Source organism: Cellulosimicrobium sp. G4 BAM 1002, assembly GCF_057126935.1.
The window spans coordinates 4,560,792-4,616,897 of sequence record NZ_CP182109.1; the positions used below are offsets into that span (position 1 = coordinate 4,560,792).

53 protein-coding genes (2 of these 53 running past the window's edge) are annotated in these 56,106 nt (G+C 72.8%); 28 read left to right on the forward strand and 25 right to left on the reverse strand.

From position 1 onward, the window contains the following. The 6 genes from ACMXGY_RS20310 to ACMXGY_RS20335 all read left to right on the forward strand — a co-directional run. Window positions 1–693, forward strand: partial view of an MHYT domain-containing protein gene (locus ACMXGY_RS20310; RefSeq protein WP_483774782.1) — the 3' portion only. It extends 96 nt beyond the left edge of the window; the window shows 693 of its 789 coding nt (coding positions 97–789); the start codon falls outside the window, past its left edge; its stop codon occupies window positions 691–693. Window positions 694–847: 154 nt separating this feature from the next. Next, window positions 848–1,501 carry a fasciclin domain-containing protein gene (locus ACMXGY_RS20315; RefSeq protein WP_483774783.1) on the forward strand — a complete coding sequence of 218 codons (654 nt, stop codon included), beginning with the start codon at window positions 848–850 and terminating at the stop codon, window positions 1,499–1,501. A gap of 144 nt (window positions 1,502–1,645) precedes the next feature. Continuing rightward, window positions 1,646–2,530 carry a DUF4397 domain-containing protein gene (locus ACMXGY_RS20320; protein ID WP_483774784.1) on the forward strand — a complete coding sequence of 295 codons (885 nt, stop codon included), beginning with the start codon at window positions 1,646–1,648 and terminating at the stop codon, window positions 2,528–2,530. Between the two features lie 236 nt (window positions 2,531–2,766). Further along, window positions 2,767–3,261, forward strand: coding sequence for a class F sortase (locus ACMXGY_RS20325; RefSeq protein ID WP_483774785.1), 495 nt, complete (start codon window positions 2,767–2,769; stop codon window positions 3,259–3,261). A 104-nt stretch (window positions 3,262–3,365) separates the two neighbouring features. Continuing rightward, entirely contained in the window at window positions 3,366–3,953 is a 588-nt protein-coding gene (locus tag ACMXGY_RS20330; protein ID WP_483776911.1) for an RNA polymerase sigma factor, read from the forward strand. Next, a complete protein-coding gene (locus tag ACMXGY_RS20335) occupies window positions 3,937–4,710 on the forward strand; it encodes an anti-sigma factor (RefSeq protein WP_483774786.1) in 774 nt (257 codons plus the stop codon). Before ACMXGY_RS20330 ends, ACMXGY_RS20335 begins: the two co-directional genes overlap by 17 nt. 13 nt (window positions 4,711–4,723) lie before the next feature. Here the strand turns inward: ACMXGY_RS20335 and ACMXGY_RS20340 are convergent, their stop codons facing one another. After that, window positions 4,724–5,647, reverse strand: a complete 924-nt coding sequence (locus ACMXGY_RS20340) for an RNA polymerase sigma-70 factor (RefSeq protein ID WP_483774787.1) — start codon at window positions 5,645–5,647, stop codon at window positions 4,724–4,726. An 87-nt stretch (window positions 5,648–5,734) separates the two neighbouring features. Between ACMXGY_RS20340 and ACMXGY_RS20345 the strand changes: the two genes are divergently transcribed. Both ACMXGY_RS20345 and ACMXGY_RS20350 read left to right on the forward strand, forming a co-directional pair. Then, window positions 5,735–6,679 carry an NAD-dependent epimerase/dehydratase family protein gene (locus ACMXGY_RS20345; protein ID WP_483774788.1) on the forward strand — a complete coding sequence of 315 codons (945 nt, stop codon included), beginning with the start codon at window positions 5,735–5,737 and terminating at the stop codon, window positions 6,677–6,679. Window positions 6,680–6,790: 111 nt separating this feature from the next. After that, window positions 6,791–7,270, forward strand: a complete 480-nt coding sequence (locus ACMXGY_RS20350; protein WP_483774789.1) for a GyrI-like domain-containing protein — start codon at window positions 6,791–6,793, stop codon at window positions 7,268–7,270. A gap of 78 nt (window positions 7,271–7,348) precedes the next feature. Here ACMXGY_RS20350 and ACMXGY_RS20355 read toward each other — a convergent pair whose 3' ends face one another. After that, window positions 7,349–9,508, reverse strand: a complete 2,160-nt coding sequence (locus ACMXGY_RS20355; RefSeq protein WP_483774790.1) for a hypothetical protein — start codon at window positions 9,506–9,508, stop codon at window positions 7,349–7,351. A 168-nt stretch (window positions 9,509–9,676) separates the two neighbouring features. On the opposite strand from ACMXGY_RS20355, the gene ACMXGY_RS20360 reads away from it, so the two are divergent. Continuing rightward, a complete protein-coding gene (locus tag ACMXGY_RS20360) occupies window positions 9,677–10,783 on the forward strand; it encodes a sensor histidine kinase (RefSeq protein WP_483774791.1) in 1,107 nt (368 codons plus the stop codon). Next, window positions 10,780–11,433 (forward strand): response regulator, encoded by a 654-nt coding sequence (locus ACMXGY_RS20365; RefSeq protein WP_483774792.1) that lies wholly within the window; start codon window positions 10,780–10,782, stop codon window positions 11,431–11,433. Before ACMXGY_RS20360 ends, ACMXGY_RS20365 begins: the two co-directional genes overlap by 4 nt. Window positions 11,434–11,503: 70 nt before the next feature. Here the strand turns inward: ACMXGY_RS20365 and ACMXGY_RS20370 are convergent, their stop codons facing one another. Next, complete coding sequence (locus ACMXGY_RS20370; protein WP_483774793.1) at window positions 11,504–12,169, reverse strand: flavin reductase family protein; 666 nt, start codon at window positions 12,167–12,169, stop codon at window positions 11,504–11,506. Between the two features lie 293 nt (window positions 12,170–12,462). On the opposite strand from ACMXGY_RS20370, the gene ACMXGY_RS20375 reads away from it, so the two are divergent. Continuing rightward, a complete protein-coding gene (locus ACMXGY_RS20375) occupies window positions 12,463–13,068 on the forward strand; it encodes a flavodoxin family protein (protein ID WP_483774794.1) in 606 nt (201 codons plus the stop codon). Window positions 13,069–13,090: 22 nt separating this feature from the next. On the opposite strand, the gene ACMXGY_RS20380 is transcribed toward ACMXGY_RS20375, so the two are convergent. The 6 genes from ACMXGY_RS20380 to ACMXGY_RS20405 form a co-directional block, all read right to left on the reverse strand. Then, window positions 13,091–14,248 (reverse strand): PrsW family glutamic-type intramembrane protease, encoded by a 1,158-nt coding sequence (locus ACMXGY_RS20380; RefSeq protein ID WP_483774795.1) that lies wholly within the window; start codon window positions 14,246–14,248, stop codon window positions 13,091–13,093. A 60-nt stretch (window positions 14,249–14,308) separates the two neighbouring features. Beyond that, a complete protein-coding gene (locus ACMXGY_RS20385) occupies window positions 14,309–14,632 on the reverse strand; it encodes an ArsR/SmtB family transcription factor (RefSeq protein ID WP_483774796.1) in 324 nt (107 codons plus the stop codon). Beyond that, window positions 14,629–15,114: an SRPBCC domain-containing protein gene (locus tag ACMXGY_RS20390; RefSeq protein WP_483774797.1), complete on the reverse strand. Its 486-nt coding sequence runs from the start codon at window positions 15,112–15,114 to the stop codon at window positions 14,629–14,631. The genes ACMXGY_RS20385 and ACMXGY_RS20390 overlap by 4 nt, the downstream gene beginning before the upstream one ends. A gap of 109 nt (window positions 15,115–15,223) precedes the next feature. After that, window positions 15,224–15,601, reverse strand: a complete 378-nt coding sequence (locus ACMXGY_RS20395) for a fluoride efflux transporter FluC (protein ID WP_483774798.1) — start codon at window positions 15,599–15,601, stop codon at window positions 15,224–15,226. Beyond that, window positions 15,598–16,056: a fluoride efflux transporter FluC gene (locus ACMXGY_RS20400; protein WP_483774799.1), complete on the reverse strand. Its 459-nt coding sequence runs from the start codon at window positions 16,054–16,056 to the stop codon at window positions 15,598–15,600. The genes ACMXGY_RS20395 and ACMXGY_RS20400 overlap by 4 nt, the downstream gene beginning before the upstream one ends. 2 nt (window positions 16,057–16,058) lie before the next feature. Further along, window positions 16,059–17,009, reverse strand: coding sequence for a hypothetical protein (locus ACMXGY_RS20405; protein WP_483774800.1), 951 nt, complete (start codon window positions 17,007–17,009; stop codon window positions 16,059–16,061). Between the two features lie 474 nt (window positions 17,010–17,483). Between ACMXGY_RS20405 and ACMXGY_RS20410 the strand changes: the two genes are divergently transcribed. Further along, complete coding sequence (locus ACMXGY_RS20410) at window positions 17,484–18,557, forward strand: 3-keto-disaccharide hydrolase (RefSeq protein WP_483774801.1); 1,074 nt, start codon at window positions 17,484–17,486, stop codon at window positions 18,555–18,557. 16 nt (window positions 18,558–18,573) lie between these two features. Here ACMXGY_RS20410 and ACMXGY_RS20415 read toward each other — a convergent pair whose 3' ends face one another. Then, window positions 18,574–19,668 carry a saccharopine dehydrogenase NADP-binding domain-containing protein gene (locus ACMXGY_RS20415; protein WP_483774802.1) on the reverse strand — a complete coding sequence of 365 codons (1,095 nt, stop codon included), beginning with the start codon at window positions 19,666–19,668 and terminating at the stop codon, window positions 18,574–18,576. A 71-nt stretch (window positions 19,669–19,739) separates the two neighbouring features. Here ACMXGY_RS20415 and ACMXGY_RS20420 point away from each other — a divergent pair, with 71 nt between their 5' ends. After that, window positions 19,740–20,687, forward strand: coding sequence for a helix-turn-helix domain-containing protein (locus ACMXGY_RS20420; RefSeq protein ID WP_483774803.1), 948 nt, complete (start codon window positions 19,740–19,742; stop codon window positions 20,685–20,687). Window positions 20,688–20,809: 122 nt separating this feature from the next. Beyond that, window positions 20,810–21,244 (forward strand): hypothetical protein, encoded by a 435-nt coding sequence (locus ACMXGY_RS20425; protein WP_483774804.1) that lies wholly within the window; start codon window positions 20,810–20,812, stop codon window positions 21,242–21,244. Here ACMXGY_RS20425 and ACMXGY_RS20430 read toward each other — a convergent pair. Further along, entirely contained in the window at window positions 21,220–21,807 is a 588-nt protein-coding gene (locus ACMXGY_RS20430; RefSeq protein ID WP_483774805.1) for a dihydrofolate reductase family protein, read from the reverse strand. The genes ACMXGY_RS20425 and ACMXGY_RS20430 overlap by 25 nt on opposite strands. A gap of 64 nt (window positions 21,808–21,871) precedes the next feature. On the opposite strand from ACMXGY_RS20430, the gene ACMXGY_RS20435 reads away from it, so the two are divergent. Then, a complete protein-coding gene (locus tag ACMXGY_RS20435; protein WP_483774806.1) occupies window positions 21,872–22,744 on the forward strand; it encodes an AraC family transcriptional regulator in 873 nt (290 codons plus the stop codon). A gap of 60 nt (window positions 22,745–22,804) precedes the next feature. Here ACMXGY_RS20435 and ACMXGY_RS20440 read toward each other — a convergent pair whose 3' ends face one another. Both ACMXGY_RS20440 and ACMXGY_RS20445 read right to left on the reverse strand, forming a co-directional pair. After that, window positions 22,805–23,350, reverse strand: coding sequence for a hypothetical protein (locus tag ACMXGY_RS20440; RefSeq protein WP_483774807.1), 546 nt, complete (start codon window positions 23,348–23,350; stop codon window positions 22,805–22,807). Between the two features lie 191 nt (window positions 23,351–23,541). Then, entirely contained in the window at window positions 23,542–24,333 is a 792-nt protein-coding gene (locus ACMXGY_RS20445) for an SDR family NAD(P)-dependent oxidoreductase (protein WP_483774808.1), read from the reverse strand. Between the two features lie 134 nt (window positions 24,334–24,467). On the opposite strand from ACMXGY_RS20445, the gene ACMXGY_RS20450 reads away from it, so the two are divergent. Then, entirely contained in the window at window positions 24,468–24,992 is a 525-nt protein-coding gene (locus tag ACMXGY_RS20450) for a MarR family winged helix-turn-helix transcriptional regulator (RefSeq protein WP_483774809.1), read from the forward strand. Here the strand turns inward: ACMXGY_RS20450 and ACMXGY_RS20455 are convergent. Next, a complete protein-coding gene (locus ACMXGY_RS20455) occupies window positions 24,989–25,996 on the reverse strand; it encodes an alpha/beta hydrolase (RefSeq protein WP_483774810.1) in 1,008 nt (335 codons plus the stop codon). The genes ACMXGY_RS20450 and ACMXGY_RS20455 overlap by 4 nt on opposite strands. Before the next feature lie 146 nt (window positions 25,997–26,142). After that, window positions 26,143–26,781 (reverse strand): TetR/AcrR family transcriptional regulator, encoded by a 639-nt coding sequence (locus ACMXGY_RS20460; protein ID WP_483774811.1) that lies wholly within the window; start codon window positions 26,779–26,781, stop codon window positions 26,143–26,145. A gap of 37 nt (window positions 26,782–26,818) precedes the next feature. On the opposite strand from ACMXGY_RS20460, the gene ACMXGY_RS20465 reads away from it, so the two are divergent. After that, window positions 26,819–27,352 (forward strand): DnaJ family domain-containing protein, encoded by a 534-nt coding sequence (locus tag ACMXGY_RS20465; protein ID WP_483774812.1) that lies wholly within the window; start codon window positions 26,819–26,821, stop codon window positions 27,350–27,352. A gap of 376 nt (window positions 27,353–27,728) precedes the next feature. On the opposite strand, the gene ACMXGY_RS20470 is transcribed toward ACMXGY_RS20465, so the two are convergent. Both ACMXGY_RS20470 and ACMXGY_RS20475 read right to left on the reverse strand, forming a co-directional pair. Beyond that, the gene (locus ACMXGY_RS20470; RefSeq protein WP_483776912.1) at window positions 27,729–27,890 is read right to left on the reverse strand and encodes a response regulator transcription factor; all 162 of its coding nucleotides are present in this window, start codon (window positions 27,888–27,890) and stop codon (window positions 27,729–27,731) included. A gap of 126 nt (window positions 27,891–28,016) precedes the next feature. Then, entirely contained in the window at window positions 28,017–28,913 is an 897-nt protein-coding gene (locus ACMXGY_RS20475) for an oxidoreductase (RefSeq protein ID WP_483774813.1), read from the reverse strand. Between the two features lie 87 nt (window positions 28,914–29,000). On the opposite strand from ACMXGY_RS20475, the gene ACMXGY_RS20480 reads away from it, so the two are divergent. Both ACMXGY_RS20480 and ACMXGY_RS20485 read left to right on the forward strand, forming a co-directional pair. Then, window positions 29,001–29,564 (forward strand): TetR/AcrR family transcriptional regulator, encoded by a 564-nt coding sequence (locus ACMXGY_RS20480; RefSeq protein ID WP_483774814.1) that lies wholly within the window; start codon window positions 29,001–29,003, stop codon window positions 29,562–29,564. Window positions 29,565–30,121: 557 nt separating this feature from the next. After that, window positions 30,122–30,877 (forward strand): SAM-dependent methyltransferase, encoded by a 756-nt coding sequence (locus tag ACMXGY_RS20485; protein ID WP_483774815.1) that lies wholly within the window; start codon window positions 30,122–30,124, stop codon window positions 30,875–30,877. Window positions 30,878–31,044: 167 nt separating this feature from the next. On the opposite strand, the gene ACMXGY_RS20490 is transcribed toward ACMXGY_RS20485, so the two are convergent. Beyond that, window positions 31,045–34,656 carry a replicative DNA helicase gene (locus ACMXGY_RS20490; RefSeq protein WP_483774816.1) on the reverse strand — a complete coding sequence of 1,204 codons (3,612 nt, stop codon included), beginning with the start codon at window positions 34,654–34,656 and terminating at the stop codon, window positions 31,045–31,047. Window positions 34,657–35,087: 431 nt separating this feature from the next. Between ACMXGY_RS20490 and ACMXGY_RS20495 the strand changes: the two genes are divergently transcribed. Beyond that, entirely contained in the window at window positions 35,088–36,470 is a 1,383-nt protein-coding gene (locus tag ACMXGY_RS20495; protein ID WP_483774817.1) for an MATE family efflux transporter, read from the forward strand. 71 nt (window positions 36,471–36,541) lie between these two features. On the opposite strand, the gene rplI is transcribed toward ACMXGY_RS20495, so the two are convergent. The 5 genes from rplI to ACMXGY_RS20520 all read right to left on the reverse strand — a co-directional run bounded on the left by rplI (window position 36,542) and on the right by ACMXGY_RS20520 (window position 40,874). Further along, window positions 36,542–36,988 carry a 50S ribosomal protein L9 gene (rplI, locus tag ACMXGY_RS20500; RefSeq protein WP_483774818.1) on the reverse strand — a complete coding sequence of 149 codons (447 nt, stop codon included), beginning with the start codon at window positions 36,986–36,988 and terminating at the stop codon, window positions 36,542–36,544. Between the two features lie 19 nt (window positions 36,989–37,007). Then, the gene (gene rpsR / locus ACMXGY_RS20505; protein WP_483774819.1) at window positions 37,008–37,244 is read right to left on the reverse strand and encodes a 30S ribosomal protein S18; all 237 of its coding nucleotides are present in this window, start codon (window positions 37,242–37,244) and stop codon (window positions 37,008–37,010) included. Window positions 37,245–37,345: 101 nt separating this feature from the next. Continuing rightward, window positions 37,346–37,891: a single-stranded DNA-binding protein gene (locus tag ACMXGY_RS20510; RefSeq protein ID WP_483774820.1), complete on the reverse strand. Its 546-nt coding sequence runs from the start codon at window positions 37,889–37,891 to the stop codon at window positions 37,346–37,348. A gap of 156 nt (window positions 37,892–38,047) precedes the next feature. Then, a complete protein-coding gene (gene rpsF / locus ACMXGY_RS20515) occupies window positions 38,048–38,338 on the reverse strand; it encodes a 30S ribosomal protein S6 (RefSeq protein WP_483774821.1) in 291 nt (96 codons plus the stop codon). A 154-nt stretch (window positions 38,339–38,492) separates the two neighbouring features. Further along, complete coding sequence (locus ACMXGY_RS20520; RefSeq protein ID WP_483774822.1) at window positions 38,493–40,874, reverse strand: transglycosylase domain-containing protein; 2,382 nt, start codon at window positions 40,872–40,874, stop codon at window positions 38,493–38,495. A gap of 401 nt (window positions 40,875–41,275) precedes the next feature. Here ACMXGY_RS20520 and ACMXGY_RS20525 point away from each other — a divergent pair, with 401 nt between their 5' ends. The 3 genes from ACMXGY_RS20525 to ACMXGY_RS20535 all read left to right on the forward strand — a co-directional run bounded on the left by ACMXGY_RS20525 (window position 41,276) and on the right by ACMXGY_RS20535 (window position 44,826). Then, on the forward strand, window positions 41,276–41,971 hold the full coding sequence (locus ACMXGY_RS20525) for a PadR family transcriptional regulator (protein WP_483774823.1): 696 nt from the start codon (window positions 41,276–41,278) through the stop codon (window positions 41,969–41,971). Further along, the gene (locus tag ACMXGY_RS20530) at window positions 41,968–43,059 is read left to right on the forward strand and encodes an inositol-3-phosphate synthase (protein WP_483774824.1); all 1,092 of its coding nucleotides are present in this window, start codon (window positions 41,968–41,970) and stop codon (window positions 43,057–43,059) included. The genes ACMXGY_RS20525 and ACMXGY_RS20530 overlap by 4 nt, the downstream gene beginning before the upstream one ends. A 435-nt stretch (window positions 43,060–43,494) precedes the next feature. After that, window positions 43,495–44,826, forward strand: coding sequence for an MFS transporter (locus tag ACMXGY_RS20535; protein ID WP_483774825.1), 1,332 nt, complete (start codon window positions 43,495–43,497; stop codon window positions 44,824–44,826). Here ACMXGY_RS20535 and ACMXGY_RS20540 read toward each other — a convergent pair whose 3' ends face one another. Continuing rightward, window positions 44,827–46,053: an epoxide hydrolase family protein gene (locus ACMXGY_RS20540; protein WP_483774826.1), complete on the reverse strand. Its 1,227-nt coding sequence runs from the start codon at window positions 46,051–46,053 to the stop codon at window positions 44,827–44,829. A 423-nt stretch (window positions 46,054–46,476) separates the two neighbouring features. Between ACMXGY_RS20540 and ACMXGY_RS20545 the strand changes: the two genes are divergently transcribed. Then, the gene (locus tag ACMXGY_RS20545) at window positions 46,477–48,060 is read left to right on the forward strand and encodes an MDR family MFS transporter (protein WP_483774827.1); all 1,584 of its coding nucleotides are present in this window, start codon (window positions 46,477–46,479) and stop codon (window positions 48,058–48,060) included. 226 nt (window positions 48,061–48,286) lie between these two features. On the opposite strand, the gene ACMXGY_RS20550 is transcribed toward ACMXGY_RS20545, so the two are convergent. Next, window positions 48,287–49,786, reverse strand: a complete 1,500-nt coding sequence (locus ACMXGY_RS20550; protein WP_483774828.1) for a CCA tRNA nucleotidyltransferase — start codon at window positions 49,784–49,786, stop codon at window positions 48,287–48,289. A gap of 161 nt (window positions 49,787–49,947) precedes the next feature. On the opposite strand from ACMXGY_RS20550, the gene ACMXGY_RS20555 reads away from it, so the two are divergent. The 4 genes from ACMXGY_RS20555 to ACMXGY_RS20570 form a co-directional block, all read left to right on the forward strand. Beyond that, the gene (locus ACMXGY_RS20555; RefSeq protein ID WP_483774829.1) at window positions 49,948–50,592 is read left to right on the forward strand and encodes an NUDIX hydrolase; all 645 of its coding nucleotides are present in this window, start codon (window positions 49,948–49,950) and stop codon (window positions 50,590–50,592) included. Next, window positions 50,589–52,835 (forward strand): DUF6049 family protein, encoded by a 2,247-nt coding sequence (locus tag ACMXGY_RS20560; RefSeq protein ID WP_483774830.1) that lies wholly within the window; start codon window positions 50,589–50,591, stop codon window positions 52,833–52,835. Before ACMXGY_RS20555 ends, ACMXGY_RS20560 begins: the two co-directional genes overlap by 4 nt. Continuing rightward, window positions 52,832–54,667, forward strand: coding sequence for a murein biosynthesis integral membrane protein MurJ (gene murJ / locus ACMXGY_RS20565; protein WP_483774831.1), 1,836 nt, complete (start codon window positions 52,832–52,834; stop codon window positions 54,665–54,667). Before ACMXGY_RS20560 ends, murJ begins: the two co-directional genes overlap by 4 nt. Before the next feature lie 106 nt (window positions 54,668–54,773). After that, window positions 54,774–56,106: the 5' portion of a protein kinase family protein gene (locus ACMXGY_RS20570; protein ID WP_483774832.1), read on the forward strand. Its footprint extends 563 nt past the window's final position; only the first 1,333 of its 1,896 coding nucleotides appear in the window; its start codon is at window positions 54,774–54,776; the stop codon falls past the right edge of the window.

Below are 56,106 nucleotides of genomic sequence, written 5' to 3' on the forward strand. Positions count from 1 at the left end.
TCCCGGGCCCGTGTCGACGCGCCGTGGCAGGTGCGGTCCGGCTGGCTGTGGCTCGGAGCCGCCGCGATCGGCGGGACCGGCATCTGGGTGATGCACTTCGTCGCGATGCTCGGCTTCACGGTGACCGGCATGCCGATCCACTACGACGTCCCCCTCACGATCACGTCGGCCGTCGTGGCGGTCGTCGTCGTCTCGGTCGGCCTGCACCTCGTGATGATGCTCAACTACAGCCTCGCCCGTCTGATCGCCGGAGGCGTCGTCGCGGGGCTCGGTGTCGCAGCCATGCACTACATGGGCATGGCGGCCATGCGGATGCACGGCACCATGCACTACAGCGCCGTCTCGGTCGTCCTGGCCGTGCTGATCGCCGTCGTCGCGGCGACCGCCGCGCTCTGGCTCTGCGTGCACTCGCGCGGTGCACTCTCCCTGACGGTCGCCGCGCTGGTCATGGGAGTCGCCGTCGCGGGCATGCACTACACCGGGATGTCCGGCGTCGCGGTGACCGGCGAGATGGGCGCACCCAGCTCCGGCGTGCCGATGCTCGACCTGCTCGGCCCCCTCCTCATCGGAGGAACCGGCTCCGTCCTCCTGCTGGTGTTCATCGTCGTCGGTTCCCGTTCCGAGAGCGAGCGGCGTCGGCACGCCGACTTCCAGGCGCGCCGGGTCGCCGAGCGCGTACCAGCCGGCCGCTAGCGCTCGCGGGCAGCCACGGCTCGTCCGCGCGGGGAGTCGGCCCGCGGATCGTGCATCCGTCCGTGCCTTCGGAGCGGAAGGGGGTACGGACGCCGCACCCGGCGCCCGGCGGCGGACCCGTCCGCCGTCCTGTGCACCACGAAGGGACTCGACGATGAACCTCCGACGCACGCTCACCGCGATGGGAGCCACGGCGCTCGCGCTCGCCGCGACCGCTCTGGCAGCACCGGCCTCCGCGACCCCGACACCCGTGGCAGCACCCGGGACGCAGAGCCTCGCCGCGGTGCTCGCGGCCGACGGCGACACGTTCGACCGGAACTGGTACGACTTCGACCTGGTCGACCAGGCGGTCGCCGCCGTCCTCGCCGCCAAGCCCGGCAGCCCGGTGGCGGTGCTCGCCGACGGCACCGTCCCGCTCACCGCGTTCCTGCCGAACGACCGGGCCTTCCAGCTCCTTGCGCTCGACCTCACCCACCGCTGGCAGCCGACCGAGGAGCGCGTCCTCACCTCGCTCGCGGAGACCGTGGGGATCGACGCGATCGAGCAGGTCCTCCTCTACCACGTGATCCCCGGGGCGACCATCGACGCGCGGACGGCGCTCCGCTCCGACGACGCCGTGCTCACGACCGCGCAGGGCGCGACCTTCCGGGTCGACGTGCTGAGCAAGAAGCTCGGCCTGGTCCGCCTCGTCGACCAGGACCGCAACGACCTCGACCCGTTCCTGAACGCGAGCAAGCTCGACCTCAACAAGGGCAACGCGCAGATCGCGCACGGGATCACCGCCGTGCTGCGCCCCTCGAACCTCTGACGACCCGCCCCACGGAGCCCGGTCCCTGCGCGGGGCCGGGCTCCGTCGCGCCGGGGTGCATCCGGATCGCCCCCCACGGGGGAAGAGGGGGTGTCAACAGATCGAGCGTCCGGCTCCGGCCGGGCCGAGACACCGGAGGACACCATGCACCGCACCGCACGACGCAGCGCAGCGCTCGCGGGCGCCGCCACCCTCGTCGCTCTGGGGGCGTTCGCGCTCCCCGCGCACGCCGCCACCGCCGACGGGGCGTCCCTTTCCGTCCTGCACGGCGTGCCGGACACCCCGGTCGACGTGTGGGTGAACGACGAGCTCACGCTCGACGACTTCCAGCCGGGCGACCTCGCCGGTCCGCTCGACCTGCCCGCCGGGTCGTACAGCGTCGCGATCACCGCCCCGGACGCGACGGACACGAGCGCCCCCGTCATCGGCCCCGTCGACCTGCCGCTGGAGGCAGGCGGGAGCTACACGGCCGTCGCCCACCTGGACGCGGCCGGCCAGCCGACCGCGACGCTCTTCACCAACTCCACCGAGCCCACCGCGGCCGGTCAGGGGCGGCTCACCGTCCGGCACGTCGCGGCGGCACCCGCGGTCGACGTGCTCGCGGGCGGGACGGCCGTCGTCTCCGGGCTCGAGAACCCGAAGGAGGCCGTGCTCGACCTGCCGGCCGGCACGGTGTCCGCCTCGATCGCCGCGGCGGGCACGACCGAGCCGGTGCTCGGCCCGGCCGACGTCACTGTCGCCGAGGGCGTGAACACGATCGCGTACGCGTGGGGCAGCCTCGAGGCGGGCAACCTCGCCCTCGCCACGCAGACGGTCGAAGGTCTCCACTCGTCGCCTTCCGGCGTGCCGGCCGGGGTCTCGGGCCTGGCCGCCGAGTCGCCGAGCAGCACCTTCACGGGCGTGGCGATCACGTTCGGCGCGTGCCTCGTCGGCCTGCTCCTCGTCGCGGCGTCCGTCATGCTCACGCGGGCGTGGCGGGAGCACGCCCGCGAGGTGGCGCACGCCGGACGCGGCGACCGCACGGCATGAGGCGCACCTCCTCCCCCGGCCGCGCGTCACGCCCGCGGGGCGCGCGGCCGGGCCTCACGACCCTCCTGGGGGCGGTGCTCGTCACCGCAGCGGCCGTCGGCGGGTGTTCCCCGGCACCCGCCGACGGGTCCGCGGGGCCGCAGGGCCCGACGCCGGACCCCCCGCCCGCCTCGGCCACCCACCGGGGCGAGGCGGGGGCCGCAGGAGGGCCCGACACCACGGGGCCGACAGGCACCGTGGCGGACGTCCCCGTCCGACCGGCGCAGGACGTCCCGGCCCCCGCGCCGCCCGCGCCCACGCGCGTCGTGGTCGCGGACGTGGGGATCGACCTGCCGGTCGAGCCGACCGGCGTCGACGCCGAGGGCCGCATGGCGCTCCCCGGCAGCGGAGACGTCGCCGCGTGGTACCGGTTCGGCCCCGCACCCGCGAGCGCCGCGGGGGCGACGCTCGTCGCGGCGCACGTGGACGACCCGACCGGCGTCGGGCCGTTCGCGCGGCTCGCCGACGTCACGGCGGGCACGGGGATCGACGTGGTCGACGCCGCGGGCACCTCGTACACCTACACAGTGACCGAAGTCCGGAGCGTCGCGAAGCCCGAGGTGCCGCTCGACGAGCTCTTCGACCGGGACGGCGAGCGCCGCCTCGTGCTCGTGACGTGCGGCGGACGGTGGGACGGCGAGCGGCGTTCGTACTCGGACAACGTCGTCGTGACCGCGGCACCTGCGCGGTGACCACCGCACCGGGCGAGCACGACCCGGCGGGGGCGCCTACGATCGCAGCTACCCCGCTCGCCGCTGCCGCCAGGGCGGTCGGCGCCTACCCCCGAGGACGCACCCTGAACGCCACCGACACCGGGACGCCCGACCCGGACCTGTGGCGCCTCGGTCGCGACTTCGCCGACGGCGACGAGCAGGCGCTCGCCGAGGCGTACCGGCGGTGGTCCGCGCTCGTGCACACGATCGCGCTGCGCTCGCTCGGCGCACGGGCGGACGCGGAGGACGTGACCCAGCAGGTCTTCGTCGCGGCCTGGCGCGGTCGGTCCCGGTTCGACCCCGACCGGGCCCGCCTGCCCGCGTGGCTCATCGGGATCACGCGGCACACGGTCGCCGACGCCCACGAGGCCCGGGCACGGGTCCGGCGGTCGGAGCACGCCGCGGCGGCGTCCGCTCCGAACCCCGCACGGACGGGGGACGCTGATGCCGACGTCGGGCGGGTGGCGGACCGGGTGCTCCTCACCGACGAGCTGCGACGGCTCGGCGACCCGGGGCGGACGATCCTCGAGCTCGCGTTCTTCCGCGACCTCACCCACGTGCAGATCGCGGAGGAGCTCGACCTCCCGCTCGGTACGGTCAAGTCCCACGTACGACGGAGCCTGATCCGGCTGCGCGACCGGTTGGAGGTGGACGGTGCAGCACATCGATGACGAGACCCTTGCGCTCCTCGCGCTCGGCGAGGACGTGCTCGACGACGACGCGCGCGCACACCTCTCGTCGTGCGCCGTGTGCGCCGGGACCGTCGCCGACCTCGGCCGCGTGGCGGAGGTGTTCGACGGCGTGGACGAGGCCGACGCCCTCGTGCCACCGTCGCCCGGGGTGTGGGCGCGGGTCCACACGGACCTCGGGCTCACGCAGGTCCCGGCCGTGCTCGACGCCAGGCCCGCCCCGGCACCGGCGGGGGACGCCGCCGAGGACCGGTCGGCCGTCGTGGTGCCGCTCGCGCCCCGCCGTCGGCGACGGTGGGTGGCGCCCGCCGCCGCGGCGTGCGCGCTGGCCGTGGGCGCGGCCGGCGGCGTGCTCTGGGAGCGCCGCGAGGCGGAGCCGTCGGTCCCCCCGGTCCCGACGGAGACGACGGTGGCCACCGCGACGCTCGAGGCCCTGCCGGAGTGGGAGGGCGCGAGCGGGGAGGCCCGCGTGGAGGAGCGCCCCGACGGCCGGCGGCAGGTCGTCGTGACGGTGGACGCGCCCGTGCCCGAGGGCACGTACCGCGAGGTCTGGCTCCTCGCGGAGGACCTCAGCGGGCTCGTGAGCCTGGGCGTGCTCGAGAGCACGGAGGGCACGTTCGACCTCCCGGACGGGCTCGACCTCGCGCAGTTCCCCGTGGTGGACGTGTCGGAGGAGCACTTCGACGGCGACCCCACGCACTCCGGCGACTCGGTGGTGCGCGGACCTCTGGGCGTGTAGCCGGCGCTCTGCTTCAGGCGTCGTGCCGCAGCAGCGCGGTCAGGTCGCCGACCGGCCCGGCGTGCCGGAGCTTGTCGGGGTTGAGCTGGTTGTGCAGAGCCACGACGTGCCCGTCGGCGACGTCGACGGTCATGACGCACAGCAGCTCCCCGCCCGCGGTCCGGACGGTCATCGCCGGCTGCCCGTTGGCCTCGCCGAGGTCGATCACCACGTCGAGCCGCTCGCCCTGGCGCACCAGTCCCAGCAGGAACCGCGCGACGGGCACCACTCCGACCAGCGGTCTCCGGATCGCCGGGGCGCGGCCGCCACCGTCGCCGGTGAACACGATGTCGTCGGCGAGCAGCCGCTCGAGACCGGCGACGTCGCCCGCCGCGACCGCGGCGACGAACCGGGCGGCGGTCCTCTCCCGGTCCGCCCGGCTGGCGCTGGACCGGGGCCGGCGGTCGTCGACGTGCTTCCTCGCGCGCGCGAAGATCTGCCGGCAGTTCGCCTCGCTCTTGCCGACGACGGCCGCGATCGCCGGGTAGTCGTAGCCGAGCGCCTCGCGCAGCACGAAGACGGCGCGCTCGACGGGGCCGAGCGACTCCAGGAGCACCAGGAACGCCGTCGACACCGTCTCGTCCATCACGACGCGGTGCGCCGGGTCGGAGGACGCCGCGTCGGCCGAGGCGACGAGCGGCTCGGGCAGCCACGGACCGACGTACTGCTCGCGCCGGACCCGGGCGGAGCGCAGCGTGTCGATCGCGAGCCGTGTCGTGACCGTCGTCGCGTAGGCCTCGGGGTTGTCGACGGCCAGGCCGTCCTGCTCGGCTCGGTGCATCCGCAGGAAGGCCTCCTGGACCACGTCCTCAGCCTCCGCCACGCTGCCCAGCATCCGGTAGGCGATGGAGAACATGAGCGGTCGGAGGTCGTCGTGGAGCTCCGCGAGGGCGGTCACGTCCCGATCCAACCACGACGCCGCGGGCCGTGGGTGTCACGGAGAGGACGCCCGTCTCGTCGGAGGGGACGACGAAGGGAGAACGACATGCGAGTCCTCATCGCCGGCGCCACGGGTGCGCTGGGAACACACCTGGTCCGCCGCCTGATCGACGCCGGGCACGAGGTGACCGGGACGACCAGGAACCCGGAGGGGGTCGAACGGCTGGCCGCACGAGGTGCGACGGGCGTCGTCATGGACGCCCTCGACCCCGCCGACGTGCGGCGCACGGTCCAGGACGCCCGACCGGACGTCGTCGTACACCAGCTGACGGCGCTCGCGGCGATGACGGGCAACCCGAAGAGGTTCGACCTCGAGTTCGCCACGACGAACCGCCTGCGGACGGAGGGCACCGACCACCTGCTCGCCGCCGCGAAGGCGGCCGGGGTCCGTCGGTTCGTCGCGCAGAGCTACACGACCTGGCCCAACGAGCGCACCGGAGGGTGGGTCAAGACCGAGGACGACCCGCTCGTCGAGGACCCGGGCCGGGAGGCGCGGGAGTCGCTGCGCGCGATCCGCCACCTCGAGCGGGCCGTGACGCATACCCCGGGCATCGACGGGGTCGTGCTGCGGTACGGGAACTTCTACGGGCCGGGCAACGCGGCGTCCCGCACCGGCTCGATGGGCGAGATGGTCCGCCGCGGTCGGTTCCCGCTGGTCGGCGGCGGGACGGGGGTGTGGTCCTTCGTGCACATCGAGGACGCGGCGGCGGCGACCGCCGCCGCCGTCGAGCGCGGCGCGCCGGGCATCTACAACGTCGTCGACGACGACCCTGCCCCGGTGGCCGAGTGGCTGCCGTACCTGGCCGAGCAGCTCGGTGGCCGGCGGCCGCTGCGACTGCCGGTGTGGCTGGCTCGGCCGATGCTGGGCGAGCTCGGGACGGCCCTCATGACCACGGTGCGCGGGTCCTCGAACGCGAAGGCCCGGCGCGAACTCGGCTGGACGCCGCGGTACGGGAGCTGGCGCGAGGGCTTCCGCACCGGCCTCGGCTGAACCGTGCCCCCTCGGCGGACGCGACCGATGAGTCGCGCGTTCGTGCGCGGTCACCTACGACCACGGCGGCGACTGCCCGCCGCCGGCGCCACCGACCGAGGGGACGACATCGTGACCGCAGCCGTGACCTACCGACCGATCGAGCCCGTGACCGTCTACGCCCTGAGCGCCACGGCGCCCGGGATGGGGCCGGACCACGTCGGCCCGGTCGTCGGCCCGCTCGTCGAGCGACTCGACGACGCTCTCGCCCGCGCCGGACGACCCGCCGGCGAGCCGGGGATCTTCTGGTACGAGCCCGTCGCCGGCACCGACCAGCTCGCGGTGCACGTCTCGTACCCGGCCGAGCCGGAGCCGCGGCCCGGCGACGGTTACGACGTCGTCGGCCTGCCGGCGGTCCCCGTCGCCGCGACGCTCCTCCACCACGGCGACATGTCCGGCATCGGCGACTCCTGGTCGGCGCTCCTGGACCGGCTCGCCGCGGACGGCTACCGCGTCGCCGGCCCGACGCGCGAGGTCTACCTCGTCGCCGACGGCCACGAGCCCGGCCCGGGCTGGGTCACCGAGCTGCAGATCCCGGTCGAGCGCGCCTGACGGCGCACGACGACGCCCGGTCCCGCACCATGAGGTGCGGGACCGGGTCGTCGAGGGCGCGTGCCCGCGTGCTCGGCGTCAGCGCGCGGCCGCGCTCCGGCGGCGACGCGAGGCCAGGACGAGACCGGTGCCGGCGAGGCTGATGAACGCCCCCGCGGCGAGGAGGCTCGCGTCCGTGCCCGTGGTGGCGAGCGCGTCCCGCTGTGCCACGGCCTGTTCGACCTGGGCGACCGGCCGAGCGTCGGTCAGGCCGAGGTTCGTCGGGTCTGACGAGTCGGCCACCGTCACGACGGCGCCGTTCCCGTCGACGTACGCGGCGTCAGCCGGCGTCGCGGGGTCGGTCGGCTCGGCCGGGTCGGCCGGGTCGGCCGGGTCTGTCGGGTCGGCCGGGTCTGTCGGGTCCGTCGGGTCCGTCGGGTCCGTCGGGTCCGTCGGGTCGACCGGGTCCGTCGGGTCGACCGGGTCGACCGGGGCCTCGGGCTCGTCGGCGAGGGTGACGCCGATCCAGTCCCAGGCGGTCGACGGGCTGTCGAGCTCGCCGAGGCCGATGAACCAGTGCTGGAACGTGGCGGGGAGCCATGCGCCGGTCTCCGGGTCGGTGGTGCCTTCGCCGTGGTTGTTGTGGTCCCACCCGGTGTAGAAGTGCGGGCTCCCCTGCTGGGTGCCCTGCGCGGAGCCCCAGAGCTGGAACTGCGGCAGGTCCGCGACGCTCATCCCGGCAGGCACCCGGACGAAGACCTTCTGGCCCGGCGTCACGCTGTCGACGACGCGGCCCTGGGCGTCCACGAGGACGACTCCCGCGGGCATCGGCGCCCCGTCCGCCGTGCGGAGCTCGACGTGGACGTCGCCCGTGCCGCCGACCAGCGACGCGGTGAAGCCGTAGTCCGTCGAGCCGTCGGCCCGGCGCACGTAGCCGTCGGAGACGAACCCCGGCTGCGGCATGACGGCGTTCGTGGTCAGCGCCTCCTCGATGAGCCAGGCGGCCGTCTGCAGCGTGGCCATCCGGTCGCTGTTGTAGGCGGTGGCCCAGTTGCGGGTGTGGTCGTAGCCGTCCCAGTTGCCGTCCTCCGGGTACGGCAGGGCCTCGAACTGCTCCAGCGCCTTCTGCGAGAGCGTGACGTGGTTGTCCGCGTCCACGTCGAAGAGCAGGCCCATGACGTCGTGACCGGTGGAGAAGTACCACACGGCGAACTGCGTCGCCTCGTAGGCGGTGTAGTCGAGCGAACGCTGCAGGTACTGGTCCTCCCACATCTGCCGGACCTCGTCCTCGGTGTAGCTGCCGTTGGTGATGCTCTCCTGGTACCAACCCAGATACGTCTCCCACGTCGTCGGCGGCGTCACCGTCACGCCGGCGCGGTCGAACAGGCGCTGCGCGTCGGCGGCGCGCGCCGTCATGTCGTTGCCGCCCTGGTATCCGTTGACGAGGATCGTCTGCTGCGCCGACGTGTTCTCCCAGTGGATGCCGTCGGGGTCGGGAGCGACCGACTCGTCGCCGGACCAGGCGTGGTACCAGTACCCGGCGATGTCGCGGTCGTAGACCATGTGGACCGTACCGTCGTCGTCCACGAGCGTGTGGTGCAGGATGTGGAGCTGCGGCGTGCCGCCCCAGCCGGACCAGTCCTTGCCCGACCCGCCCTCGGCAGGCTCCATGAAGTACCAGTAGTCGCAGTCGAAGCCGTCCTGACCGCCGTCGTGCCAGTGCGGCTCGTACGCGGCGTCGGGGTACGCCGCCTGCGTCGCGCCGAGCAGCGCGGACGCGGCGGTCGCGGCGAGCGTCGCCGCCGGCTCCGTGGCGGCCGCTGCTGCGGCGTCTTCCGCCGCCTCGGCGGCCTCGGTCACCTCGAGGTCGGTCGTGGCGTCCGGGACCGGCTCCTCCGCGGGCTCGGCGATCGGCTCGGCGATCGGCTCGGCGATCGGCTCGGCGACCGGCTCGGTAGTGGGCTGCTGGGCCTGCGGTGCAGGCTCGGCGGCGGGCTCCTCCGGAGCAGGAGCGACGACCGGGTCGACCGGCGCGGGTGCCTCGGCGGTCGCCTCGGCGGCCGGAGCGGACTCGGACGGCTCGGCCGGCGCCGTCTGCTCGGCGGGGGCGGCCTCCTCCGCGGGAGCCTCGACCGGGGTCGCGGTCTCGGGGCTCGGCTGGGGGGCTGCGTCACCTTCGCTCGCGAACGCGGCGAGCGGTGCGCCGATGACGAGGGCGGCGGAGACGGCGGTCGTGGTGGCGGTGCGAAGAACCTTCATGGTGGAGCTCCTCTGTCTTCCTGGTGGGTGTTTCCCGATGACTCCACGTTCCCCCGCGCAGGGGTGCCCCCGGCACGCCCGTTCGGAGGCGACCACTACCTCCGAAAGTCGAGTCCGCGCGCGTGGCGGTCCGTCACGGCGCAGCGGGTCCCTGGCTAGCCTGAGCGCGTGGAGGTCCACGTCTCGCGGGCCGACGTCCTCGTCGCGGTGTCCAGCGCGGCAGCGGGGACGTTCCTCGTCGTGCTGCGCGAGACGTCTGGGATCGGCTGGGCACCGCTGTGGGCGGAGATCGGCGTCCAGCTGGCGACGGCGGCCCTGCTGCTCGTCCGACGGCGGTCCCCGCTCGCCGTCCTCACGGCGTGCGTCGCACTGTCCTTCGTCTCGCCCGCGGTCGCCACCATGGCGGCCCTGTACACAGTGGGGGCGGAGATCCCCTCCACCCGGACGAGCGGTACGGCGGTGGTCGGCGTCGTGGCCGCGGCGTGGCCCGCGTGGCGCGTGACGGCGGAACGCTCAGGGCCGACCACCCTGTGGGTCGCCACGCTCGTGATCGTGTTCGCGTACGTCGCCGGTCGCGCCGAGCTCTCGCGCGCCGAGGCGGACCGCCGGGCCGCCGAGCAGGCCGAGGCGGCGGCGCGGGCGGGCGAGCGCGCACGACTCGCCCGCGAGCTGCACGACGTCGTCTCGCACCGGGTGAGCTACGCCGTCGTCGAGGCGGAGGTGCTCGCGACGACGACGCGGGACGAGGAGGTCCGGCGCGTGGCAGACGAGATCGGCACGAGCGGGCGCGCCGCGCTCGCGGAGATGCGCGAGGTCCTCACGGCGCTCGCGGCGGAGGCGCCGCCGTCGGGCATCGGCAGGGCCGCAACCTCCGGGGCGGCCGATGCCACGGCGCCCGCGGACGTCGACGGGTTCGTCGACGAGGCGCGACGTGCCGGACAACCCGTCGAGGTCCGGGTCGCGGTACGGCCGTCGTCCCCGCCCGACCTCGTGGACCGGACGGTCGCGCGCGTCGTCGGAGAAGGCCTCACCAACGCCGTGCGGCACGCCCCGGGTGCCTCGACCAGGGTGGCCGTGGTGCCCGCGGACGGCGGGGTCCGGGTCACGGTAGAGAATGCCCGGCCCACCGCGCCGGACACCGGGCTCACGACGGGCGGCTTCGGGCTGACCGGGCTGCGCGAGCGCGTGGAGCTCCTGGGCGGCACGCTGGAGGCCGGGCCGACGCCGGGTGGCGGCTACCGGCTCCGGGCGACGCTGCCGAGGAGGCCCTCATGATCCGTGTGGTCGTCGTGGACGACGAGGCGCTGCTGCGTGCCGGGATCGTCCGCCTGATCGACACCGCCCCCGACCTGGAGGTGGTCGGCGAGGGCGGCGACGGCGCACGCGCGGTCGAGCTCGTCCGCGAGCATGCCCCGGACGCGGCCCTCCTCGACATGCAGATGCCCGTGATGGACGGCCTCGACGCGCTCGTGACGATCCGTCGTGAGCACCCCGAGACTGCGGTGATCGTCCTGACGAGCTTCCTCACGGACGAGTACGTGCTGCCCGCGCTGCGCGCCGGCGCGGCGGGCTACCTGCTCAAGGACTCGACGCCCGAGGAGCTGCACCACGGCATCCGCGCGGCCGTCGCGGGCGACGCGATCCTCTCCCCCGCCGTGGCGCGGCACCTGCTCGCCGCCGCGGGCGGGGACTCGTCCGCCCGACGTGCCGAGGCGACGCGGCGGCTCGACACGCTCGCACCCCAGGAGCGCGAGGTCGTCGGCGCGCTCGCGGACGGACTCTCCAACGCGGACATCGCGCGCCGGCTCTACCTCGCGGAGTCGACCGTCAAGGCCTACCTGGCGCACGCCATGACCAAGCTCGGCACGACCAACCGCACACAGACGGCGATCCTCGCCCACGAGGCGGGCCACGGCGCCTACTGAGCCGAGCGCCTCCGGGTCGGGGACGTGACGGTCCGCTCGTCCTGTCGCCCGTCGAGCGCGACGGGGCTCCTCAGCGGTACCAGTCCTCGTCGATCGTCGCGAGACGCGAGGGGTGCGCCTCGGAGCCGAGTCCGTAGAACCGTTGGAAGCTCATCATGAGCGGACGCCACCGGTCGGGGTCGATGCGGTGCTCCGTCCCGGGCACGCGGACGTCCTCGTGCACGTGCACGCGCGTCACGCGGACCTCGAACGCGACGAGCGACCCGGCGCGCGCGGCGTCGTCGCGCCCGAGCGGGTGCGCGTGCACGAGCGTCGCCTCGACGGCGACCGGGCACTCGGCGGCGCGCGGCGGCGCCACCGTGTCCGAGGGCACGGGCGTGAGGCCCGCGCGCGCGAACTTGTCCGGCTCGTACCGGTAGCCGACCGCGGCCTTCCGCTCCGAGACCGGGTTCCTCCCGGTCGTGAGCGCGAGCCGGTCGACGGCGTCGACCTCGGACACCGACGGCAGGTTCACCACGACCTCGCGCGTGGCGAGAAGGTTGAGCGCCGTCTGCGACCGGGCACCCAGACCGAGCACCGCGGTGCGGCCGAGCCAGAAGACGGACGACATCGGCGCGAGGTTCGCGTGACCGTCGGCGTCCACGGTGCTGAGCAGCGCGACGGGCGTGCCGAAGTACAGGATCCCGGGGTCGACGACGACGTGCGGTGGTGCGGAGCGGGTCGAGGTGGTGGTCATGGGTCCAGCGTCGCCACGGAGGGCAACGGGGTCTGGCGGTGATCGGACGCGGCACCAGCGGGCCGTGCCCCGAGCACGGGTGCCGAGGGCTTCCAGTGCGAGGACGCCGCCTTCCGTGACGGTTCCGCTCGGCGAGCGATGCACTTCGGGCCGAGGGATGCACGCAGAGGTGCATCGCTCGAACGCAGGTGCATCACTCGGCACCGCCGGACGGCGTCCCCCGCCGTGCGAGCACGACGGCGCCCGGTGAGGGTGGCAGGGACGGCGGAGCCACGCGCAACGGGAGGAAGACGATGAAGGCGCTGTTCGTGAGCTGCACGCTCAAGAAGTCCCCGGAGCCGTCCAACACCGAGGCGCTCGGCCGGGTGGTGGCCGAGGCGCTGCAGAGCCGCGGTGTGGAGGTCGAGCACGTGCGCCTGGTCGACCTCCACGTCCCGCCGGGCGTCGTGACCGACGTGGGCGACGGCGACGAGTGGCCGGGCGTGCACGAGCGGCTCCTCGACGCGCAGATCCTCGTGGTGCTCACCCCGACCTGGCTCGGGCGACCGTCGTCGATGGCGCAGCGCATGCTCGAGCGCATGGACGCGATGATCTCCGAGGAGGGCCCCGACGGCGCCCCGGTCGTCTACAACCGGGTCGCGGGCGTCGTCGTGACGGGCAACGAGGACGGCGCGCACCACGTCATCTCGGAGATCAACGGGGCGCTCGCCGACATCGGGTACACGATCCCCGGCCAGGGCTGGACGTACTGGAACCAGGGCCCCGGACCGGGCCCGGACTACGTGCAGACCGGCCACGGGCACGAGTGGGCGCGGGACACCGGGCGACTCATGGCCCACAACCTGCACGCCGTCGCGAGCGCGCTCGAGGCGAACCCGGTCGGCGCACCCGGCTCCTGAGGTCGCGCCCCGGCAGGGTGCCTCATGCCTGCCGCCGCGTCAGGTCCCCGTCCTCCTCCGCCGGCCCCGGCTCGGCCGACGGCGCGGGTGCGTCCTCCCGGACGCTCGGGAGGTGCTTCGGCAGCCAGCCGCGCGACACCTTCCCGACGAGCTGCGGCGGGGTGGACTTGCGGCTCCAGGCCTTGAACGTCAGATACATGACGGCCAGGAGGACCCAGCGCAGGACGACGAAGAGGCTGCTCAGGGCGGGGGCGTCGCACGTCGACGTCAGGGAGCTGTCGTTGAGCGAGTGGACGACCATCACCAGGAGCAGGCCGCCGACGGCGCCCCACGTGCCGCGTGCTCCACGCAGGTGCCACAGCCGCCAGGCGATGGCCACCGCGATGCCCGTCCACAGCCAGTGCAGGGGCGAGACGGTGAGGATGCGGAACACCTGCGCCTGCACGACGGACTCCGGTGCGACCACTGCCGCGGTCCCCGTGCCGCAGAAGTCCGGCACCGCGGACAAGGCCGTCTGGTAGGCGTACTGCGTCGTCTCGGTGATCGCGAACCCGAAGCCCGACGCGAGCCCGATCGCCACGCCCGCGCGCGGGTCGCGGTAGCGGGCAAGCAGGAAGAGCACGACCGGCACGAGGAACTTCGTGCCCTCCTCGACGACGCCGACCAGCGCCGTCGCCGTGCTGATGCCGGCCGAGTCGATGACCCAGGTGTTGACGTTCGCCGCGATGAGCAGGACCGCGCCGGAGGTCGCGACCACGACGGCGACGACCTGCGGCAGCCCGATCACGTCGTCGAGCGCGAGCTGCTGGGCGACGAACCGGTAGAAGGCCCAGCACACGAGCGTCATGCCGACGAGGCTCGTCGCGCCGATGACGTGGACCTCGCCGGACGACTCGTACAGGGTCGCGCCGACGACCAGGACGACGACGGCCGCCACGAGGATCCACACCCACCGCCCCCAGAACCGGCCGCGGAAGCGGTGCCCGCGGTCGGCCGCGGGCCCACCGTCGGCGACCCGGTCCGTCCACGTCCGGCTGTCCCAGAGGCGACGGCGCTCGTCGCCCGAGGCGGGGTCAGGGTGCCAGCCGGACGCGGGCGAGCCCGCGCCTCGAGGGGCGAGGACGTATGCGGCGGCGAGGCCCGCCGCGAGCAGGGCGGCGCCCAGGATCGTGAGGATCATGGGCACACGGTGCCAGCGAACAGCCCCCGCCGCGCGCGCTGGCCACGCGCGCCCCTCGAGCTACGACGACTCGGCGATGCGCTTGATCGCGGCCAGCCTGCGGTCCCACGCGGCGCCGAGGGACTCGAGCGCGCGTGCGGTCTCGCTCAGCCGGGACCCGACGGCGCGGTAGCGCACCTCGCGACCGACGCGCACCGCCTCGACGAGATCGACGTCCGCGAGCACCGCGAGGTGCTTGGCGATCGCCTGCCGGCTCACGGGCAGGATGTCCGCGAGCGCCGACGCCGAGAGGTCCGCACGGCCGAGCTCCTGGAGGATCCGCCATCGCGTGTCGTCGGCGAGGGCCGAGAACACGGGAGCGAGCTCCGTCGAGGGACTGCTCACGCGTGCCCTCCCTCGGTCGCGAGCGCTCCCTCGAGGAGCGCGACGAGCTCGTCGAGCTCGCTCGTCCACCCCTGCTGGTGGCTCTCGAGCATCCCGGCCGTGTCCTCGACGAGGTCGAACCCGGTCTCGACGACGCGCAGGACCGTCGTGCTGCCCTCGGCGGCCAGCGTGAAGCGCGCGACCGTGGAGTTCGTGTCGCCCATCGGCTCGCCGACCGGCGTCCCCCAGCGGAAGGCGAACACCGTCGTCGGGTCGTACTCCTCGATCCGGACCTGGACGTCGGGTGCGCCGTCGAAGCTGAAGATCCCCTCTCCGCCCACGCGCAGGTCGGGCAGGACGGTCCGCTGCCCGAACCATCCGCTGATGAGGTCTTCCTCGGTCAGCGCCGCCCAGACGCGTGCGGGCGGGGCGTCGATGGTCACGGTCCGCGACACCGAGAACGTCTCGTTGTCGACGACGGCCGGCTCGTTGAGGGTGGTCATGGTCGTTCCTCTCCGTAGGGTGGTGCGCCCGTGGAACAGGTGCAACTTCAGGGTTGCACGAGTTGGATGCCTGCGCAACCCTGAGATTGCACATCGCCTCGCGCGCGGCTCACCCGCTCGCGACTGCGATCCCCACGACAGCCGCCGCCAGGCACAGGACGAGCATCCCGAGCGCGTGCACGAGCGCCACCGCACCCCGGCCCGCGAGCATCAGGCGCGCGCCCTCGACCGACGCCGTCGAGAACGTCGAGTACCCGCCGAGGAACCCGACGCCGAGCACGGCCGCCACGTCCCCGCCACCCGGGTGGCTCAGACCCCAGCCCGTGAGGAGCCCCAGCAGGAAGCAGGCCGTGACGTTGACGACGACCGTCCCGATCGGCGTCGACGAGCGGCTCGCCCGCGCCACGAGCATGTCCACCAGGAACCGCGACGCCGCGCCGAGGCCGCCCGCGACCGCGACCAGGAGCAGCTCGGGGAACGCCGTCACGCGGCCTCACCGCCGTCGTCGGCAGGCGCGGCCCCGCGCCGTCGGCCCGCCCCCGCGAGCGCCGTCCCCCCGCACGCCGCCGCGACCCCCAGGACGACGCTGCCCAGCGCGTACGCAGCCCCGAGCGCCACGTGCCCGCCGCTCGCGAGGCGCTCGACCTCGACGGCGAACGTGGAGTACGTCGTGAAGCCCCCGAGCACGCCCGTCCCGCAGCCGAGCCGGACGCCCCGGCGCCACCCGCGGTCGGGCCCCGAGAGCAGGAGCCGCTGGAGCAGCACGCCCAGCACGAACGACCCGACGACGTTGATGCCGAAGGTCGTCCACGGCCACGCCCCCGGCTCGGGCGCGAACGCCCGCTCCAGCAGCGCGCGCGCCGTCGTGCCGACCGCTCCCCCGGCGGCGACCAGGCCCGCGACCGCGAGCAGCCGGCGGCCCCCGAGCGGATCCGTCACCATGCTCAGGGCGCCGACGGGTCGATCAGGTTCGGGACCGGCTGGTCGTCCCACGCCTGCGCCAGCTCGTGGTCGGTGACGACGAACCCGACGGCCTGCGCCACGGGCAGCACCTGCTCGCGCTCCAGGCCGTCACCGATCCCGAGCCGCAGCAGGATCACGACGCTGCCCGTGGACAGCATGACCGACGGCCCCTCCCCCGCGTCGAGGATCTCGTACGTGGGCTCGAACCCGGGCTGTGGCACCGCCGCCGCGAGGGTCTCGTGCGCCGGTCCCGTGGTGTCGGCGAGAGGTTCACCCTCGAACGCGGCGTCGAACGCGGCGACGACGCCCTCGGCCGCCTCCTTGGACCCCGTCTCCACGACGACGACGTCGAGCGCCACCGTCGGGCCGTCGTGCGAGACGACCCGCGCCTCGAAGCCGCCCTGGCACACGCCGGCCACGCCCTCGGTGATCGCGGGGATCGCCGGGAGGCCGTCGCACGCGAAGTCGCGACGCGCCGTGAGGGCGATCCGGTCGTCGTTGACGACGTAGTCGTTGTCGCCGAAGAAGTCCCACGACATCGGTGCGAGCGCCGGGCCGTTCGTCGGGTCCATCTCAGCCCCGGCGCGGTACTGCGCCTCGAGCCAGGGCTCGTCGTCGGCCACCTCCTGCGCCGGGTCGGGCTCCTCGGCCGGCGGCGCCGTGTCGGTCTGCTCCGGGACGGGCTGCTCCGGGACCGGCTGCGACACGTCCTCCCCCGTCGGCTGCGTCGCGGCCGGCGGTTCGGTGACCGGCGGCGCGTCGTCGCGCAGCCCGAGCCACACGGCCGCCGCCACGCCACCCAGGACGACGACGCCTCCCACCACCGAGAGCACGGCGATCAGCGGACCGCGCGACCGGCCCCCGGGGAACTCCGCGTACGGGGAGAACGCGTACGGGTCCGACGGCGGAGCTTCCTGCCGTCCCGGCACCACGGTCGCCTCCAGTGCCGGCGGGCCGGCCTGCCACCCGGACGGCGCCTGCTGCCCGTACGGCGCCCGACCCGCCTGGCCGTACGGCGCCTGGCCGTAGGGGGTCTGGCCGTACGGTGCCTGACCGTACGGGGCCTGACCGTACGGGCCCTGACCGGAGGGAACTTGACCGTACGGCGGCGGACCGGGCGGTCCGGGCGGCGGCGGAGGCTGCTGCTCGGAGCCCGGACCCGGAGCGGACGAGCCGTCCGGTCCGTACACACGAGGGGCCCGCATGACGGTCTGGTCGTCGACCGGGTCGTAGGGCTCCTGGGGTCCGGACATCGGTACGGGTCCTCTCGTCGCGCGAAGGGGTGCCCGTGCAGGGTAGCGGCCCGCCGCCGACTGCCGGAGACCCGCCTGCGCCGGCCTTCCCGTTGAGCGCCCCGCGCGGTCGTGCCTAGGGTGGGGAGAGCATCCTCGAACGATGGAGTTCCGATGACGAACCGCACCCGCGCGGCCGTGGCGACGGCGCTCGTCGCCGTGGTCGCCCTCGCCGTTCCTGCCGCCGCCGCGCCTGAGGCCGCACAGGAGGCGGCACCGCAGGCAGCACCGTCGGTCGCCGACGACGGGTACGAGGTGATCTTCGACGGCACCCAGGAGTCGTTCGACGCGTGGGAGTACGCGGGCGACGGCGGCTTCGACCTGCTCGACGACGGCACGATCCGCAGCCGCGTCGGCGAGGACGGCGGCTTCGGCACCCTCTGGTACCCGGTGCAGGAGTACGGCGACTTCTCCCTCACCCTCGAGTTCCGCGACGACGCCCCCGGCGACCTGCGCGGCAACAGCGGCGTCCAGGTGCGCTTCCCCGACCTCTCGGGCCCGGTCGAGGGATGCCCCACGACGTTCAACGGCAACGAGACGAACAACCTGTCGTGGATCGCGGTCAACTGCGGGCACGAGATCCAGGTCAACGACTCCCCCGAGGGCGGGTCGAACGACCCGCGCAAGACCGGCTCGGTCTACGGGTTCGCCGACATCGGCCTCGACCGCGCGATGCCCACCCCGAAGGGGACGTGGAACGAGCTCGAGGTGCGCGTCGTCGGGCAGCACTACACCGTGATCCGCAACGGCGTCGTCATCAACGAGTACGAGAACCTGCCCGGCGTGCCGTTCCCCGGCCGCCCGCTCGACCCGGACTCGAGCAGCCGCGGCCTCGTCGGTCACGTCGGGCTCCAGGCGCACGGCTCCGCGCCGGACGTGGTCTCCTACCGCGACGTCCGCATCCGCGAGCTGCCGCCCGTGCACGTCGAGGTCGACGCGCGCTGCCTGGCCGGCACCGCGCACGTCGCGGTCCGCGCGCTGAACGTCGGGGACGACGCCGTCGACGTCACGCTCGGCACGCCCGCGGGCGAGCGCACGTTCACCGACGTGCAGGCGGGCAGGAACGCCTACCGGTCGTTCAGCACGCGCGCCCCGTCGGTCGAGGCCGGGACGGCGACCCTGACGGTCACCGGCGACGACGGGCCCGTCGTCGTCGAGACCCCGTACGCGGGCGTCGACTGCGGCTGACCGCGAACCACGGGGGTCAGCCGCGCGCGTGGGACGGGGCGTGCACCGCGAGGCGAGGCGCCAGAGCCCGGAGGAAGTCCGGGGCGTCGAACGCCGCGCCGGCGGAGGCGACGCCGGAGGTCAGGGCCCGGCCCGAGAGGATGCGGGCGACCGCCTCGACCGCGAGGGGCGCGCTGATCGCGTAGATGTCCCGGCCCGAGGCGGCCAGGCGGCGCTCCGTGCCGCCGGACCGGACGACGACGTCGACCACGAAGGTCTGGTCGGAGCGACCGTGCTCGTCGACGGCGGTCGGGGGCATGGCACCGGGCGCGGAGAGGTCCGCGGCCGCCACGGCGGTCATGGAGGTGCGCACCTCCGGGATCGCGAAGTGGCTGGGCACGGTGACGACGTCGGCCATGGTGAACTCGCCGATCACGCGCTGCGTCCCGAGCGGGGCCGGGAAGGTCCAGTCCAGGGTCGGCAGCGCGTCGTCGTGGTGCTCCAGCCGCCCACCCGTGAAGCGCAGGCGGCGCCCGCCACGACGACGGCCCGAGACCGTCCCGGCGGCGAGCGTCCCGGCCGTCGGGTGCCAGCTGCTCAGGCCGTACGCGACGTGCGCCTCGTCCGCGCTGGTCCAGTCGCCCATCGCCGCCGTGACCAGCAGGTCGCCGAGACCGCCGAAGAACGCCATGGCCGGGACGACCACCGTGGCCGCCGCACGGGCACGGTCGGCGAAGTCCGCGAAGGTGTCGAGGTTGGCCTCGATCTCGGCCGCGACGTCGACGTACGGGATCCGCGCGCGCAGCGCCGCCTCGACCACGGGCGCGGCGGTCGTCGCGAAGGGTCCCGCGCAGTTGACGACGGCGGCGGCCCCGGCCAGCGCGCGGTCCAGCGAGGCCGGGTCGTCCACCGACGCCACCCGGGCCTCGAGCGCCGGTCCCGTCCCTGCGGTGCGCGCGGTCGTCGCCGCCACCGCCGCCAGCCTCTCCCGGTCGCGGCCGACGAGCAGCGGGGCGTAGCCGCGCTCGAGCAGCTCGGCGACGACGAAGCTGCCGGTGTGCCCCGAGGCGCCGAACACCGCGACGACCTGGCCGGCAGCTGCCTGTGCTCCGTGGAGCTCGTTCGTGTCCATGTCGACGATCCTGGTGCGTCCGGGCGTCGCGGCCCAGTGTCCTGAACGACACGACCCGTACACTTTCGGACATGAGCCTCGACCCGCGGTCAGTCGCCGTCGCCACCACCGACGGCATGCTCCACTTCGAGCTCGCGATGGCCTACGAGGTCTTCGGCTCCCAGCCCGACGCCGTCCCCGGTCCCTGGTACGACGTCCAGGTCTGCGGTGCGCGCGGCGTCCGGGCGGGCCACCTCAGCGTGGAGCCGGACCGGGGGTTCGACGGCCTCGCGCAGGCCGGGACGGTGATCGTCCCCGCGGTGGCGGACGTCGACGCGGAGCCGCCGGCCGACCTCGTCGAGGCCGTGCGCGCGGCCCACCGGTCCGGCGCCCGGGTCGTCTCGCTGTGCACGGGCGCGTTCGTGCTCGCCGCGGCGGGCCTCCTGGACGGCCTGCGCGCGACGACGCACTGGGCCCACACCGACGAGCTCGCCGCGCGCTACCCGCAGGTCACCGTCGACCCCGACGTGCTCTACGTCGACAACGGCGACGTCCTCACGTCGGCGGGCAAGGCCGCGGCGATGGACCTGTGCCTCCACCTCGTCCGCCGCGACCACGGCTCGGCCGTCGCGAACGTCGTCGCGCGCCGTCTCGTCGTGCCGCCCCACCGGGCCGGTGGCCAGGCCCAGTTCGTCTCCACGCCGGTGCCCGCGCAGGACGACCACCCCCTCTCCGACCTGCTGCCCTGGATCATGGAGCGTCTCGACCAGCCGCTCACCGTGGAGGACCTGGCGCGCAGGGCGAGCATGAGCTCGCGCCATCTGGCCCGCCACTTCCATGCCGTCACCGGGACCACGCCGCTGCAGTGGCTGCTCGCGCAGCGCGTCCGCCGTGCGCAGGAGCTGCTGGAGTCCACGGACGACGGGATCGACGTGGTGGCCGCTGCCGCGGGCATGGGCACCGCGACGACGCTGCGCCGGCACTTCCACCGCACGGTCGGCGTCCCGCCGGACGCGTACCGTCGCACGTTCCGGGCGTGACAGCCGGGCACGTTCCCGCGAGGGGCGCGGGCAGCGTAGCCTTCCTGTGAGCCGCGGGGGGAGCGCCGGACGATGCTCGCTCCTCGACGCCCCGGGCCGACCGTCGACCGAGACAGCCACAGATGACCGACCTCGACTGGACCACGACCGACGCCGGGACCTGGCGCGCCCGGAACGGGCCGCGCGAGTACGTGATCTGTCACGATCCCGCCACCGAGACCTGGACGCTCTCCGGCCCCGACCGGACCTGGGACGCGCTGCCTGGCCTCGAGGTCGCCATGGAGGTGGCCGCGATCGCCGACGAGGTGCACCACGACGACGACCGGATGACGAGCTACCGCGTCGTGACGGCCGCCGGGGCGCAGCGGGGCGAGACGTTCGGCGCGGACAGCGACGACGGCGCGCTCGACGTGCTCCGCGCGCGTCGTCGCGCCGGCAACCTGCCGCTGGCACCGTTCCGGCTCGAGACCGACGACGGGCGCGTGGTCGGCGCCTGGAGGAGGGCCGCAGAGATCCCGTCGGGTGCGGCGGGCTACGGCTCGCGGACGACGTCGTAGGTCAGTGCCAGCGTGCCGAGGCTCGTCGTCCCGGACGCCGTGAGAAGGAGCGGTCGCGGTGCGGGGAGGTCGCGGAACAGGCGCTTCCCCGTCCCGAGCAGCAGCGGGTGGACGAAGAGCCGGAGCTGGTCGACGAGGTCCAGGAGCAGGAGCTGGTGCACCAGGTCGCCGCTGCCCAGCACCGCCACGTCCCCCTCCCCGTCGGCCTTGAGCACCCGGACCGCGGGCTCGAGGTCGCCCTCGAGCACCGTCGCGCCCTCCCAGGCGAGCTCGGTGAGCGTGCGGGTCGCGACGTGCTTGGGCGTGCGGTTCAGCCGTCGCGCCATGGGGTCGTCGTCAGGCTGGTGGGGCCAGAACGCGGCCATCTTCTCGTAGGTGCGCCGGCCGAACAGGTACGCCGTCGTGCGGTCGGGACCGTCGGCGACCGCCTCGTGGACCGCGGGCGCGTACGGCAGGCCCCAGCCGCCGTGGGTGAACCCGCCGTCGGTGTCCTCCTCGGGCGACCCGAGGCCCTGCATGACGCCGTCGACGGTGAGGAACTCGATGACCACCAGGTTGCGCATGACTCGATGCTGGACCGGGCGCGACCGCGGTGGCTTGAAGAAATCTGACCGGCGACACTGAGGCATGGAGGGTCCGCACCGCATCGAGGTGGTCGCGCACCGCACCGCGCCCGCGCTCGCGGGTCTGGTGGCCGGAGTCGTGGGCATGTCCGAGCGGGCACCGGGCGTCGTGCGGCGTCGGCAGCCCGCGGGGAGCCTGCTCCCGCTGGTCCTCTCGTTCGGCGAGCGCCTGAAGATCGACGCTCTCTCGGACGGCACCGGCGCCGGCCGGTCCTACGGGTCGTTCGTCTCCGGCTTCTCGACCGGCCACGCGAGCACGCACTTCGACGGAGGTCAGGACTGCGTGCAGGTCTACCTCACCCCGCTCGGCGTCCGCCGCGTCCTGGGCGTCCCGGGCGGCGAGCTCGCCCGCCACGTCGTCGCGGTGGACGACGTCGTCCCCGCCCTGGGCGACGCGCTCGCCGACCGGCTGGCGTCGGCGCGGACCTGGGCAGAGCGGTTCGCGCTCGTCGAGGCAGCGCTGCTGCGGCAGGTGGCGGGGACAGAGAGCGTGCCGCCCTGGGTGGGCTGGATGTGGCAGCAGATCGAGGCGAGCGGCGGTCGAGCGCGGATCGGTCCGCTCGTCGAACGCACGGGCTGGAGCCACCGCCACGTGGCGACCGTGTTCCGGGAACAGGTGGGCCTGACGCCGAAGCAGGCGGCCGCCGTCGTCCGGTTCGAGCGCGCGGCGGCCGACCTCGGCCGGCTACCGCTGGCCGACGTCGCCGCCCGCCACGGGTACGCCGACCAGAGCCACCTCTCGCGCGCGGTCGCCCGCTACGCCGGCGAGACGCCGGGCGCGCTCGCCGCGGCGCGGCGCCCGACGCCGAGGACCGCACTGGCCGGAGCGGACCCGGTTCGCCCGGCGATCACGCCGGCCCGGAACACCCGGGGGTGAGCCGCGCGCCGTCGTCCTTCTCGGTTGCCGTACGGCTGAGGTCGAACCGGGAGCAGCGGCTCAGTACAGCTGGCTCAGGGTGTGCGCGGCGCTGAGCGCACCGAGGACGAACCCCAGCGCGGTGCAGGCGATGGCGACACCGAGCGCGATCTTCGCCGTCTTCTCGTTCCGCTTGACCGCGATCGCGGAGAACACGATCGCGAGCACCCCGAACACGATGGGGAGGAAGAAGACCGCGACCGGGCTGAAGACGTACGCCAGGATCGTGCGCCACGTCATGGGCTGAGGACCGGCGGGCGCGTACTGGCCGTAGCCGGCCGGCCCGCCGTAGGGCGACCCGTACGGCTGCGCCTGCGCGGGGTACTGCGCGCCGTACGGCTGGCCGGGCGTCGGGTACGGGGTCGGTGCGGCCTGCGGCGCCATCTGCCCGTAGGCCGGCTGGTGCTGCTGCTCGGGCTGGGCGGGCTGACCGTAGCCCGGCTGAGCCTGACCGTAGCCAGGCTGAGCCTGACCGTAGCCAGGCTGGGCCTGGCCGTAGGGGCCGGGTGCCTGCGGCTGCTGAGGGGCGTCGCCGCCCTGGTACGGCGGGTACGGAGGTTGGCTCACGTCGTCGTTCCTTCGTCGCGGGTCGCGCCCTCGCGGGGCTGGCGCGCGCCGTCGTCGACTGCTCGCGTCATCACTGGAGGGGCACAGCGGGGTGCGCCGTGCGGCGCGCTTCGAAGGCTAGCGCCTGTGAACGGCGCCGTTCAGCACCGGCTCTGGCGGCCGGAGGTCCGGTCCGAGCTCCCCCGCCCCCGTCAGAGCGTCGTCGTGAGGACACCGCCGTCGGCACGCAGGGCGGCGCCGTTGGTGGCGGACGAGACCGGGCTGGCCAGGTAGGTGGCGAGGTGAGCGATCTCCGCGGGCTCGATGAAGCGCTGCAGCAGCGACGTGTGGTTGGCGGTCTCGATCGCGCTCTTCATGTCGTCCGCTGCGAGTCCCTGGGCCCGTGCGACGTCCGCGACGGCCCGGGCGACGCCGTCGGAGAACGTCGGTCCGCCGAGGATGGTGTTGACCGTGACGCTCGACCCACGGGTGCGCTTGGCCAACCCGTTGGCCAGGGCGATCGTGGCGGCCTTGGTCGCGCCGTAGTGCGTCATGTCGGCGGGGACGCTCACGCCGGACTCGCTGCTCACGAAGATGATCCGGCCCCAGCCTCGGGCCAGCATGCCCGGGAGGGCGTGCCGGGACAGGCGGACGCCGCTCATGACGTTGACGTCGAAGTACCGCTGCCAGTCGTCGTCGGAGATCTCCTCGAAGGCGGCGACCTCGAAGACGCCCACGTTGTTCACCAGCACGTCCACCTCGCCGAGCGACCCGAGCAGCCGTCGGACCTGCTCGGAGTCCGCGAAGTCTGCCGGGATCCCCGAGACGGCAGCGCCCGGCACAGCGGCCTCGAGCCTCTCCACCGCCGCCGCGACCCGGTCCTCGCTGCGTCCGTTGACGACGACGGTCGCTCCCTCGGCGAGCAACGACTCGGCGATCGCGTAGCCGATGCCCTGCGTCGAGCCGCTGACGAAGGCCCTCTTCCCTACCAGGTCCAGATCCATGGTTCCTGTCTCTCCTCTGATCGCCGTGTCGGCGATGTCACTTGCTCAAGCAAGCCAAAGGTAGTCCCGTTGACTTTCCTGAGCAAGCGACTGGCAAGGGCGCGGCTGCCGCCTGGCCGCGTACGCTGACCGTCATGACGGACTCCGACGCCCCTGCCGGCGTCCCCACCGAGCTCACGGGCGAGGACCTCGAGACGTGGGCCGGCGTCGCGACGGTCCTGGAGTGGCTGCCTGCCGCCCTCGACGCGCAGCTCCAGCGCGACGCCCACCTCTCCCACTTCGAGTACGGCGTCCTGTACGCCCTGGCGAAGGCGCCGGACCGCACACTCCGGATGAGCGTCCTCGCCGGCTACGCGAACAGCACGCTCTCCCGGCTGTCCCGCGCGGCAACGCGGCTGGAGTCGCAGGGGTGGCTGAGACGCACCCCCGATCCCGCCGACGGCCGCTACACGCTGGCGGTGCTCACCGACCTCGGGAGCACGAAGGTCCAGGACGCCACCCCCGGCCACGTGGAGACCGTCCACCGGCTCGTGCTCGACCGCCTGACGGAGCGGCAGACGCGTCAGCTGCGGGAGATCACCCAGCGCATCACGCGGGCCATCCGGGAGGACGACGGCTGGAGGCCGCCAGCCCGGACCGGATCCGGAGGCGGGTCCTAGGCGTTCCGCCGCACGAACGTGACGCTCCGCGCGAGCGACCTCCGCGCGGCCTCGAGCCTCAGGTCGAACTGGTACTCGTGCCCGAGCCGCGCTCCGCGCTCCGTGTGGTCGTCCTCGAAGAAGAGGGTCTCGACGGTCGTGCCCGCGGCGGCGAGGCGCTCCGCGTAGAGACGCGCTCCCACCGTGAGCGCGTCCCCGTTGCCGCCGGTCAGGTAGACGGGCGGCATCCCCGGGTACACGTGGTCGACGAGGTTGAGCGTCGAGGTGCGCGGGTCGTCGAGGAAGGTCGCCGTCCCGAGGTACGACCAGCCGATGGTCGTCGAGGCCCAGGCGAGCAGACCCCGGCCCTCGCCCGAGACGACCGCGAGGTCGTACGGGCCGCAGCAGAGCACGAGCCCGGCGAGGGTGTCCGACGGCAGCTGCGTGCGCACCCCGACCTCGTCCCGGTACGCCGGGCTCGTCAGCACCGTGGCCGCCTGCGCCCCGAGGCTCGCACCGGCCGAGTCGCCGGCGAGGAACAGGCGCGACGGGTCGACGCCGACGGGCGGCTGCTCGCGCAGGTACCCGACGGCGTCGAGCACCTGCTGCAGCTGGTACGGGTACGGCTGCCGCGGAGCGAGGGTGTAGTCCGGAACCACCACCGTGAGCCCTTCGGCCGCCAGGATCGACGCCCACGCGGCGATCCCCGACCGCCGCCCGGCCAGCCACCCGCCGCCGTGCACCCACACGACCGTCGGCAGCGCCTCGCCGTCGCGACCCGCCGGCCGATACACGTCGAGGAACGCGTCGGGGTCGCCCGGCCGGTACCGCAGCCCCCGCTGCACCGTCACGACGCCGTCGTCCGGAGCGAACGCGGCGAGCACGCCCTCCGTCTCGCGCCCGCCCTTGTCGAACGCCGCGCGGACCACCCTCGCACGCACCCGGACGTCCCGGGCGAGCATGACCGCACCGACCGCGAGCGTCGCACCGACCGCGAACGCACCCCACGCGACCGCGCGGAGCACTCGGTCCCGGACCGTCCGCGGTCGTGCGCGGCCCCCGACGGTCCGTGACGAGCGACCGGGGACAGGCTGCGCAGGACGGGACGGCGTCACCTGCCGGACCCTAGCCGCTGTCGACGTGTCGCGCAGGGTGCGCGGGGTCGGCGCGATCAGGACGCGTCGGCGAAGAGGCGGTCCAGGTACCGGTCGATGGCGGCCAGCGCGGCCCGGGGTTCGATCACCTCGAGCTCGAGCAGCGGCGTGAACCCGGTCAGCGCGAGGAGGAGGTCCGTCTCGATGTCCGCGTCGCGGTCGGGCGCGATCTGCCCCTGAGCGATGGCCTCTCGGACGAGGCGCGCGACCATGGCGCGACCGTCCCGTAGTCCGAGGCTCGCCTGCTTGCGCAGCGCCGGGTCGTGCAGCGCCTCGAGGACGTAGGCGGCGCTCATGCGGCTCGAAGCACGCGCGTCGGGACGCAGCGGGAGCATCTCGGTGAGGACCAGCCGGAGCACGTCGCGAGGGTGCGGAGGCTGGTCGAGCGCAGCCAGCCCCCTCGTGACCCGGCCGCCGGTCTGCTCGGCAGCGAGCTCCATCGCGAAGGTCAACAGCTCCGTACGAGACGCGAAGTAGTGCTGCACGAGCCCCAGCGACACCCCCGCCTCGCGGGCGACCTCACGCATCGTGGCCTTCGCCCAACCGTGCTGGTCGACGACCCGCCACAGCGCACGCGCGATCGCCTCGCGACGCTCCTGGTGGTCCACCAGCTTCGGCACCCCGGCGCCCTCCTTGGTCGGCACTACGCGTGTCACAATACAGGTGTATGGCAATACATGGGACGGAGTGACGATGGCTGACCCGCACCTACCCGCCGCGTTCTACAACCCGTACGCGATGGCCATCGACGACGAAGTGGCGATCGCGCTGCTGGCTGACCTGCACATCCGGAGGGCGATCGAACGAGGCGAGTTCGACGACCTGCCCGGCAGCGGCAAGCCCCTCGACCTGCCCGATCGCCACGACCCCGACTGGTGGCTGAAGAACCTCGTGAAGCGCGACAGGCTCGTGCTGCTCCCGCCCTCCATCGAGCTCCGCAGAGAGGACGCCGCGCTGGACGACCGCCTCGACCGGCTGTGGAGCGAGGCGGACGTGCGCGACGAGATCGAGGAGTTCAACAGGCGAGTGATCCGCGGTCGCTACCAACCGCCCGCCGGCCCACCCCTGGTCACCATGCCGCGAGACGTCGAGGCGACGGTTGCCGCATGGGCGGACCGCCGCGCGGCGCGAGCGGCGGAGGCGCGAGCGAGGGCACGTGCGGAGGCATCTCACGAGGACCGCCGTCGCCGTCGACGCCTCCGTCGGCGACCGTCGTCGCCGAGCTGAGCCCTGATCCACGCGAGCAGGGCAAACCCGGGGCCAGCCGGTTGCGCTCGTCGTCGGTGTCGAGGTGCGGCGCAGATTGCACGGGAACGCCACTGTACCTTGCACGAACCCGGGCGCGCCGCGCCTCGACACGTGCGCGCGCTGTCGGCGGCGCCTTGCAACACCCAACCGATCTCGAGGACCGGGGCGCTGGTGGCAGTCGATCAACAGCACCCCGAGCCGCAGCAAGAAAGCCCGCCGGAGGTTCTGAACCTGCGGGAGTCTTGAACGAGGATTCCGACCGGCGTGTGAGGGCGGTCCAGGCTGGGTGTACGGAGCGCGTCGGAAACGGTGGTGGTCTCGCGATCGTCTGGCGTCAGTGGGCGAACGGTGGCTGTCACTCGCGAGCGGGCCGAGCCTCTACGAGGCCGGTCTCGTAGGCCACGATCACGAGTTGCGCCCGGTCGCGGGCGTGCAGCTTGGAAAGGAGGCGCCCGATGTGCGCCTTGACGGTGGCGAGGCTGAGGTGGAGTTGCTCGGCGATCTCCGCGTTGGACAGTCACCCGCGCCTTCAGCTCAGCCGAGCTCGGCGTACCCGGCTGGCTCCAACTCCCTCTCCCGCGGCGTCATGCGCGCCAGCCTGCCTCAGCTGGCGCCCAGCCACTGGACGTCCAAGGAACTGGCCTCAGGAGAGATATGAGACGCCGGTGAGCCGTTCGGACTGTTCCCAGACGAGACTTCCCAAGGTGCGATCCCGGGAGGCCTTGCTCGATGACGCCCGGTCAGGGTAGCCACGGATACCGAACAGTCCGGAGGGTCCGAGATACTCCCCGCCGTCGAGATCGGGGTCCGTGGCGGCCCTCAGGGTGGGGAGCGCCCCCATCGCGGGGGACCGACCGAGCATCCTTGCAGTGGCAAGGCTGACGAGGCGGAATCCGGCGGAGGAGTATCGGAAGATCGCCGTGGTAGCACCGCCGGGATGGGCTGCCACGGCGCGTGTCTCTGCCCGGGCCCGTCGCAGGCGTGCGTCCAGCTCGCGGGCAAAGACCAGGTTGGCAAGTTTGGATCGCTCGTACGCCCGCTCAGGCGCTTGGAAGTTCTCGCTGGTCAAGCCCGTCAGGCGGTGGCCGATGCTGCTGATCGCGATGATCCGTGAGCCCGGCACCGACGCCAGACGGGACAGAAGGTGCCCAGTGAGCGCGAAGTGACCAAGGTGGTTGACACCCATTTGCGGCTCGAAGCCGTCCTCGGTCGGCTCGCTGAGGCCGGTGATGCCGGCGTTGTTGATGAGCAGGTCGATCCGGGGAAACGCGTCCATGATGCGCTCGGCGGCCTCTCGCACTGAGGCGAGGGAAGCAAGTTCGAGCGCCAGCGGTCGAAACTGCCCAGCCGGTACATCCCGGCTGAGTCGGCCGGCGGCTTGTTCGGCGCGGACCATGTCTCGGCCTGTGACCACGACCGTTGCACCGCGCTCCGCGAGTCCCTTGGCGGTTTCGAATCCGAGCCCCGAGGTCGCGCCGGTCACGACGGCGACCCGGCCTGCCTGCGAAGGGATCTGGGTGGCGTCCCATCGTCTTGCCATGTCTCCTCCACTCGTAACATGAACTGTCGGTTCATGTTCTATGCTGAACGCAAGGTTCACATTCGTCAAGGTCCGACAGGAGGCGTGGTGGCAGACGAACAGGGCGTACGTGCCGACCGGCGCAGGAACCGTGTACGGATCATCGACGCTGCCCGCTCAGTGATCTTGGCGCGGGGTCGCGCCGCCGGGATGGACGAGATTGCAGCAGCAGCCGGCTTGGCCGTGGGCACGTTGTACCGGCACTTTCCAACGAAGGACGAGCTTGTCGACGCGATCCTGATGGAGCTCGCGGAGGAGACCAGCGCGCTGGTGGGGTCGTTCGAAGAAGCGCTCGCTTCGAAGCGCGAGAGTCCTATCGTTCTGCTCGAGGCGCTCTTGCGAACCGTCGTGGTTGAGCTGAGTACGACGCGGATGCTCCGCGATGCCCTCGGTGGATCCGAGCCTCAGCTGCGCGGCATGCAGGAACGAGCCAACGCGCTACTCGCGCAACTCGTGCAGGCTGCGCATCAGGACGAGACGCTGCGAGACGAAGTTCTCGTCGAAGACATTATTCTTCTGCTGCGTACTGCGCCGGACGAGCGCCTGTCGGCACAGGAGCGGGAACGCTGGTTGCAGACCGTGCTCCATGGTGTCCTTGCGACCCGACCCTAGGGTGCGCTCGTCAACAGACGAGGCCGGTCCCGTCGTCGTGACGAAGCTCGACCGCCCTGGGGCGAAGCGTGTCCCGCCTGGTGCGCGTCGTCGACGAGCTGGAGCGCCGCGGCGTCGCCACGCGGTCGCTGTCCGAGCAGATCGACCCGAGAGCTCGGCAAGCCGCCGTCAGACCCGGAACGACGAAAGTCCCGGCCGAGTAGAACTCGACCGGGACTTCCCGCGTCATCTGGGCATCCGACTAACCGGGGACCCCTAGGGATGAGGGGCGTGGTGAGGCCATACGGACACCGCATCGTCGAGTCGAGAACTCGCCGTGCTGCATAGATGCGGGTTCGTGCAATCTAGATTGCTGTTGACGTGCAGCGCAGATCGCGCGGACCCGCGGCTGTACCTTGCACGACCTCGGGCGTGCCGGTCGGGTCGCGCAGGGTTGGTTGCACTCAGCGGTCCCACGGCGGCGGAAGAGGGCGTGTCTCGTGGCCGCGTGAGCCATAGGGTGATGGCTCGTCAGACGGCATCGGCGCGGGTAGGCGGTGGCCTGTAGCGTCGCCGAGATGGAACGCTCCGAGATCTTCGACATCGCCCACCTGCGCCATCCGATCGGGGCGCCGGTGGCGCCCGAGCGGCTACGCGAACTGGTCGGCTGGCTGAGCCCGAGCGACGGCGCCCGCGCCGTTGACCTCGGGTGCGGCGAGGGCGAGTGGCTGCAGGAGCTGCTGCTCGCCCACCCCGGAATCACCGGCGTGGGGATCGACCACATGCTCCCGGCCTCTGCCGCCCGGCGTGCCGAGGAACGGAAACTGAGCGACCGGGTGCGCTGGATCGAGACAGATGCCGCCACCTGGGACGACGGGGTCTTCGACGTGGTGCTGTGCATCGGTGCAAGCCACGCCTTCGGCAGGCTGGAGGAAATGCTGGCCGCTGTCAGGCAGCGCCTGCGCCCCGGTGGCCAAGCGCTGATCGGGGACAGCATCTGGGAGAGCGCCCCGTCGGCTTCTGCGCTGGCAGCGCTCGAGGTTTCCGTCGACGCCTATCCCGACCTCGCCGGCTTCGTGCAGGCCGTCCACGAGCACGGGTTCGAGCCGTCGTACGGGCACGTCAGCACGTTGGCCGAGTGGGACGACTACCAGTTCAGTTGGACCGGGTCGCTCGTCGACTGGGCCGTGCGGGAGGCCCCGACGACCGAGGATCGCGACCAGGCACTTGCCGCTGCACGTGAGAATCGCGATGCCTGGCTGAGCGGCGCACGACGCGAACTAGGGTTTGCCACCTTCGTCCTGCACGACATCGCCGTCAGCACGCGTGACTGACCGGCGTGCACGTCGCTGGCACGTGATGACTGCAGTCGTACTGCCGGACGCCGCCGCCGCACACGTCGCGCGTACGCCTGTGGTTGCTCAGGCAAAGCACTCCCCATGCAGCATGTGTGCAGGATTCTGCAATCTAGGCTGCACGTCGACAACAACAGTCGGGGAAATTACATCTGCATATCGGCGAAACGTTGGTAATGACCCTGGAACGCGACGGTGATGGTGTCCGTCGGTCCATTTCGGTGCTTGGCCACGATGAGATCGGCCTCGCCTGCGCGGGGTGACTCCTTCTCGTACGCGTCCTCACGGTGCAAGAGGATCACCACGTCAGCATCCTGCTCGATGCTGTTGTGCGCGGCGATCCCGTTCGCCACGAAGTTGTGGCCGTCGAGGACGGTCGCGTCGAAGACCTGCTTCTCCCCCATCGGCTCGATCGCGACGACCTCGTCCCACAACAGGTCGTTGACCGCCATGATCTCGAGCTCCTCGCTCTCGAGCACCTCGGCAATCTTGCCGAGCCGGTGCCTCGACGGCGCGTTCTTCCAGAGCGCGCTGCCGCAGAACTGGGTGCCGATCGCCGAGGCGAACTCACGGTGCGTCATGCCCCGCTCGATGAGGATCTCGCGGACGTCGTCCCACACACGGCGCGGGACGGTGTCGACGTTCGTGTTCGCACGGGTCTCCCGGATGATCTCGAGGAGCTTCGCGGCAGTGTCGCCTCGATCCCCGTGCACACCGATCTCCTGGAGGAACCGCCGCTGGTCGTCCACGCCGCTGACGTCCAGCGTGTAGCCCGGACGGTAGGACCCCTTGGGCGTCGCGGTCCGGACCCGGGTGGAGATGCCGAAGCGCAGAAGGAGACGTGACAGCCCGTCCACCAGGGAGCGAGAGGTCGAGGCGTAATAGATCCGCCCGCTGCGCCCGTTCTTGTTGATCGTCACCGAGCCGTCCGTCGCCCAGATGTGCTTGATGAAGAGCGCGATCTGACGCTTCGGAAGGTGGAACACGCTGGTCGGGATGAACTTCTCGTGGCTGCGAGCGCCGAAGAGGCCCATGTCGTCGAGCCACTCCGCGATGGGGTTCCGCCGCCCGCGTGCGAGTCGGTACGGAGCCGGTAGACGGAGGGTCGTGACGCGCGCAGCGGCGTAGTCATCGCGGATCGGGGTGATCCCGAAGGCGCCCGCAGCCTCGGAGACGGTTGCGAGGTTTCGCTCGTCGATCGACGCGTAGCGGATGGGCTGACGCTTGACGAACGAGCCGTCGCCGAGGAGGTGCGCCAGCATGACGACCTTGCGGTCATCCCACTCGGCGTTGCGCTCAGGGCCCGGGACGTGGCGCGGCACACCGATGCGCGAGCCGACCTCGAGGTCGCCGAGCGCGGTCCAGCCGTCGTAGGTGAGGAACGGGTGGTTCGCCGTCGCCTCGATCTCCTTGCCCGACGCCAGCCGCATCAGGAAGACCGGCTTCACCCCGGTGGGGAACACGTGCGTCAGGTGCCGACGCACATACTGCAGCCGATCGTTGAGCGCCCACACGGGGACGTCCTTGGCGTTGAGCGCGAACAGCTCACCCAGGCTCGTCTCCGCCCCCGTGTCGGCGCGCAGGATCTTGGTGTCCTCGGTCAGGCAGCCGGACTCACGGAGGTCGCTCATCTGGGGCTTCTTGTCCCCACGCTGCTCAGGACCACGGTTCAGCTGCGAGATCGCGATGACGGGGACCTCGAGCTCCTTCGCGAGCAGCTTGAGCGCACGGGAGAACTCCGAGACCTCCTGCTGACGGGACTCCACGCGCTTGCCCGAGCTCATGAGCTGGAGGTAGTCGATCACGACGAGCTTGAGGTCGTGCCGCTGCTTGAGGCGGCGGCACTTAGCACGGATCTCCATGAGCGACATGTTCGGCGAGTCGTCGATGAACAGCGGCGCCTCGGCGACCTTGCCCATCGTCGCCGCAAGCTTCTGCCAGTCCTGGTCGTCCATCTTGCCCGAGCGCATGCGCGTGAGCGGCACCTTCGCCTCGGCCGCGAGCATTCGCATGGTGATCTCGTTGCGACTCATCTCCAGGGAGAAGATGACGGACGCCATCTGGTGGTGCACCGCGGCGTGCGTCGCGACGTTGATGCCCAGCACCGAGTTGTGGGTGGGCACCATCGACCGGCTCGCCAGGTACAGGTGCGAGGGGTGCTCGACCTCCACGCAGCGCACCGGCACAGACGGCACGGGTCGCACGGCGACCACGAACCGCGACGTCAGCTTCGCTGTGGCCGGGCGTCGACGTTCCTTGTGGGCGAGGCGCTTGCGCTCGACCCGGAAGACGTCGTCGTTCGTCGTGAAGGTGATCGTGTAGGCCGTGGACGACTCCGCGCTGCGACCCTTCACCGTCCGCGCCGACCAGCCGCTGCGGTAACCCAGCGACAAGACGAGTTCCTGCACCTCGAGAGCGAGACCCTCGTCGGTCAGCGTGATCTGCACGCTGCCCTGAGCGCCGACTGCTCCCTTGCTGTCCAACAACCCCGCTAGCAGGTCTCGCCGCTGGGCCTCGCTCGCCCGAAGGTACCCCGGGGGGATGTGCTCCCCCAGCGCACGCAGACGCTCCGGGTCAGGCTGTACCTCGTGTCCCAGGCCCTCGATCCGCATCGCGATCTCAGGGTCGGCCGAGGTGAGCTCCGCCCGCCGCGAGCTGCCGTCGCCCAGCCAGACGCCGAGCGCGTACGGGTGGATCGGCAGCTCGACCTCCGGGAGGCTGAGCGGCGCCGCCGTCGCGATCGAGTGGTTCGCGCGCCTGTCGGCCGTCGCGCACCGCACGGTGGCCGCGAGCTCCTCGGTGGTGCGCACGGACGACTCGGGCGTCTCGCCGGCACGCACGCCGCGGCGCTGAGCACGTGACGAGGTCACCCACTGGTGCTGGGCGTCCGCGACGATGACCGTGCCGTCGTCGAGCTCGACCTCGTAGCAGGGCCGGTCGACCATCACGTCGGTCGCGGCGACGACGCGCGTCGGTGTCCCGTCGGCCGCCACGAGCAGGTCGCCGACGGCGACGTCGCCCATGGTCGTCCAGCCCGACGGCGTCGGGAGCGGCGTGTCCAGCGCGAGGGCCTTTCCAATGGCCGGACGTGCGGCCACGACGATCATCTGGCCGGGGTGGAGTCCGTTGGTCAGCCGGTCGAAGTCGGAGTAGCCGGTAGGGACGCCGGTCATGCCCTCCCCGCGACCCTGCGCGGCCTCGATCTCGTCGAACGTCGGGCCGAGGATCTCGGACAGCGGCAGGTAGTCCTCGGTCGTGCGCCGCTCCGTGACGGCGTAGACCTCGGCCTGCGCGTTGTTGACGATGTCGTCGACGTCGCCGCCGTCGGTCGCGTACCCGAGCTGCACGATGCGCGTGCCGGCCTCGACGAGGCGGCGCAGCACGGCGCGCTCGCGCACGATACGCGCGTAGTACCCGGCGTTGGCGGCCGTCGGGACGCCGGCCATGAGGTCGTGGATGTACGGGGCTCCACCGATGCGCTGGAGCTCGCCGCGCTTGGTGAGCTCCGCGACGACGGTGATCGCGTCGGCCGGCTCGCCCCGGCCGTAGAGGTCGATGATCGCCTCGTAGACGATCTCGTGGGCCGGGCGGTAGAAGTCGGACCCGCGGATCTGCTCGATGACGTCGGCGATGGCGTCCTTGGAGAGCAGCATGCCGCCGAGGACGCTCATCTCGGCCGCGACGTCCTGGGGAGGCGTCCGGTCGAAGCCCGACGGCCCCGCCCCCCCGTAGCTCTCCTCGAGCTCGTCGATCGACATGCGCCCCTCGTTCCCCCGGCGGCACGACCCTCCCGGACCGCACGCACCGAGCATCGCCCCGCGTCGTACACCTGTTCTACTGCGGGCCACCCACATGACTGTCCCGGTGGCCGCACCTCCCGCCCCGGACAGGTACGACCTCGCGACACTAGATCGCGGGTCCACACCCTGCAAACGGCCCTGTGCACGTACCGGTGGACAGACCGGCCGATCCTGTGGACACGCTCCCCGGTGCTGTGCACACCCGGTGGAAAACGGTGTGGACAACGAAGCAATCTCGCTGTGTACATCCCGCAAGGCCGCCTCTGACCTGCCTCTTCACTACCCTCAGGGGTGTGGACGAAAGAATGTCGGACGACACGCCGACGACACGCCGGACACCTCCCGGACAGTCGGGCGACACCGGCGCGCCATCCACCACCCCCCGTCGTGTGCCGTCGTCCACAACCTCACCCACACCTTCGCCGTCGCCTCCGCAGACACAGCGCCGCGCCCGTTCCCGGCTCGACCGCGAGATCCTCGCGCTGGCCGTCCCCGCCCTCGGGGCTCTCGTCGCCGAGCCACTGTTCGTGCTCGTCGACAGCGCGGTCGTCGGCCACCTCGGCACCTCCCAGCTCGCCGGGCTGTCCCTCGCCTCCACACTCCTCGTCACCCTCGTCGGCCTGTGCGTCTTCCTCGCCTACGCGACCACGGCCGCCGTCGCACGACGCGTCGGGGCTGGGCACGCCCGCGAGGCGCTCCAGTCCGGCGTCGACGGCCTGTGGCTCGCCGCGGGCCTGGGCGTCGCGCTGGCCGCGGCCCTGTGGGTCCTCGCGCCGTGGGCGGTCGGGGTGATGGGCGGGACGGGCGACGTCGCCGAGCACGCCGTCGTCTACCTGCGCTGGTCGGCGCTCGGACTGCCCGGCATGCTCCTCGTCCTCGCCTCCACCGGAGTCCTGCGCGGCCTCCAGGACACCCGCACGCCGCTGTGGGTCGCCGCGGGCGGCGCGACGTTCAACGCCGTGCTCAACGTGGTTCTGGTCTACGGCGCCGGTCTCGGCATCGCCGGCTCGGGCATCGGGACGGCGGTCGCGCAGCTGACGATGGGCGCCGTCCTGGTCGTCGTGGTCGTCCGCGGCGCACGGCGGCAGGGCGCGTCCATGCGACCCGCGGCAGGTGGCATCTGGGCGAGCGCACGCGCCGGCGCGCCCCTCTTCGTCCGCACTCTCTCGCTCCGCCTCGCGATCCTCCTCACGGTCTTCGTCGCGACAGGGCTCGGGGAGGTCACGCTCGCCGGCTACCAGGTGGTCACCTCGGTCTGGGGCCTCGCGGCGTTCGCGCTCGACGCCCTCGCCATCGCGGCGCAGGCGCTCGTCGGGTACGGGCTCGGGGCCGACGACGTCCCGCGCGTCCGCGCCGTCCTCCGCCGCACGCTGCAGTGGGGCGTCGCGGCGGGCGCCGCGATCGGCGTCGTCATGGCCGCGGGCGGATGGTGGTTCGCCCTGCTCTTCACCTCGGACCCGGACGTCCGCGCGGCGGTCGCGCTCGGCATGGCCGTGTGCGGGCTGCTCATGCCCATGGCGGGCTGGGTGTTCGTGCTCGACGGCGTCCTCATCGGAGCCGGGGACGGTCGGTTCCTGGCCTGGGCGGGCATGCTCACACTCGTGGTCTACGTCCCGGCCGCGCTCGCCGTGCTGCGCTGGGCGCCCGACGGCGCAGCGGGACTCGCGTGGCTGTGGCTCGCCTTCGCTGGGGTCTTCATGGCGGCGCGCGCGCTGACCACCGGGCTGCGCGCCCGCGGCTCGCACTGGATGGTCACCGGAGCCCCCGCCTGACGCTCTGCCCCGGAAGCACGAAGGCCCGGCACCTCGCGAGAGGGGCCGGGCCTTCGTGACTGCTCTGCAGATCAGGCAGCGACGACCTTCACCGCGAGGGTCGCGGAGACCTCCGGGTGGAGGCGGACGGAGACCGTGTAGTCCCCGGTCGCCTTGATCGGCTGACCGATCTCGATCTTGCGCTTGTCGACCGACGCGCCGGCAGCGTTGACCGCGGACGCGATGTCCGCCGTCGTGACGGCACCGAAGAGGCGACCGGCGTTGCCGGCCTTCGCCTCGACGACGACCGGCTTCGACTGCAGCGAGTCGCGGATCGCCTTCGCGTCGTCGAGCGACGCGATCTCGCGAGCCTTGCGCGCCTTGCGGATCGCGGTGATCTCGGACTCGGCGCCCTTCGACCACGGCGTGGCGAGCTTGCGCGGGACGAGGAAGTTACGGGCGTACCCGTCCTTCACCTCGACGACGTCGCCGGGCTCACCGAGACCGGTGACCTCGTGGGTCAGGATCAGCTTGGCCATGAGTTGTCTCCCTTCCCGCTCAGCGTGCCGTGGACGTGTACGGCAGCAGCGCCATCTCGCGCGCGTTCTTCACCGCACGGGCGATCTGACGCTGCTCCTGGACGGAGACGCCGGTCACGCGACGCGCACGGATCTTCCCGCGGTCGGAGATGAACTTGCGCAGCAGGACGGTGTCCTTGTAGTCGACCGACTCGATCTTGGCCGACTTCAGCGGGTTGGACTTCTTCTTGGGCTTGCGCACCACAGGCTTCGCCATGGTGTTGCTCCTCTACAAGGTGCGATCCCCGCGTGCGGTCCGCGCCGACGGCCGGCGCTGGTCCCACGGAGATGAGTGTGTGTTCTGGGTGTGGCGAACGGTCAGAACGGGGGCTCGTCGGAGAACGAGCCGCCGGACGACGCGGGGCCGGCCGTGGCCCACGGGTCGTCGCTCTGCTGACCGCCGCCGGAAGAGCTGAATCCACCGCCGGAGGAGCCGCCCGAGGGCGAGCCTCCGAAGTTGCCGCCACCGCCGCCGAAGCCGCCGCCACCGCCACCCGAGCGCTGGGCGCGGGTGACCTTCGCGGAGGCGTAGCGCAGGGAAGGACCGATCTCGTCCACCTGCAGCTCGACGACGGTGCGCTTCTCGCCCTCGCGAGTCTCGTACGAGCGCTGGACGAGGCGGCCCTGCGCGATGACGCGCATGCCCTTCGTCAGCGACTCCGCGACGTTCTCCGCGGCCTCGCGCCAGATCGAGCAGCGCATGAACAGGGTGTCCCCGTCCTTCCACTCGTTCGACTGGCGGTCGAAGGTCCGCGGGGTCGACGCCACCGTGAAGTTGGCCACCGCCGCACCCGAGGGGGTGAAGCGCAGCTCCGGGTCTCCCGTGAGGTTCCCGACAACCGTGATGACGGTGTCACCTGCCATGGCCTGCTCCTTCGTGTGTCGTCTGTAGTCCGTCGACGGCGCCGTGCGCCTGACTCGTACGCCTCTCGCGTCGGCTCATCCCATCACGCAGCGCCCACACGCGCTACGGCGTGCGGCGTACCTGTGGGGGACGCGCCGAGAGGGGTGCGGGGAGGGTCAGCGAGCGTCCGTGCGCAGGATCTTGGTCCGCAGGACGACCTCGTTGAGGCCGAGCTGACGGTCGAGCTCCTTGGCGGTGTCGGACGTCGACGTGAAGTCGACGACCGCGTAGATGCCCTCGGACTTCTTCTCGATGTCGTACGCCAGGCGGCGACGACCCCAGATGTCCACCTTGTCGACGGAGCCGCCGTCGGTCTTGATGACCGACAGGTACTTGTCGAGCGACGGGGCGACGGTGCGCTCCTCGATCTCGGGGTCGAGGATGATCATCAGTTCGTACTGACGCATGCGGATAACCCACCTCCTCTGGTCTTCGCGGTCACGGTCTCTCCGTGACAGGAGGGTTCATGCACTCATGCTTCTGCTGCCCGCGGTGCGGACAGCAGCTCCCCAGGGTACCCGCTCGTCGCGGGCCCCTGGAAATCTGTGCGGCTGCGGCCGGTCAGCCGGTGTTGCCCCCGCCGGAGCCTCCGCCGCCGCCGCCCGGGCCGCCGTTGCCACCGCCGCCGGGATCGTCGGTCTCGGTGGGCGTGGGTTCTGGCTCCTCCGGGTCCGGCTGCTGACCCGGGTCGGGCCCCTTCGAGACGACGAGCGCGATCGTCGACCCCGGCGGGACCTCGCTCATCGACGACTGGCTGATGACGAAGCCGCGCGGCTGCTGGTCGGAGAACTCCTCGGTGATCTGCACCTTGAGCCCCGCTGCCTCCAGCTGGGCGCGCGCTGCACGGCTCTCCATCCCGACCACGCCCGGGACCGCGACGTTCACCGGCTCCTCGACGGGCGGGGGCTCCTCGCTCGGCTCCTCGGTCGGTTCCTCGCTCGGGGTCTCCGTCGGCGTCTCGGTCGGCTCCGGCTTCGGCGGCGTGTACTTCGGGAACTCGCCGGGCGGCAGGTTCACGGTCGCGGCCTGCATGTACGACGTCCACGCCTCGACCGGCCAGGTGCCACCGGTGATCTCGGGCTCGCGCATGTCCGCCCACCTGCCGAAGGGCGTGATCTGCTCCTGCTCGTTGTTCGGCCCGACCTGGTAGAGGCCCACGACCGTGGCGAGCCCCGGCGTGAAGCCCGCGAACCACGCCGACTTGTTCTCGTTGGACGTGCCCGTCTTGCCCGCGGCGGGACGGCCGAGAGCCTGCGCCGCCTCGCCGGAACCCTGTTCGACGACCTGGGACAGCGCGTACGTCGTCGCCGCCATGACGTCGGCCTCGAACGCGGGCTCGCGCTTGTCGGGACCCGGCGCCTCGTAGACGAGGTTCCCGCGCGCATCGACGACCTTCGCGATGATGTGCGGCGTCGCCTTCTGGCCCTGTGCGGCGATCGTCGCGTACGCGTTGGTCAGCTCGAGCGGCGTCACGGTCGCGGTACCGAGGACGTTCGCGGCGTTCGCCTGCACCTCGGTGTCCTCGGAGATGCCGAGCCGGTGTGCCACCTCTGCGGTCTTCTCCGGGCCGGTCTCGATGTTGAGCTCGGCATATACGGTGTTGACCGAGTTCGCGGTCGCCTTGACGAGGTCGATGGTCCCGTAGGAGGCGTCACCGAAGTTCCGGACCTTCCAGTCCTGACCGTCGTTCGCCTCGGGGAACGTCTTGGGCTGGTTCCCGTCGTACCGCTCGTCGAGCGTGTGGCCGTTCTCCAGCGCCGCGATGAGGGTGAACGGCTTGAAGGTCGAGCCGCCCTGGGCGGCGCCGAGGGTCGCGTTGTTGTACTGGTTCGCCAGGAAGTCGGCCCCACCGTAGAGCGCACGGATCGAGCCGTCGTTCGGGTCGATCGACACGATGGCCGGGCGCAGGTTCGCGGAGACCGGGTTCTCGTCCCGGCCTTCCTGAGGGAGCCCGTTGACGGTGTCGACGGCCGCCTGCTGCATCGCCGGGTCGACGGTCGTCGTGACCTGGTAGCCGCCGGTGAGGAGCTTCTCCTCCGTGATGTCCAGCCGGGCGAGCTCCTCCTGCGCCATCGCGAGCAGGTAGCCGGACGGGCCGGCGAACTTGTTCGACCTCTCGTTGGGCAAAGGCTCGGGGAAGCCGGCCGCGACCGCCTCGTCGAACTGAGCCTTGTCGATGTGCCCGTCCTCGAGCATGTTGTCGAGCGTGCGCTTCCACCGGTGCTGCGCCTGCTCGGGGTTGTTCGCCGGGTCCCAGTTCGTCGGGTTCGGGATGATCCCCGCGATCATCGCCGCCTGCGAGACCGTGAGGTCCGCGGCGTTCACGCCGTAGAACTTCTCCGCAGCGACCTGGATGCCGTTCGCCCCGCGGCCGTAGTAGATCGTGTTGAGGTAGTTGCCGAGGATCTCGGACTTCTCCTGCTGCTGCGTGATCTTCAGCGCGAGGATCGCCTCACGGGCCTTGCCGGCGTAGTCGGTGACCGTGTCGGTGTAGTACCGCTCGACGTACTGCTGCGTGAGCGTCGAGGCGCCCTGCCGGCCGCCGCCCTTGATGTTGTTGTAGAAGGCACGGGCGATACCCCGGAGGTCGACGCCCGAGTTCGTCCAGAACGTGCGGTCCTCGGACGCGACGACGGCGTTGCCCACGTAGTCGGGCAACGTCGCGAAGTCGACGAGCTCGCGCTCCTCGGCGGCGAACGAGCCCATCTCCGCACCGTCGCCCCAGAAGACCGTGGACGTCTGGTCGTCGACGCCCGGCAGCTCGCCAGGCACCTCGGTCGTGTTCCACGCCGCGACGGCCAGTCCGGCGACGAGCGCGACGCCGGTCAGCATCGTGCCGACGACGACGCGCCACGACGGCAGCCAGCGGCGGAAGCCGCGGACGCGCGAGCGCGGGTAGTCGAAGAACCGACGACGTCCCTTCGTCCTCGTGGTTCGCGCCACGGTCAACCTTCCTCTGGGGGGCGTTCGGAGTGCGGCACGGAGAGCGCCACGGTGGTCCCGCGCGGGCGACCACGGCCCCACGGCGCGTCCCCCGGACGGGGTGCGCTGCGTCGTCGGGCACGGGCCGGCACACGCCAGACCACCCTGAACAATAGGGCGTCGCCCTGTCACGACAAGGGCTCCAGGGCGTGACAGCGCGATCGTGCGCCATTGATTCGCCCCGGCGTCCCGCCGCCTCCGCGGGTCCTTCACAACTGACCGCCCGGACGAGGCGCGCGTCAGGATTGCGCGACACATCGAGAGGACCTAACCTGCCGATGTATCGACTCGATACATCGAGTACGCTACCGAATGCTGCCGGCCCACGGCAGGACCGGCCGAGAGCAGCAGAGGAGGCGACCGTGCGCAGCAAGACCCCCGTGCTCGAGACCGCCATCCTCGGCCTGCTGAACGAGTCCCCGCTGCACGGGTACGAGCTGCGCAAGCGGCTCAACATCATGCTCGGCTCGTTCCGCGTGCTGTCGTACGGCTCGCTGTACCCGGCGCTCAAGTCGCTGGTGGCCCGCGGGCTCATCACCGGCACCGAGCAGTCGGCCGCGCAGACGGCGCTCGCCCCGGCCCTGTCGGGCAAGCGGGCGCGCATCGTCTACGAGCTGACCGCCGAGGGCAAGGAACACCTCCAGAGCGTGCTCGCGTCCTCCGGACCGGCCGCCTGGGAGGACGAGAGCTTCGACGTCCGGTTCGCGTTCTTCGCGCAGACCGACGCCGAGACCCGCATCCGCATCCTCGAGGGCCGGCGCACCCGGCTCACCGAGAGGCTGGAGGCGGTCAGGGAGTCCGCGGCTCGCACCCGCGAGCGGCTCGACGAGTACACGCTCGAGCTGCAGCGCCACGGACTCGAGCAGGTCGAGCGCGAGGTGCGCTGGCTCGACGGTCTCATCACCACCGAGCGCGACCGGACCTTCGGGCACCCCCGAGGGACCGGCCGAGCACGAACCAGCAGCACCCCGCATCCTGCGGAACCACCCGAGCAGGAGCCCGACGGCGCGAGGCGTCCCGAGGACCCTGGAACTACGAACACCAAGGAGCGAGGATGACCTCCATCCGCGTCGCCATCGTCGGCGTAGGCAACTGCGCATCGTCCCTCGTCCAGGGCGTGCACTTCTACCGTGACGCCGACCCGAGCAGCACCGTCCCGGGTCTCATGCACGTGCAGTTCGGCGACTACCACGTGTCGAGCCTCGAGTTCGTGGCGGCGTTCGACGTCGACGCGAAGAAGGTCGGCTTCGACCTCTCCGAGGCGATCAACGCCTCGGAGAACAACACGATCAAGATCGCGGACGTCCCGCCGCTGGGCGTGACGGTCCAGCGCGGCCCGACGCTCGACGGCATCGGCAAGTACTACGCGCAGACGATCGAGGAGTCGGACGCGGAGGCGGTCGACGTCGTCGCCGCCCTGCGCGAGGCCCAGGCCGACGTGCTCGTCTGCTACCTCCCCGTGGGCTCGGAGCAGGCCGCGAAGTTCTACGCGCAGGCCGCGATCGACGCCGGCGTGGCGTTCGTCAACGCGCTCCCCGTGTTCATCGCGTCCGACCCGGAGTGGGCCGCGAAGTTCGAGGAGGCCGGCGTGCCGATCGTCGGCGACGACATCAAGTCGCAGGTCGGCGCGACCATCACGCACCGCGTGCTCGCGAAGCTGTTCGAGGACCGCGGCGTCGTGCTGGACCGCACCTACCAGCTCAACGTCGGCGGCAACATGGACTTCAAGAACATGCTCGAGCGCGAGCGCCTGGAGTCGAAGAAGGTCTCCAAGACGCAGGCCGTGACCTCCAACCTCACCGGTGCCCTGGCCGGCAAGACGGAGGACCGCAACGTCCACATCGGCCCGTCGGACTACGTCGCGTGGCTCGACGACCGCAAGTGGGCGTACGTGCGCCTCGAGGGTCGCGCCTTCGGCGAGGTCCCGCTGAGCCTCGAGTACAAGCTCGAGGTCTGGGACTCCCCCAACTCCGCCGGCATCATCATCGACGCCGTGCGCGCCGCGAAGATCGCCAAGGACCGCGGCGTCGGCGGCCCGATCCTCTCGGCCTCGACGTACTTCATGAAGTCCCCGCCGGTCCAGATGGAGGACACGAAGGGCCGCGCCCAGCTCGAGGCCTTCATCGCCGGCGAGGTCGAGCGCTGACCTGACCCGTCCAGGTAGAACTCTGGTCCGCGGGTGGGGGCAGTCTCGGTGCTCGGGCTGCCGTGCCGTCGCCCTGGTCTTTCGGCCGGGGGTTCGCGAGCACGGCTTGACGCCCTTCGCATCCGAGTCTGCCCCTACCCGCTCGCCTGTCGCGTCGCCCGGGCCGACCGGCGATCTACCTGCGGCACCACGGCTCTACCTCACGGCACCACGGTTCTACCTCGGGCGCGTGACCACCGGCCCGAGGTGAGGCGGCATCGGGCGGGTCGGAGGGGGCGCCGCGTCGTGGTCGGGTCTGGCGGGAGCCGCGAGGAACGAGCGGCGGACGGTAGACGCGGCGGCGCCTCCGCCCCGACCTCCCAAGCCGACCGACGCCGTCGGGCACGGGGGACAACCGCATGTCCCGGCCGCCACGACGAAACGTAGGGTGAACGAGTGGGTGTGATCTCCGAGCTGCGGGCGCTGCTGCGTCTGGGCGGCTTCCGCAGGCTGTTCGCCGTCCGGCTCGTCTCGCAGGCGGGCGACGGCATGTTCCAGGTCGGCCTCGCGTCGCTTCTCTTCTTCTCGCCCGAGTCGCAGGGCACGGCCGCGGCGATCGCGGGTGCGTTCGCGGTGATGCTCGCGCCGTTCACCATCGTCGGTCCGTTCGCGGGCGTCTTCCTCGACCGCTGGCAGCGTCGTCAGGTGCTGCTCTGGGGCAACGCCGTGCGCGTGGTCCTCACGCTCGGGATGGCGGCGCTCATGCTGTCGGGCGGCGTGAGCGGGTGGATCTACGCCCTGGGTCTCGCGGCGCTGTCGGTGAACCGCTTCCTCCTCGCCGGCCTGTCCGCGGGCCTGCCGCGCGTCGTCGACGGGCCGTTGCTCCTGACGGCCAACTCCCTCACCCCGACGCTCGGCGCCGGCGCGGCATTCCTCGGCGGCGGCATCGGCTTCCTGCTCGGCCTGACGTTCGAGCCCGGCCGCGTCAAGGACTCCTCCGCGCTCGTGTGCGCGGCGCTGGTGTTCGGCGTCGCGTCGCTGCTCTCGCTGCGGCTGGGCCGCACGCAGCTCGGGCCGGAGCGGCCCGCGGAGTCGGCGATCCGATCCGAGATCGCCAGGGTCGCGCGCGGCCTGGTCGACGGCGCGCGGTACCTCGTCGCGCGGCGCACGCCGGGCCAGGCGCTGCTCGTCATGGCGACCCACCGGTTCCTCTACGGGGTCGTGTTCATCGCGTCGATCCTCATCTCGCGCAACCTCCTCGATCCCGGCAACCAGGACGCCGGGCTCGCGACGTTCGCGATCGTCGTCGGCCTCACGGGTGTCGGCGGCGCGGGCGCGATGGTCCTGACACCGACGCTCTCTCGCTACACCGGGCCGCAGGCGTGGATCGCCATCATGCTGCTGCTCGCAGCACTGAGCCAGGTCCTGCTGCTCACGACGCCGTCGCGCGCCGTCGTGTACACCGGTGCGGCGCTGCTGGGCCTCGCCGCGCAGGGCACGAAGATCGCCGTCGACACGATCGTCCAGCGCGACACGGACGACGCGTTCCGCGGGCGCGCCTTCGCCTTCTACGACGTCCTCTACAACGCGGCGTTCGTCGGTGCCGCCGCCCTCGCGGCGTTCACCCTCCCCGACACGGGCTGGTCGCGACCGGTGTTCGTCGTCCTCGCGGTGGCGTACGTGCTCGCCGCGGTCGTGATCTGGACGCGCGGCGCACGGACGCCTGCCGAGGTCGGGGACGCCGTCATGCCCGACGCCGCGGCGACGTCGGGCACGACGCGCCGCTGATCAGGGGTTCGCGCCCTGCTCGAGCTCCGCGGCGAAGGCCCGCAGGTCGTCGACGACGAGCTGCGGCTCCTCGAGCGCGGCGAAGTGCCCACCGCGCGGCATCGTCGTGTACCGCCGGACGTCGAAGAACCGCTCCGCGTACTCGCGCGGCGGCTGCGTGATGTCGCGCGGGAAGACCGCGAGCGCCGTCGGCACGTCGATGCGCGCGGACCAGGCACCGCCGTCCTCCCCGCCGGACCACGCGACCCCGGGGTCCTCGATCCCGCCCGGCCACGCGCCGTCGGACCCTGAGTCCGAGGCGTCGCCCCAGTCGGCGTCGAGCCCTTCGTTGTACAGGCGCATCGACGACCGGATCGAGTTGCGCACCCAGTAGAGCATCACGTTCGTGAGCAGGTCGTCGTCGGACGGCAGGGTCTCGGACAGGTATCCGAAGTGGTCGACGAGCCACGCGGCGAGCCCCACGGGTGAGTCGCTGAGGGCGTAGGACAGCGTGAGCGGGCGCGACGACTGGATCCCGACGTACCCGCCGTGCGTCTCTCCCCAGGCGTCGACCGCGGCGAACATCGCGCGCTCCGCGTCACTGGCCGTGTCGTGGTCGACGAGGAAGAGGTTGGGGAACGGGACGTCGGTGAGGTGGAGGCCGACGACGCGGTCGGGGTGCGCGCGGGCTACCTCCTGCGCGACGACGCTCCCCCAGTCGCCACCGTGCACCAGGTAGCGCTCGTAGCCCAGCCCTTCCATGAGGCGCGCGACCACGTCGGCGCTCTGCTCGCCGCTCACCGCCCCGGCGTCGGGCTGGTCCGAGAAGTCGAACCCGGGCAGCGACGGCACGACGACGTCGAACACCGCCTCGTCCGCCCCGGCGCCGGGGTCGCGCCCCGTGAGGCGGTCGACGACGTGCGCGAAGCGGTAGAACGAGTCCGCCCAGCCGTGCAGCAGCAGGAGCGCGGGCACGCCCGGACGCACGGCACGCTCGTGCACGGCGTGGACGTCGCGGCCGTCGATGCTGGCGACGACGTGCTGGAACCGGTTGAGGCGGGCCTCCTGCGCCCGCCAGTCGTAGCCGTCGGCCCAGAGCGCGGCGAGGCGGCGCATGGTCGACATCTCCGTGCCACGCTCCCAGCCGTCCTCCTCGGGCTCGGAGGGCCAGCGGGTGCGGGCGAGCCGCTCGTGCAGGTCGTCGAGCTCGGCCTGCGGGACGTCGATCGAGAACGGTCGGATCTCCATGAGGGCCTCCGGTGCCTGGGCTGGGGTTCGACGACGACGCTACGCGCGGTAGCGGTCAGGTCCTGGCCTCTCCTCGGGGCGGGGTTCGTCGATCGCGCCCGGGATCCGAACCCGGCGTTCTGCTCGCGGCAGCACCGATGAGTTCGGGCCCGAAAAGAGGTCGTCACGTCGGTCGGGAATAACGCAGGATGGTGGATGGTCGTACAGGGTACGGATCGACGTGGCGCACGCCGCGGCGGACGCCCGCTCGTCGGCTCGCCCCGTCCGGGTCTCCCGCGACACCTGACTGACCAGTGACCCCTACCTGATCGACACCGCCGTCGCGTGCCTGCGCACGCGATATCTGTGCTGCCCGCGCAGCCCCCGCCCACAGCCGGCCTGGACCACGACCGGCGCACCGACCGACGCGAGCGGAGACACCCCGTGCCAGCATCACCCTCCCCCGACACCACCGCCCGCTCCGCCCCGACTGCCTCGACGGACGCACACGGTTCCCACGGGCCGACCGGCCTGCAGCCGGACCGGCTGCCTCGCGCGGACTTCCTCGTCATCGCACTGCTCCTGGTGTCGGCGTTCGTCGTGATCCTCAACGAGACGACGATGAGCGTCGCGCTCGCGCCGCTCATGGACGACCTCGGCATCACGGCGAGCACCGGACAGTGGCTCACGACGGCGTTCATGCTCACGATGGCCGTCGTCATCCCGGCGACCGGCTTCCTGCTCCAGCGTCTCGGCACGCGCGGCGCCTACCTGCTCGCGATGTCGTTGTTCAGCGCCGGCACGCTCCTCGCAGCGATCTCCCCCGGCTTCGGCTGGCTCCTCGCGGGCCGCGTCGTGCAGGCTTCCGGCACGGCGATCATGATGCCCCTCCTCATGACGACGATCATGACGCTCGTCCCGCCGTCGATCCGCGGCAAGGTGATGGGCAACATCTCGATCGTCATGGCGGCGGCGCCCGCGCTCGGCCCGTCGATCTCCGGCCTCATCCTCGACTCGCTCAGCTGGCGCTGGGTGTTCGGGATCGTCCTGCCGATCGGGCTCGTCGCCCTGACGCTCGGCTTCCTGTACATCCGCGACGTCGCCGACCGTACGCACTCGCGCCTCGACCCCTTCTCGCTGGTCCTGGCCGCGTTCGCGTTCGGTGGCCTCGTCTACGGCCTCTCGAGCATCGGCGAGGCGGCCCGCCACACGCCGGTCGTGCAGCCGTGGGTCCCGATCGTCCTCGGCGCCCTGTTCCTCGGCGCCTTCGCCTGGCGCCAGCTCGTGCTCCAGCGCGAGGACCGGGCGCTGCTCGACCTGCGGGTCTTCCTGCACCGCGGGTTCAGCGTGCCGCTCGGCATCATGGCCGTCGGCATGACCGCGATGTTCGGCTCGCTCATCCTCCTGCCGCTGTTCCTGCAGGACGCGATGGGCCTGGAGCCGCTCGCGACGGGTCTGATCGTCCTCCCGGGCGGTCTGCTCATGGGTCTGCTCGGCCCGACCGTCGGGCGTCTCTACGACCGCGTCGGCCCGCGCCCGCTCGTCATCCCGGGCGTGAGCGTCGTGGCGGTCGCGCTCGCCGCGTTCACCACGATCCACGCCGACTCCTCGTCGTGGTTCGTCCTTGCGCTGCACGTCACCCTCAGCCTGGGCCTCGCGTTCATGTTCACGCCGCTGTTCACGTCCGCGCTCTCCGCGCTGGAGCCGCACCAGTACTCGCACGGCTCCGCGTCGATCGGCACGGTGCAGCAGCTCGCGGGTGCCGCCGGCACGGCGATGTTCGTGGCCGTCATGACCACCCGGTCCATCGCCTACGGCGAGGAGGGCGCGTCCCCGCAGGTCGCGCTCGCCGAGGGTGTCGGCGACGCGTTCGTCTGGGGCACGGCGGTCATGCTCGTCGCCGTCGGCCTCTCGTTCCTCCTCCGCAAGTCCCCGGCCCCAGCCGGCCACGGACCGACCCACGACGCACCGGAGCCCAGCGCGGCCCGCGCGAAGGAGGACGCCGTCTTCGCGGACGACGAGGCCTGACCCTCCCGCGGGGGCCGGCGCCGAGCACGCCCCAGCGCGCCGTCGAGCACGACATGGGTGCCGTCATCCACCGGATGGCGGCACCCACGTCATGTTCGGCCGATCAGGGTGCACGCCGCCGGGCCGGACCTCCACCCGGCCTGACCACGGTTCTACCTGGCCGAACCACGGTTCTACCTCGGCGCCGCCCCCACCGCGAACCCGACCACCGCGAACCCGGAGCACCTCAGGAAGCCGACGACTCCGGCTGCTCGGCCCACCACTGCAGCAGGTCAGCGCGCGCGGTCTCCTCGTCGACCGGACCGCGGTCGAGCCGCAGCTCCAGCAGGTGCTTGTACGCACGCCCGACGACCGGACCCGGCCGGATCCCGAGGATCGCCATGATCTGCTGCCCGTCGAGGTCTGGCCGGACGGCGTCGAGCTCTTCCTTCGCCTGCAGGTCCGCGATCCGCTGCTCGAGGCCGTCGTACGACTCGCGCAGGCGCTGGGCCTTGCGCCGGTTGCGCGTCGTGCTGTCGGCGCGTGTGAGGCGGTGAAGGCGCTCGAGGAGCGGTCCGGCGTCGGTCACGTAGCGGCGCACGGCGGAGTCGGTCCACGTTCCCTCGCCGTACCCGTGGAACCGCAGGTGCAGCTCGACGAGGCGTGCGACGTCCTTGACGACCTGCTTGTCGTACCGCAGCGCCTTGAGCCGCTTCGCGACCATCTTGGCCCCGACGACCTCATGGTGGTGGAAGCTCACACCGCCGCCGTCCTCGAAGCGCCGGGTCGGCGGCTTGCCGACGTCGTGGAGGAGCGCTGCGAGCCGCAGCACGAGGTCCGGGGCCGGGACGGCGCCGTCGGGCCCGGTCTCCTGGGCGATCGCCTGGTCGAGCACGGTGAGCGAGTGCTCGTAGACGTCCTTGTGCCGGTGGTGCTCGTCGATCTCGAGCTTGAGCGCGGGCAGCTCGGGCAGCACGTGGTCCGCGAGGCCGGTGTCGACGAGGACCTCCAGGCCGCGCCGCGGCTCGGCGGCGCACAGGAGCTTGGAGAGCTCGTCCCGCACGCGCTCGGCGGACACGATCTCGATCCGTTCCGTCATGAGGACGAGTGCGGCGAGCGTCCCGCCGTCGACGTCGAACCCGAGCTGGGCGGCGAACCGTGCCGCGCGCAGCATGCGCAGCGGGTCGTCGTCGAACGACCGCTCGGGCGCGATCGGCGTGCGCAGCACCTGGCGCTCGAGGTCGGCCAGGCCGTCGAACGGGTCGACGAACGCCATCTCCGGCACGCGGACGGCCATCGCGTTGACGGTGAAGTCGCGTCGCGAGAGGTCTCCCTCGAGCGTGTCGCCGAACGCGACCACGGGCTTGCGCGACGCGGGGTCGTACTCGTCCGTGCGGTACGTCGTCACCTCGACGACGAGCTCGTCCCCGGGCCCGCGGCGGCCGAACCGCTTGGCGCCGATCGTGCCGAACTCCTTGCCGATGTCCCAGTGCGCGTCGCCCCAGCGCGCGAGGAGGGCCTGCGTCTCGTCGGGCGAGGCCGACGTCGCGAAGTCCAGGTCGTTGCTCGCGCGCCCGAGGAAGGCGTCGCGCACGGGTCCGCCGACGAGCGCGAGCTCGTGGCCGGCGTCCCGGAACAGCTCGCCGAGCTCGATCGCGGCGGGCGCCATCTCGGTGAGCACCGCGAGCGCGCGGCGTTGCAGCTCGATCGCCGCAGGGGTCGGCAGGGGGGACGAAGACGGGGGCACGACACCCAAGCCTGCCAGATCACGGGGCGCCGGTGCCCGAGGGGTGCGTGCCCACTCGGTAAAGTTGCGTCATGTCCACCCCTGCGCACGCCCACGAGCCCCGGAGGGATCCGGCGGACGCGCGTGGGAGCAGGGGTCCGGGAACCGGGACGAGCCGGCCGGTGCCGGTGCCCGCCCCGCCCGGCGGTCACGCCCTGCGCATCGACCCCGGCGCCCGACCGGCCCCGACGCCCCCTCCGCTGCCCGTCGTCGACGAGGTGTCCGCGGGCGGGCTCGTCATCTCCGTCACCGGCGGGTTCCCGCGCGCCGCGATCATCGCCCGGCGCAACCGCGGCGGTCGGCTCGAGTGGTGCCTCCCCAAGGGTCACCTCGAGGGCGTCGAGACGCCCGAGCAGGCCGCGGTCCGCGAGATCGCCGAGGAGACGGGGATCGAGGGTGCGATCCAGGAGCCGCTCGGCGTCATCGACTACTGGTTCACGGGCGACGACCGCCGCGTGCACAAGGTGGTCCACCACTTCCTCCTGCGTGCGACCGGGGGTTTCCTCACGGTCGAGGGCGATCCCGACGGCGAGGCGGAGGACGTCGCGTGGATCCCGGTCGTCGAGCTCCCGGAGCGCCTGGCGTACCCGAACGAGCGGCGGATCGCGGCGGTCGCGCAGAGCGTCCTCGAGGGCCGGCCGGCACGGTTCCACGGAGTCGTCGAGAGTAGGGTGACCAGGACGATCGTCCGCTCGCCCGGCCGCCCGCACGACGGCCGCGGCGGTCCGGTGCCGCCCTCCCCACGGAGCTCGACCGACCACTCATGACGCCCACCCCCTCGCGCGCCGCGCGCACCCGCGGCGCCGTGCCGGTCCTGCTCCTCGCCCTGGTCGTCGTCGTGCTCGCGCTCGTCGGGGCGGTCGTCCCGGGCGCGACCGCGGGCGCCGTCGTCCCGGCAGCCGCCACGATCCCTGCCGACACCACGCCCGCTCCCGACGGCGAGGTCACGGTCGAGATCACGTCGCTCGCTCCGTCGGTCCTCGCGCCGGGCGGGACGCTCGACGTCGCCGCGCGCGTCACCAACGGGACCGCGGCGACGCTCGAGTCCCCCGCCGTCGCGCTCGGCATCGACGGTCGTGCGTTGAGCACGCGCTCGTCGCTCGAGAACTGGGTGACCGCAGACGTCGCCGGGCGGGTCGGTTCCCGGGTCACGACGCAGGACGTGGCGCCCGTCGCCCCGGGAGCGAGCGTCGACGTCGCGTTCTCCGTGCCGGCGGCACAGCTGGGCCTCGGTGCGGGCAGCGACTGGGGCCCGCGCGGCCTGTCGCTCACGGTGTCCGACGCCGGCGCTCGCGTGGCCGTCCAACGCACCTTCGTCATGTGGGCACCGCCCGACGACGTCACCCCTCTGCGCCTGAGCGTGGTCGCGGCCGTGACCGGTCCGCCCGTGGACCCGGACCCCGAGGCGTACGCCGACGCGCTGTCCGTGGCGACGGGCGACGACGGTCGGCTCGGTCGGCTCCTCGAGGCGACCGGTGGACGCACCGCCGTCTCCTGGGTGGTCGACCCCGCCCTGGTCGCCGCGGCGGCTGCGGCTCCCGATCCCGCCGTCACCGCCTGGGCGGACGACCTGGTCGCCGCGACGCAGGGCCGCTCCACCTTCGCGCTGCGGGCCTACGACCCCGACGTCGCGGCGTTCGCCCGTGCGGGGCTCCCCCTCCCCGAGGGCACCCCCCTGCCGGGCTCGGACCCCTCTCCCGCGGACCAGTCCGCCCAGACACCGGCGAGCGCGTGGCGCACCGACCTCGCCTGGCCCGCAGACACCGTCCCCGACCTCGCGACCGTCACGCTCGCCGCCTCCTCGGGCGCCACGTCCGTCGTCGTCGGCGGCGACGCGCTCGTGCCCGACGAGGCGCTCACCTACACGCCGTCGGGCTCGGCCTCGGTCTCCACGTCGGCGGGCGTCGTGACCGCGCTCGTCCCCGACCCCGTGCTCACGCGACTCGTGGCGGCAGGTGCCGGGTCGGGCGTCTCCGCGACCCAACGACTGCTCGCGGAGACCGCCGTGATCGCGCGCGAGCGTCCCGCCGACTCGCGACACGTCGTCGTCGCTCTCCCTCGCACCTGGGACGTGGACCCCGGCACCTTCTCCGCGCGTGCCGACGCGCTGGAGAGCGCGGCGTGGGTCGAGCTCGCGCCGGTGGACGAGCTCCTGGCGGCCACGCCGCCCGACGTCGCCCGCTCGGCCCTGCCCGACGCGACCGCCGCCGCCCCGGAGGAGATGCCCGCGGCACAGCTCCTCGCGCTGAACCGGTCACGGTCGGACGTCGCGGCGTTCGCCACCGTCGCGGGTGACCCGGCCGCGATCACACGACCGCTCGAACCCGGCTTCGTCACGCCGAGCGCGATCGCCTACCGGGGCGCGACCGACGCCCGCGCCGGCGCGGTCCTGCACGCACAGCAGGCGGCGGACCGGGTCCGCGGCAGCATCTCGGTGCTTCGCGGCTCCACGTTCCTCTTCATCGCCGAGCAGGAGTCGCTGCCCGTCCGGCTGAGCAGCACGCTGGAGCAGGACGCGACCGTGCAGGTCGTCCTCCGCCCCGACGACCCGCGCCTGCGCGCGCCCGAGCGCCAGACGGCGACCATCCCCGCGGCGACGCGGGACGCCGACGGCGCGCTCGTCGCGTCGACGACGTCCGTGGACGTCCCGGTCGAGGCGTTCGGCAGCGGCAACGTGACGGTCGAGGTCGAGCTCGTCAGCGCCGCCCAGCCGCAGGTGCGCGTCGCCGAGCCCGAGGCGTTCGTCGTGCGGGTGCGGGCCGACTGGGAGTCGGTCGGCACGACCGTCGTCGCGGTGCTCCTCGTGATCGCGTTCGTCGCGGGGATCTGGCGCACGATCCGCCGTGGCCGGTCGCCCCGGCGCGTGCCCGGCGCCACCCTCGAGCAGCCGACCGTGCCGCCGTCGTCGGCCGCCGCCCCGTCTGCCGGCCAGAGCGCCGACCCGGCTGTTACCCCGGCGACGAACGAGGCGACGCACGTCAGTACGCCGGACGAGGAGCCGGACCGGTGAGCCGCGACCAGCCGCGCCACGTCCGTCGTCGAGGTGCCGGACGAGGTGCGCGCCCGGGTACCACCCGCGACGACGTCACGGCCGGCACCGGGGCCCTCCCGGGCGACCCCGCGGCATCGGGCACGCCGGACGCGACCGCCGAGGGCGCGGTGGGGGAGACGCCACCGGCGCGAACGGGTGGCCTCGGGCGCTCGTCCGCGCTCATGGCGTCCGGCACGTTCGTGTCTCGGGGCCTCGGTCTCGTGCGCAACGTCCTGCTGGTGGCCGCGATCGGGACGACCGGCCTCGTCGCCGACGCGTTCGACATCGCCAACAAGATCCCCAACGTGCTCTTCGCGATCCTCGCCGGGGGCGTGCTCAACGCGGTGCTCGTCCCACAGATCGTGCGCGCCTACCGCGCGCGCAACACGCAGGAGCGGCTCGACAAGCTGCTCACGCTGTCCGGCGTCGTCCTGCTCGGGCTCTCCGCGCTCCTCACGGCCGGGTCCGCCCTGCTCGTGGCCGTCATGTCCGGTCCGGGGTGGTCCGGGCCGCAGACGTCGCTCGCGGTCGCGTTCGCGTTCTGGTGCACGCCGCAGCTCTTCTTCTACGGCCTGTACACGCTGCTCGGCCAGGTGCTCAACGCCCGCGGCCAGTTCGGCCCCTTCATGTGGGCCCCCGCGCTGAACAACGTCGTCTCGATCATCGGGTTCGCCGCCTTCATCCTGGTCTACGGGCCCGCGGCCACCGGCAACGTCGACGACCTGACCCAGTGGGACGGCACCAAGATCGCGCTCCTCGCCGGGACCGCCACTCTCGGGGTCGCAGCCCAGGCGCTCATCCTCGTCGTCCCGCTGTGGCGCGCCGGCTTCCGCTGGCACGTGCGGTTCGGGATGCGCGGCATCGGGCTGCGGTCCGCGGGTCAGGTCGCGCTGTGGACGTTCGCCGCCGTCATCCTCGAGCAGGTAGGTGTGATCGCGACGACGCAGTTCACCTCCGAGGCGCCGCTCGCCGCCGCGGAGGCCGGGACGGACCCGCTCGGCGTCGCGGGCAACGCCGCGTACACGCAGGCGCTCATGATCTACCTCCTCCCCCACTCGCTCGTCACCGTGTCGATCGCGACGGCGCTGTTCACCGGCATGAGTGCCGCCGCGCACGCGGGTGACCTCGGGCGCGTCCGGCACGACCTGTCACGCGGGGTGCGCACCGTCGGGGTGTTCACGGTCTTCGCGACCGCCGTCTTCGTCGTGCTCGCCCAGCCGATCACCAAGCTCCTCGTGCCGTCCGTCAGCGCCGCATCGGGTGCCGCCGTCGCGCAGGTGCTCGTCGCGATGGCGTTCGGCCTCGTCCCGCTCGGCGGGATGGTCCTCATGAAATGGGTGTACTACGCCTTCGAGGACGGCCGGACGGTCTTCTGGATCCAGGTGCCGGGCACGATCGTCCTCGTCGGTCTGGCCTGGCTCGGGACGCGGACGCTCGACCCTCAGTGGTGGGTCGTCGGGGTGGGTGCGGCGATGAGCCTGTCCAACGTCGTCGCCGTGGGCCTGCGCACCGTCGGCCTGCGCCGCACGCTGCGTGGCCTCGACGGCGCGCGCATCCTGCGCCTGCACGTCAAGGCGACGCTCGCCGCGCTCGCCAGCGCCGCGGCCGGGTGGGGCGTGCTCCGCGCCTACGTCGCCGTCGTCGGCGAGGTCTACGGACTCTCCTGGTGGCACGCGCTCGCGCTCGTGGCGGTGGCGGGTACCGTCATGACCGCCGTGTACGTCGGGTCCCTCAAGCTCATGCGCGTCCGCGAGCTCGACCAGCTCGCCGCACCGGTCGTCGGCCGCGTCCGTCGGATCGTGCGCCGGTGAGCGGGCCGGCGCGTGCCGTCCCAGAACGGGTGAAATCTGGCCCAACGGGACCCACGTACCATGGTGTGTCGACCATGAGTCTCACGGAGGAGGTCCGGTGAACGGCGTGGCCCCAGGAACGTTGCTCGTCGCGCGATACCGGCTCGACGAGCAGCTCACGTCCGACCTGTCGGACGTCACGGCATGGTCGGCGCACGACCAGATCCTCGACCGCCCCGTGCGGGTCTCGATCGTCACCGGCCCCCAGGTGGCCGACGCGCTCGACTCCGCGCGGCGCGCCGCGCTCGTCGTCGACCCGCGCCTCACCCGCGTCCTCGACGTCGGTGCCGAGGACGGCATCGCGTACGTCGTGACCGAGCGGTACACCGGCATCACCCTCAGCGAGGTCGTCGCCGGCGGGATCGTCGACCCGCAGCAGGCGCGCGCGATCGTGGGTGAGGCCGCGGCCGCGCTCGAGGTCGCCCGTCGCCGCGGTGTCCACCACCTCGCCCTGCGACCCGACGCGGTCCGCGTGGACGGGAGCCGCGTCGTCGTGACGGGTCTCGGGCTCGACGCCGGCGTCGCCGGCCACGACCAGCACGACGCCGACCGCACGTCGCGGCTCGACGCCGTCGGGCTCGTCGCGCTCCTCTACTACGCGATGACCGCCCGGTGGGCAGGCCCTTCGCTCGACGTCCCGTGGATCTCGTCCACCGCGATCCACCCGCTCCCCGCGCAGCGCGACGGCTCCGGCGTCATGCCGCTGTCCGCCGTCCGCCCTGAGGTCCCCTCCGAGCTCGACACGCTGTGCGTGCAGACGTTCAACGCGTCCGGCGGCGGCCCGGACGAGTGGACCGCCACCGTGCCGGGCGACGGCCCCCGCACGCCCGCCGACGTCGTCGGCGCGATCGAGCCCTGGGGCGAGGTGTCCGTCGTGGCCGCCCTCCCGTCGTTCGTCCAACCGGCCGCTGCGGCGACCGGCGGAGTCAGCCGGCAGTCGGTCCGCTCCGCGTTCGACGGTTCGGTCGCTGCACCCCCTGGCACCCCGCCGCCCGCACCGCCCGTGCGCCGCCCGTCGACCGGGCGGATCCACCGCGTGGGCGCCATCCCGGGGTCCGCGGGCCCCGCAGCCGGCTACGCCGCCGCGGGACTCGCCACCGGGGCGACGGCCGTCGTCGCGACCCAGCCGGGGGCGGCGACCGGCGCACCCGTGCCCCCGCCCCCACCCGCGTACGACCCGGCCGCCACGACGGCGCAGTACGCGTCGGCACCTCCCGGCGCGCCGTCGACGGGGGCGCAACCTGCCGTCGGCGACCCGGGTGCTCCGAGCCGGCCCTGGAGCGAGCCGAAGCCGGCTCGTCGCGGTCCTCGACGCTTCAACGCGACGCCGTTCGTCCTCGTCCTGGCCCTCGGGCTGGTCGGGTACGGCGTCTTCTGGGCCGTCAACACCGCGTTCGACG

Excerpts from the sequence above, each read along its gene's own strand:
- ACMXGY_RS20320 (WP_483774784.1), top strand. The coding sequence starts at position 1,646 with ATGCACCGCACCGCACGACGCAGCGCAGCGCTCGCGGGCGCCGCCACC.
- ACMXGY_RS20400 (WP_483774799.1), bottom strand. The coding sequence starts at position 16,056 with ATGGTGACGGATCCGCTCGGGGGCCGCCGGCTGCTCGCGGTCGCGGGC.
- rpsF (WP_483774821.1), bottom strand. The coding sequence starts at position 38,338 with ATGCGTCAGTACGAACTGATGATCATCCTCGACCCCGAGATCGAGGAG.
- ACMXGY_RS20390 (WP_483774797.1), bottom strand. The coding sequence starts at position 15,114 with ATGACCACCCTCAACGAGCCGGCCGTCGTCGACAACGAGACGTTCTCG.
- ACMXGY_RS20450 (WP_483774809.1), top strand. The coding sequence starts at position 24,468 with ATGACGGACTCCGACGCCCCTGCCGGCGTCCCCACCGAGCTCACGGGC.
- ACMXGY_RS20425 (WP_483774804.1), top strand. The coding sequence starts at position 20,810 with ATGACCGACCTCGACTGGACCACGACCGACGCCGGGACCTGGCGCGCC.
- rplI (WP_483774818.1), bottom strand. The coding sequence starts at position 36,988 with ATGGCCAAGCTGATCCTGACCCACGAGGTCACCGGTCTCGGTGAGCCC.
- rpsR (WP_483774819.1), bottom strand. The coding sequence starts at position 37,244 with ATGGCGAAGCCTGTGGTGCGCAAGCCCAAGAAGAAGTCCAACCCGCTG.
- ACMXGY_RS20415 (WP_483774802.1), bottom strand. The coding sequence starts at position 19,668 with ATGGACACGAACGAGCTCCACGGAGCACAGGCAGCTGCCGGCCAGGTC.
- ACMXGY_RS20540 (WP_483774826.1), bottom strand. The coding sequence starts at position 46,053 with ATGGAGATCCGACCGTTCTCGATCGACGTCCCGCAGGCCGAGCTCGAC.
- ACMXGY_RS20375 (WP_483774794.1), top strand. The coding sequence starts at position 12,463 with ATGAAGGCGCTGTTCGTGAGCTGCACGCTCAAGAAGTCCCCGGAGCCG.
- ACMXGY_RS20510 (WP_483774820.1), bottom strand. The coding sequence starts at position 37,891 with ATGGCAGGTGACACCGTCATCACGGTTGTCGGGAACCTCACGGGAGAC.
- ACMXGY_RS20355 (WP_483774790.1), bottom strand. The coding sequence starts at position 9,508 with ATGAAGGTTCTTCGCACCGCCACCACGACCGCCGTCTCCGCCGCCCTC.
- ACMXGY_RS20315 (WP_483774783.1), top strand. The coding sequence starts at position 848 with ATGAACCTCCGACGCACGCTCACCGCGATGGGAGCCACGGCGCTCGCG.
- ACMXGY_RS20445 (WP_483774808.1), bottom strand. The coding sequence starts at position 24,333 with ATGGATCTGGACCTGGTAGGGAAGAGGGCCTTCGTCAGCGGCTCGACG.
- ACMXGY_RS20410 (WP_483774801.1), top strand. The coding sequence starts at position 17,484 with ATGACGAACCGCACCCGCGCGGCCGTGGCGACGGCGCTCGTCGCCGTG.
- ACMXGY_RS20435 (WP_483774806.1), top strand. The coding sequence starts at position 21,872 with ATGGAGGGTCCGCACCGCATCGAGGTGGTCGCGCACCGCACCGCGCCC.
- ACMXGY_RS20430 (WP_483774805.1), bottom strand. The coding sequence starts at position 21,807 with ATGCGCAACCTGGTGGTCATCGAGTTCCTCACCGTCGACGGCGTCATG.
- ACMXGY_RS20530 (WP_483774824.1), top strand. The coding sequence starts at position 41,968 with ATGACCTCCATCCGCGTCGCCATCGTCGGCGTAGGCAACTGCGCATCG.
- ACMXGY_RS20370 (WP_483774793.1), bottom strand. The coding sequence starts at position 12,169 with ATGACCACCACCTCGACCCGCTCCGCACCACCGCACGTCGTCGTCGAC.
- ACMXGY_RS20475 (WP_483774813.1), bottom strand. The coding sequence starts at position 28,913 with ATGGCAAGACGATGGGACGCCACCCAGATCCCTTCGCAGGCAGGCCGG.
- ACMXGY_RS20380 (WP_483774795.1), bottom strand. The coding sequence starts at position 14,248 with ATGATCCTCACGATCCTGGGCGCCGCCCTGCTCGCGGCGGGCCTCGCC.
- ACMXGY_RS20420 (WP_483774803.1), top strand. The coding sequence starts at position 19,740 with ATGAGCCTCGACCCGCGGTCAGTCGCCGTCGCCACCACCGACGGCATG.
- ACMXGY_RS20485 (WP_483774815.1), top strand. The coding sequence starts at position 30,122 with ATGGAACGCTCCGAGATCTTCGACATCGCCCACCTGCGCCATCCGATC.
- ACMXGY_RS20560 (WP_483774830.1), top strand. The coding sequence starts at position 50,589 with ATGACGCCCACCCCCTCGCGCGCCGCGCGCACCCGCGGCGCCGTGCCG.
- ACMXGY_RS20365 (WP_483774792.1), top strand. The coding sequence starts at position 10,780 with ATGATCCGTGTGGTCGTCGTGGACGACGAGGCGCTGCTGCGTGCCGGG.
- ACMXGY_RS20465 (WP_483774812.1), top strand. The coding sequence starts at position 26,819 with ATGGCTGACCCGCACCTACCCGCCGCGTTCTACAACCCGTACGCGATG.
- ACMXGY_RS20345 (WP_483774788.1), top strand. The coding sequence starts at position 5,735 with ATGCGAGTCCTCATCGCCGGCGCCACGGGTGCGCTGGGAACACACCTG.
- ACMXGY_RS20490 (WP_483774816.1), bottom strand. The coding sequence starts at position 34,656 with ATGTCGATCGACGAGCTCGAGGAGAGCTACGGGGGGGCGGGGCCGTCG.